This is a genomic window from Mucilaginibacter lappiensis (genome assembly GCF_900155965.1).
GTDB classification, from domain to species: domain Bacteria; phylum Bacteroidota; class Bacteroidia; order Sphingobacteriales; family Sphingobacteriaceae; genus Mucilaginibacter; species Mucilaginibacter lappiensis.
Window position 1 is genome coordinate 749,729 of sequence record NZ_FTMG01000001.1, and the last position, 57,671, is coordinate 807,399.

The 57,671-nt window shown below is 41.8% G+C and carries 51 protein-coding genes (2 of these 51 running past the window's edge); 20 read left to right on the forward strand and 31 right to left on the reverse strand.

Annotated elements, in window-relative coordinates:
- On the reverse strand, positions 1–1,209 hold the 5' portion of the coding sequence (ppk1, locus tag BW976_RS03035) for a polyphosphate kinase 1 (RefSeq protein ID WP_076370227.1). It extends 837 nt beyond the left edge of the window; only the first 1,209 of its 2,046 coding nucleotides appear in the window; the start codon lies at positions 1,207–1,209; its stop codon lies beyond the left edge, outside the window.
- A 261-nt stretch (positions 1,210–1,470) separates the two neighbouring features.
- Between ppk1 and BW976_RS03040 the strand changes: the two genes are divergently transcribed.
- Positions 1,471–1,962: a YajQ family cyclic di-GMP-binding protein gene (locus BW976_RS03040; protein ID WP_076370229.1), complete on the forward strand. Its 492-nt coding sequence runs from the start codon at positions 1,471–1,473 to the stop codon at positions 1,960–1,962.
- A gap of 206 nt (positions 1,963–2,168) precedes the next feature.
- Here the strand turns inward: BW976_RS03040 and bioB are convergent, their stop codons facing one another.
- From bioB to ribD, 5 genes are all read right to left on the reverse strand, one after another.
- Positions 2,169–3,170, reverse strand: a complete 1,002-nt coding sequence (gene bioB / locus BW976_RS03045) for a biotin synthase BioB (RefSeq protein WP_076370231.1) — start codon at positions 3,168–3,170, stop codon at positions 2,169–2,171.
- 201 nt (positions 3,171–3,371) lie between these two features.
- Positions 3,372–4,727 (reverse strand): magnesium transporter, encoded by a 1,356-nt coding sequence (gene mgtE / locus BW976_RS03050; RefSeq protein ID WP_076370233.1) that lies wholly within the window; start codon positions 4,725–4,727, stop codon positions 3,372–3,374.
- Between the two features lie 159 nt (positions 4,728–4,886).
- Positions 4,887–5,501: an IMPACT family protein gene (locus BW976_RS03055; protein WP_076370235.1), complete on the reverse strand. Its 615-nt coding sequence runs from the start codon at positions 5,499–5,501 to the stop codon at positions 4,887–4,889.
- Positions 5,502–5,594: 93 nt separating this feature from the next.
- Complete coding sequence (locus BW976_RS03060; RefSeq protein WP_076370237.1) at positions 5,595–6,476, reverse strand: EamA family transporter; 882 nt, start codon at positions 6,474–6,476, stop codon at positions 5,595–5,597.
- 117 nt (positions 6,477–6,593) lie between these two features.
- Complete coding sequence (gene ribD, locus BW976_RS03065) at positions 6,594–7,640, reverse strand: bifunctional diaminohydroxyphosphoribosylaminopyrimidine deaminase/5-amino-6-(5-phosphoribosylamino)uracil reductase RibD (protein ID WP_076370239.1); 1,047 nt, start codon at positions 7,638–7,640, stop codon at positions 6,594–6,596.
- A 33-nt stretch (positions 7,641–7,673) separates the two neighbouring features.
- Here ribD and prmC point away from each other — a divergent pair, with 33 nt between their 5' ends.
- Positions 7,674–8,552, forward strand: a complete 879-nt coding sequence (prmC, locus tag BW976_RS03070) for a peptide chain release factor N(5)-glutamine methyltransferase (protein WP_084192041.1) — start codon at positions 7,674–7,676, stop codon at positions 8,550–8,552.
- Between the two features lie 66 nt (positions 8,553–8,618).
- Here prmC and BW976_RS03075 read toward each other — a convergent pair whose 3' ends face one another.
- Positions 8,619–8,957, reverse strand: coding sequence for an NAD(+)/NADH kinase (locus tag BW976_RS03075; protein ID WP_076370241.1), 339 nt, complete (start codon positions 8,955–8,957; stop codon positions 8,619–8,621).
- A gap of 152 nt (positions 8,958–9,109) precedes the next feature.
- Positions 9,110–10,009 carry a site-specific tyrosine recombinase XerD gene (gene xerD, locus BW976_RS03080; RefSeq protein WP_076370243.1) on the reverse strand — a complete coding sequence of 300 codons (900 nt, stop codon included), beginning with the start codon at positions 10,007–10,009 and terminating at the stop codon, positions 9,110–9,112.
- Positions 10,010–10,049: 40 nt separating this feature from the next.
- Between xerD and aroQ the strand changes: the two genes are divergently transcribed.
- Together aroQ and BW976_RS03090 are read left to right on the forward strand one after the other, a co-directional pair.
- Entirely contained in the window at positions 10,050–10,469 is a 420-nt protein-coding gene (gene aroQ / locus BW976_RS03085; protein WP_076370245.1) for a type II 3-dehydroquinate dehydratase, read from the forward strand.
- 81 nt (positions 10,470–10,550) lie between these two features.
- On the forward strand, positions 10,551–13,091 hold the full coding sequence (locus BW976_RS03090; protein WP_175614028.1) for a mechanosensitive ion channel family protein: 2,541 nt from the start codon (positions 10,551–10,553) through the stop codon (positions 13,089–13,091).
- On the opposite strand, the gene BW976_RS03095 is transcribed toward BW976_RS03090, so the two are convergent.
- Positions 13,060–14,145 carry a glycosyltransferase family 2 protein gene (locus BW976_RS03095; protein ID WP_076370249.1) on the reverse strand — a complete coding sequence of 362 codons (1,086 nt, stop codon included), beginning with the start codon at positions 14,143–14,145 and terminating at the stop codon, positions 13,060–13,062. The two genes, BW976_RS03090 and BW976_RS03095, sit on opposite strands and share 32 nt — an antisense overlap.
- Positions 14,142–14,978 carry a lysophospholipid acyltransferase family protein gene (locus BW976_RS03100; RefSeq protein WP_245834609.1) on the reverse strand — a complete coding sequence of 279 codons (837 nt, stop codon included), beginning with the start codon at positions 14,976–14,978 and terminating at the stop codon, positions 14,142–14,144. The genes BW976_RS03095 and BW976_RS03100 overlap by 4 nt, the downstream gene beginning before the upstream one ends.
- Before the next feature lie 83 nt (positions 14,979–15,061).
- On the opposite strand from BW976_RS03100, the gene BW976_RS03105 reads away from it, so the two are divergent.
- Together BW976_RS03105 and corA are read left to right on the forward strand one after the other, a co-directional pair.
- Positions 15,062–15,682, forward strand: coding sequence for a WbqC family protein (locus tag BW976_RS03105; protein WP_076370253.1), 621 nt, complete (start codon positions 15,062–15,064; stop codon positions 15,680–15,682).
- The gene (gene corA / locus BW976_RS03110; RefSeq protein WP_076370255.1) at positions 15,683–16,807 is read left to right on the forward strand and encodes a magnesium/cobalt transporter CorA; all 1,125 of its coding nucleotides are present in this window, start codon (positions 15,683–15,685) and stop codon (positions 16,805–16,807) included. It begins immediately after the preceding gene.
- Positions 16,808–16,900: 93 nt separating this feature from the next.
- On the opposite strand, the gene msrA is transcribed toward corA, so the two are convergent.
- Both msrA and BW976_RS03120 read right to left on the reverse strand, forming a co-directional pair.
- Positions 16,901–17,545, reverse strand: a complete 645-nt coding sequence (gene msrA, locus BW976_RS03115; RefSeq protein ID WP_076370257.1) for a peptide-methionine (S)-S-oxide reductase MsrA — start codon at positions 17,543–17,545, stop codon at positions 16,901–16,903.
- An 81-nt stretch (positions 17,546–17,626) separates the two neighbouring features.
- Complete coding sequence (locus BW976_RS03120) at positions 17,627–17,878, reverse strand: DUF3820 family protein (RefSeq protein WP_076370259.1); 252 nt, start codon at positions 17,876–17,878, stop codon at positions 17,627–17,629.
- A 328-nt stretch (positions 17,879–18,206) separates the two neighbouring features.
- On the opposite strand from BW976_RS03120, the gene BW976_RS03125 reads away from it, so the two are divergent.
- On the forward strand, positions 18,207–18,440 hold the full coding sequence (locus tag BW976_RS03125; RefSeq protein WP_139332181.1) for a hypothetical protein: 234 nt from the start codon (positions 18,207–18,209) through the stop codon (positions 18,438–18,440).
- Between the two features lie 70 nt (positions 18,441–18,510).
- On the opposite strand, the gene BW976_RS03130 is transcribed toward BW976_RS03125, so the two are convergent.
- From BW976_RS03130 to BW976_RS03165, 8 genes are all read right to left on the reverse strand, one after another.
- Positions 18,511–19,800, reverse strand: a complete 1,290-nt coding sequence (locus tag BW976_RS03130; RefSeq protein ID WP_076370263.1) for an MFS transporter — start codon at positions 19,798–19,800, stop codon at positions 18,511–18,513.
- A gap of 184 nt (positions 19,801–19,984) precedes the next feature.
- Positions 19,985–20,644, reverse strand: a complete 660-nt coding sequence (locus BW976_RS03135; RefSeq protein ID WP_175614029.1) for a beta/alpha barrel domain-containing protein — start codon at positions 20,642–20,644, stop codon at positions 19,985–19,987.
- A complete protein-coding gene (locus BW976_RS03140) occupies positions 20,641–21,681 on the reverse strand; it encodes a sugar kinase (RefSeq protein ID WP_076370267.1) in 1,041 nt (346 codons plus the stop codon). Before BW976_RS03140 ends, BW976_RS03135 begins: the two co-directional genes overlap by 4 nt.
- 1 nt (position 21,682) lies before the next feature.
- Complete coding sequence (gene uxaC / locus BW976_RS03145) at positions 21,683–23,092, reverse strand: glucuronate isomerase (RefSeq protein ID WP_076370269.1); 1,410 nt, start codon at positions 23,090–23,092, stop codon at positions 21,683–21,685.
- Between the two features lie 106 nt (positions 23,093–23,198).
- Positions 23,199–24,392 carry a mannonate dehydratase gene (gene uxuA, locus BW976_RS03150; protein WP_076370271.1) on the reverse strand — a complete coding sequence of 398 codons (1,194 nt, stop codon included), beginning with the start codon at positions 24,390–24,392 and terminating at the stop codon, positions 23,199–23,201.
- Positions 24,393–24,636: 244 nt separating this feature from the next.
- On the reverse strand, positions 24,637–26,337 hold the full coding sequence (locus BW976_RS03155) for a sodium/sugar symporter (protein WP_076370655.1): 1,701 nt from the start codon (positions 26,335–26,337) through the stop codon (positions 24,637–24,639).
- A gap of 51 nt (positions 26,338–26,388) precedes the next feature.
- Positions 26,389–27,717, reverse strand: coding sequence for a xylose isomerase (xylA, locus tag BW976_RS03160; RefSeq protein WP_076370273.1), 1,329 nt, complete (start codon positions 27,715–27,717; stop codon positions 26,389–26,391).
- Between the two features lie 86 nt (positions 27,718–27,803).
- Entirely contained in the window at positions 27,804–29,282 is a 1,479-nt protein-coding gene (locus tag BW976_RS03165; RefSeq protein WP_076370275.1) for a xylulokinase, read from the reverse strand.
- A gap of 129 nt (positions 29,283–29,411) precedes the next feature.
- Between BW976_RS03165 and BW976_RS03170 the strand changes: the two genes are divergently transcribed.
- From BW976_RS03170 to BW976_RS03180, 3 genes are all read left to right on the forward strand, one after another.
- A complete protein-coding gene (locus BW976_RS03170) occupies positions 29,412–30,443 on the forward strand; it encodes a LacI family DNA-binding transcriptional regulator (protein WP_076370277.1) in 1,032 nt (343 codons plus the stop codon).
- A 251-nt stretch (positions 30,444–30,694) separates the two neighbouring features.
- Positions 30,695–32,002 (forward strand): cytochrome ubiquinol oxidase subunit I, encoded by a 1,308-nt coding sequence (locus BW976_RS03175; RefSeq protein WP_076370279.1) that lies wholly within the window; start codon positions 30,695–30,697, stop codon positions 32,000–32,002.
- A gap of 12 nt (positions 32,003–32,014) precedes the next feature.
- Positions 32,015–33,043: a cytochrome d ubiquinol oxidase subunit II gene (locus tag BW976_RS03180; RefSeq protein ID WP_076370281.1), complete on the forward strand. Its 1,029-nt coding sequence runs from the start codon at positions 32,015–32,017 to the stop codon at positions 33,041–33,043.
- 112 nt (positions 33,044–33,155) lie between these two features.
- Here BW976_RS03180 and BW976_RS03185 read toward each other — a convergent pair whose 3' ends face one another.
- On the reverse strand, positions 33,156–34,814 hold the full coding sequence (locus tag BW976_RS03185; RefSeq protein ID WP_076370283.1) for an alpha-L-rhamnosidase-related protein: 1,659 nt from the start codon (positions 34,812–34,814) through the stop codon (positions 33,156–33,158).
- Between the two features lie 168 nt (positions 34,815–34,982).
- On the opposite strand from BW976_RS03185, the gene BW976_RS03190 reads away from it, so the two are divergent.
- Positions 34,983–36,011 (forward strand): GntR family transcriptional regulator, encoded by a 1,029-nt coding sequence (locus BW976_RS03190; RefSeq protein WP_076370285.1) that lies wholly within the window; start codon positions 34,983–34,985, stop codon positions 36,009–36,011.
- Positions 36,012–36,105: 94 nt separating this feature from the next.
- Here BW976_RS03190 and BW976_RS03195 read toward each other — a convergent pair whose 3' ends face one another.
- From BW976_RS03195 to BW976_RS03205, 3 genes are all read right to left on the reverse strand, one after another.
- Positions 36,106–36,927, reverse strand: a complete 822-nt coding sequence (locus BW976_RS03195) for an alpha/beta fold hydrolase (RefSeq protein ID WP_076370287.1) — start codon at positions 36,925–36,927, stop codon at positions 36,106–36,108.
- 430 nt (positions 36,928–37,357) lie between these two features.
- Entirely contained in the window at positions 37,358–38,725 is a 1,368-nt protein-coding gene (locus BW976_RS03200; RefSeq protein WP_076370289.1) for a 3-keto-disaccharide hydrolase, read from the reverse strand.
- A gap of 72 nt (positions 38,726–38,797) precedes the next feature.
- Complete coding sequence (locus BW976_RS03205) at positions 38,798–40,126, reverse strand: Gfo/Idh/MocA family protein (RefSeq protein WP_076370291.1); 1,329 nt, start codon at positions 40,124–40,126, stop codon at positions 38,798–38,800.
- Positions 40,127–40,445: 319 nt separating this feature from the next.
- On the opposite strand from BW976_RS03205, the gene BW976_RS03210 reads away from it, so the two are divergent.
- The gene (locus tag BW976_RS03210; protein ID WP_076370293.1) at positions 40,446–40,685 is read left to right on the forward strand and encodes a hypothetical protein; all 240 of its coding nucleotides are present in this window, start codon (positions 40,446–40,448) and stop codon (positions 40,683–40,685) included.
- Positions 40,686–40,715: 30 nt separating this feature from the next.
- Here the strand turns inward: BW976_RS03210 and BW976_RS03215 are convergent, their stop codons facing one another.
- Positions 40,716–41,534: a peptidoglycan-binding protein gene (locus tag BW976_RS03215; protein ID WP_076370295.1), complete on the reverse strand. Its 819-nt coding sequence runs from the start codon at positions 41,532–41,534 to the stop codon at positions 40,716–40,718.
- A 303-nt stretch (positions 41,535–41,837) separates the two neighbouring features.
- Between BW976_RS03215 and BW976_RS03220 the strand changes: the two genes are divergently transcribed.
- On the forward strand, positions 41,838–43,067 hold the full coding sequence (locus tag BW976_RS03220) for a MutS-related protein (RefSeq protein WP_084192042.1): 1,230 nt from the start codon (positions 41,838–41,840) through the stop codon (positions 43,065–43,067).
- Between the two features lie 186 nt (positions 43,068–43,253).
- On the opposite strand, the gene BW976_RS03225 is transcribed toward BW976_RS03220, so the two are convergent.
- Positions 43,254–43,601, reverse strand: coding sequence for an MmcQ/YjbR family DNA-binding protein (locus BW976_RS03225; protein WP_084192043.1), 348 nt, complete (start codon positions 43,599–43,601; stop codon positions 43,254–43,256).
- A gap of 118 nt (positions 43,602–43,719) precedes the next feature.
- Positions 43,720–44,751 (reverse strand): aldo/keto reductase, encoded by a 1,032-nt coding sequence (locus BW976_RS03230; RefSeq protein ID WP_076370297.1) that lies wholly within the window; start codon positions 44,749–44,751, stop codon positions 43,720–43,722.
- Positions 44,752–45,061: 310 nt separating this feature from the next.
- Here BW976_RS03230 and BW976_RS03235 point away from each other — a divergent pair, with 310 nt between their 5' ends.
- The 3 genes from BW976_RS03235 (at position 45,062) to BW976_RS03245 (ending at position 47,697) form a co-directional block, all read left to right on the forward strand.
- The gene (locus BW976_RS03235; protein WP_076370299.1) at positions 45,062–45,286 is read left to right on the forward strand and encodes a CDGSH iron-sulfur domain-containing protein; all 225 of its coding nucleotides are present in this window, start codon (positions 45,062–45,064) and stop codon (positions 45,284–45,286) included.
- Between the two features lie 105 nt (positions 45,287–45,391).
- Positions 45,392–46,171 carry a tRNA pseudouridine synthase A gene (locus BW976_RS03240; RefSeq protein ID WP_076370301.1) on the forward strand — a complete coding sequence of 260 codons (780 nt, stop codon included), beginning with the start codon at positions 45,392–45,394 and terminating at the stop codon, positions 46,169–46,171.
- Between the two features lie 221 nt (positions 46,172–46,392).
- Entirely contained in the window at positions 46,393–47,697 is a 1,305-nt protein-coding gene (locus BW976_RS03245; RefSeq protein WP_076370303.1) for a DEAD/DEAH box helicase, read from the forward strand.
- A gap of 1 nt (position 47,698) precedes the next feature.
- Here BW976_RS03245 and BW976_RS03250 read toward each other — a convergent pair whose 3' ends face one another.
- Positions 47,699–47,920, reverse strand: a complete 222-nt coding sequence (locus BW976_RS03250; RefSeq protein WP_076370305.1) for a VF530 family protein — start codon at positions 47,918–47,920, stop codon at positions 47,699–47,701.
- Positions 47,921–48,142: 222 nt separating this feature from the next.
- Between BW976_RS03250 and BW976_RS03255 the strand changes: the two genes are divergently transcribed.
- A complete protein-coding gene (locus BW976_RS03255) occupies positions 48,143–52,456 on the forward strand; it encodes a hybrid sensor histidine kinase/response regulator (RefSeq protein ID WP_076370307.1) in 4,314 nt (1,437 codons plus the stop codon).
- A gap of 116 nt (positions 52,457–52,572) precedes the next feature.
- On the opposite strand, the gene BW976_RS03260 is transcribed toward BW976_RS03255, so the two are convergent.
- Positions 52,573–53,232, reverse strand: coding sequence for a YceH family protein (locus tag BW976_RS03260; RefSeq protein ID WP_076370309.1), 660 nt, complete (start codon positions 53,230–53,232; stop codon positions 52,573–52,575).
- Between the two features lie 109 nt (positions 53,233–53,341).
- Between BW976_RS03260 and BW976_RS03265 the strand changes: the two genes are divergently transcribed.
- Positions 53,342–54,163, forward strand: a complete 822-nt coding sequence (locus tag BW976_RS03265) for an MBL fold metallo-hydrolase (RefSeq protein WP_076370311.1) — start codon at positions 53,342–53,344, stop codon at positions 54,161–54,163.
- A 251-nt stretch (positions 54,164–54,414) separates the two neighbouring features.
- Here the strand turns inward: BW976_RS03265 and BW976_RS03270 are convergent, their stop codons facing one another.
- Positions 54,415–55,185: a M90 family metallopeptidase gene (locus BW976_RS03270; protein WP_076370313.1), complete on the reverse strand. Its 771-nt coding sequence runs from the start codon at positions 55,183–55,185 to the stop codon at positions 54,415–54,417.
- A gap of 59 nt (positions 55,186–55,244) precedes the next feature.
- Positions 55,245–55,958: a DUF92 domain-containing protein gene (locus BW976_RS03275; RefSeq protein WP_076370315.1), complete on the reverse strand. Its 714-nt coding sequence runs from the start codon at positions 55,956–55,958 to the stop codon at positions 55,245–55,247.
- A 184-nt stretch (positions 55,959–56,142) separates the two neighbouring features.
- Between BW976_RS03275 and BW976_RS03280 the strand changes: the two genes are divergently transcribed.
- The gene (locus BW976_RS03280; protein ID WP_076370317.1) at positions 56,143–56,832 is read left to right on the forward strand and encodes a class I SAM-dependent methyltransferase; all 690 of its coding nucleotides are present in this window, start codon (positions 56,143–56,145) and stop codon (positions 56,830–56,832) included.
- A gap of 350 nt (positions 56,833–57,182) precedes the next feature.
- Positions 57,183–57,671 carry the beginning of a TonB-dependent receptor gene (locus BW976_RS03285; RefSeq protein WP_076370319.1) on the forward strand. 2,286 nt of this gene lie beyond the right edge of the window, so only the first 489 of its 2,775 coding nucleotides appear in the window; the start codon lies at positions 57,183–57,185; its stop codon lies off the right edge, out of view.

Sequence of the window (57,671 nt, forward strand, 5' to 3'; positions counted from 1 at the left end):
CTCATCAAACCTTGCCCGCAGTTCAACCAGGCAGTTTACTTTTTTACCGTTTTTGGCAGCGTTGATGAGCGCGTGTATCACCCGGGAGTTTTCGGCCAGGCGGTATACGGCAATGCTGATCTCCCGTACTTTGGGATCGATGGCCGCTTCGCGCAAAAAGTGGATAATATAATCAAACGATTGGTAAGGGGTACTTACCAGGTAATCGCGTTTGGCAATCAGGCCAATCAAACTTTTACCAAATGACAGATCCTCAACCGGTAATGGCGGATATTTAGGATATTCCAGCTCGGGCCGGCCCACATTAGGGAACGAAATGAAATTTTTAAAGTTGTGGTATCGGTTACCGGGTATCAGGCTTTCGCCATGCAGCCCCATCCTATTCACCAGGTACTTTAACATATCCAGCGGCATATCGCTATCATACAGCAAACGCATGGGCTTACCCTTTTTACGTTTTTGCAGACTTTTAGATAACGAATCGATAAACTTTTCGCTTACTTCCTTATCCAGATCAAGTTCCGCATCCCGGGTGAGCTGCAGGGAATAAGCCTCAATGGTGTCATGGTTAAAAATAAAGAATATATCCTCCAGGCTATACCTGATGATATCATCCAGCAGGATAATAAATTTTAGGTTATTAGTTTCGGGCAAGGCCACAAACCTCGAAAGGTTGTCAGGAAATTCAATCAGCGCGAACCTTGATTTTTTGTTTTTGGTGAGCTTTACAAAAAAGTAAATGGCCCTGTCGCGCAGCTCGGGCAGCGGCATGGTATCATCCAACATGATGGGTACCAACGTAGCCAGTAGCTTTTCCCTGAAGTAGGTTTTAACAAAGGCGCCACGGGTTACGTTAAGCTGCTTATCATTCAGCAGAAATATCTTTTCTTCGGCAAGCTCCTTTACAATGATATTTTCGTAAAGGTTATTGAATTTACGCTCTTGCTTTACAACCAGATTTTTAATCTGATTCAAGATCTTTTTGGGATTGTAGCCCAGTATTTCTTTTGATTTTTCGTTCAGGTTGGCCAGACGGCTCATAGTGGCTACCCGCACACGATAAAATTCATCCAGATTGGATGAAAATATGGCTAAAAACCTTACCCGTTCAATTAGCGGAACAGTTGGGTCGGCAGCTTCCTGCAAAACCCTATCGTTAAAATATAACCAACTTATTTCTCTGTTTATTAAAGGAACCTGTTTATCCATATAAATTGCCCGCCCGGGGCTCACTTTTACAAAACTGCTTATTTATTTGTTAACTTAATATTAACTCATTAGCATTTAACGAGTTTTTATTCATTATTATTTATTACACAAGGAAGATAATAGTTCATAGTTGATGGTTCATGGTTGTACATCAGCTATAAACATAAATTTAGATACTATGAACTATCATCCATGAACTATTAACTATGAACTATCTTAACAATACATTAGTTTTGTGAACATTTATAAAACTATTTACTTATGCCAACATTTGATATAGTAAGCAAGATAGACGGACAAACGCTTGACAACGCTATCAATACCGCAAAAAAAGAAATATTGAACCGTTACGACTTTAACGATTCAAAAAGCACTATCGACCTGGATAAAAAAACCAACGAGATCACCATTGTTACCGAAAACGATATGCGTTTAAAAGCTATCCAGGATTCCATTATCAGCCGTATGGTGAAACAACACCTGGACTCCAACGCCCTGGATTTTGGCAAAGAACAATATGCATCCGGCAATATGATACGAAAGGAGATTAAAGTAAAGGAAGGCATTGATAAAGAGGCAGCCAAAAAGATTGTTAAAAAGATCAAGGACAGCGGCCTTAAAGTACAGGCTTCCATTATGGATGATCAGGTACGCGTGCAAGGCAAAAAAATTGATGATCTGCAAGCAGTGATCAGCCTGTGCCGTAGTGATGATTTTGGCCAGCCGCTGCAGTTTATTAATATGAGGGATTAATTAATATACAAGTCCTCCTCCTTAATAAAATATGTCATTGCGAGGCACGAAGCAATCTCATCAGGGCATGCAGACTGCTTGGTATGCGTAATTTGCAACAGGAGATTGCCACGCTACGCAATGACATACGTTTTAAAGTATTTATAAAAGAGAAAGAGCCGCAAATTGCGGCTCTTTCTCTTTCTATGTTATTTGATTAACAGGTTTTACCCAGCTACTTCAACTTCTTTAACTTCATTAGGGCGGCCATTTTTGAAAGCCTTGCGTGGCGATAAGCCCAGCAATTCAAACATCGCCATATCGGTATCAAATGATGGGTTTGGCGTGGTCAATAATTTTTCACCAGCGAAAATAGAGTTGGCCCCGGCCATAAAGCAGAAAGCCTGCTCAACCACACTCATCTCGGTGCGGCCAGCCGACAAGCGTACTACCGTTTTTGGCATAATGATACGGGTAGTAGCTATCATGCGCACCATATCCCAAACAGATACCCTCGGCTGATCGGCCAGTGGCGTACCTTGAACGGGTACCAGTGCGTTGATTGGTACTGATTCCGGGTGTTTAGGCAGGTTTGATAATGTTTTGAGCATAGAGATACGATCTTCCACTGTTTCGCCAAGACCGATGATACCACCACTGCATACAGTAATTTTAGCTTTACGTACATGCTCCAACGTTTGCAGACGTTCGTCATAAGTACGGGTGGTAATAATACGCTTGTAATCTTCTTCAGATGTATCCAAATTATGATTATAGGCGTACAGGCCCGCATCAGCCAAACGTTGCGCCTGGCTCTCGGTAAGCATTCCCAGGGTACAGCAAACTTCCATATCCAGGGAGTTAACGGCTTTTACCATGTCAATTACCTTGTCAAAGTCGCGGTTGTCACGAACTTCTCGCCAGGCAGCGCCCATACATAAGCGCGAAGCACCGCCAGCTTTGGCTTTTTCGGCCGCGGCAATCACTTCGTCTTTAGGCATTATGGCGTGTACATCAACACCGGTATTGTAACGTGCAGCCTGTGGGCAATACGCGCAATCTTCGGAGCAGCCACCGGTTTTTATCGAGATCAGCGAACTGATCTGCACTTCGGCATAGTCCTTATTTTCGCGGTGTATAGTTGCGGCCTTGTAAACAAGGTCAAGCAGCGGGGTATGGTATATTTCAGCTATTTCTTCTTTAGTCCAGTTGTATTTTACCTCAGTCATTCTGTTTCAAATTTTGATGGTTCAAATTTATAATAATTAGTGATTTAGTGAATTAGTGATTTAGCGATTTATTGTCTTGAATCAGAATTTACAGAATTAAAGAATTAACAAGATCTTAACTATAGTCTTTAATCCCGTCTAAAAAACCTAATAACCATCTAAATAACAGATACTTCCATAATCACTAATTCAATAATTAATTTAGTGGTGCAACAAAAGCTTTGTGGCCAGCCAAAGCGGTAATAAAAAGCCTATGCAATCTGTAAATGTGGTAATGATGATGGATGATGCCACCGCCGGATCGATCCCTACCCGCTTTAATATCAGCGGGATAGACGCGCCTGTTAAGCCGGCGATGATCAGGTTGCCCGTCATGGCTAAAAACAATACCAGGCCCAGCATGGGATTGGCATCGTAAAAAAAAGCCACTGCAAAAACGATCAAACCATTAGCCGCGCCATTGATCATGCCTACCAAAAACTCTTTCAGCACCGTATTGTAGGCTTGTTTATCGCTCAGATCGTTTAATGAAATACGCCTTACCGTTACCGCCAGGGCTTGTGTTGCCGCGTTGCCGCCCATCCCTGCAATAATGGTCATATAGGCCGAAATAATGGAAAGCTTGGCCACTGTAGAATCAAAATCACGGATGATGGATGCTGCCAGGAACGCGGTACCCAGATTGATCACCAACCAGGGTAAACGGCTTTTTACCGCATCTTTCCAGTTACCGCTCAACTCTTCATCCTCAGATACACCCGATATTTTCAAAATATCTTCGGTATTTTCTTCCTCCATTACGTCGATGATATCATCCACCGTAACACGGCCCAGCAGTTTCATATGTTCATCAACTACCGGGATACTGGTAAGATTATATTGCGATATTAAACGGGCCACCTCTTCCTGGTCAACATCGGCTTTTACATATACAAAGGTTGTTTGTACCAGGTCGCTGATCCGCGCATCCGCCTTTGCTTTAATAAGTGTTTTTATAGATAATATACCTTTCAATGTAGCTGCATCATCAATTACATAAATGGTATATAGTTCCTCCATCTCTTCCGATTGATGGATGATCTCGTCGAGCGCGTCCTTTTTATCCAGGTTAATATTTACCCGGATAACCTCGGAGTTCATCAAACCACCCGCTGTATCCTCTGCATAACTGAGCAAGGCGCGGATGCTGCTGGCATCCTCCTGGTCAATATCTTTCAGGATCTCATGCTGCTGCTCTTCATCCAACTGCGAGATAATGTCAGTAGCATCGTCATAGTCCAGCTCTTCAACGATCTCGGTACGTTTTTCCGGATCAAGGCTCACCAAAAGTTCTTCGGGGTGGTGCTCCTCATCCATTTCCGAAATCACTTCCGATGCGATGTCAGTGGGCAGGATATTGATGATGCGTTCTTTAGCCTCCTGCGGAAGTTTCTCAAACAGTATAGCAATCTCAGAGGCGTGGTATCCCTGCAGAACTTTCTCTAACTCAACATCATCACTTTCCAGAGCGGCTTTAATGCGGAGCAGGTCGGTTTTATCGATTTCAAAAGATTGCATATTCCGACTAAAATAATCATTTATGCCACAAAAAGAGTATTAAAAATGACTTTGGGATCATGAGATGTTTGGACTATAGGACTTTTAGATTATAGGAAGCAATTAATGGTACTATATTCAAATCCCATATTCTCATCATCCTAAAATCCCATAGTCCCATCACAAACTGTGATCATATTTCGCGACAGCCCCATTTACCTTACTTATTTTAAATAAGGTTTGCTCTACCTGGGTTTTGCGGATGGAAACCTGTATGCGGCAGTCATTATCAAATTGCTGGCTGAGTATATTCAGGTTATCATCTTTGATGATGCGCATCACATCATTCATTTGCAGATAATCAAACGTAATGGTATAAATATCGTTCACGGTTTTATGAATGATGGCTGCCTGGTTCAATGCCTCTTCAGTAGCGCCTTTGTAAGCATTTATTAAACCGGGTACACCCAACAAGGTACCGCCAAAGTAGCGCACAACTACCACTAATATATTGGTCAGATCGCGTGATAGCAATGTATTGAGTATGGGCCGACCGGCAGTACCCGAAGGTTCACCATCATCGTTAACCCTGAACACCGATCTGTCGATACTTAAACGCATGGCCCAGCAATGATGATTGGCTTTCGGATGTTCTGCTTTCAAATTGGCTACAATGCCCTTGATATCGTTCTCGGAATTGATAGGATAAGCATAAGCCAGGAATTTGCTTCCGCGATCGCGGAATATGCCTTCAGTTGGTTGTTCAATCGTTTTGTAAGTATCGTCAAAAAGCATTTTTTAAACTAAAAGCAGAAGGCGGAAAGCTAAAAGCTAATGCCATCTTTATTTTTTTACGGGTCAGAGGATAAAAATCACTAACTCAGTAATTCACAAATTAAGAAACCCCAGTGTTTGCGGGAAATAAATGATCACAATGGCCAGCACAGCCACCACTATACCAATTTTGTTCAGCGTGCTTAGTTTTTCTTTAAATATGAATATCCCGATAAAAGTTCCCGCTATAATTACACCAATGTTCATGGATGAGAATACGGCCGAAGGACTATTGGCCAAAGCCTGATGAGCCTTTAAGTAGAACAGGATATTGCCAAAATTCGCTACTCCCAGTATCCACCCAATAAGAATATGCGGCCAGGAAAATTTTGTTTTTTTGGTAGCTACCTGGTAAATAAGTCCGATCATGGATAAGGCAAAGGCCAGTATAAATATCACAAAAATAGCCGAGGTAAATGGCACTTTATTAATCTTGGTTATCTGTTTCAAAAGCACATCAATAATTCCAAAACCTAAAAAAACAATGAGTAAATAGATCCAGGAGATTTTGGCAGCCTTATCACGTGAGGCCTTTTGCCAGGGTATGGAGCATATAATGGCAATAAAGGCCAATACTATACCAATGATCTTCACGGTATCCTTAGCCTCATTGAATATAAAAAATGCTGCGAAAATGGGAATGAATAGCGATAGCCGCTGCGCTACATCGGTACGTACAATACCTGCAAGCCGTATCGACGAGGCCATGATAACAAACAGCGAGGGAAATAAGATACCAAGCGCTATGTAGTTATAAATTGGTGCATCCTCAAAACTGATGATGAGCTGCGGTTTAAAAAATATCCAGGTAAGCAATATAGCCATAGAGTAGTTCCAGGTGATGGCCTGAAATACATCTATGTGATAGCGCTTGGCCAGTTTCAATAACACAGAAACTACAACGCTGCAGCAAATACTTAAAAAAACGTAGAGCATTATTATAATTGGTATCAAGTAGTTAGTATCAAGTATCAAGATTTTTCATCAATTAAGCATCTAGTTTTCACGACCGTACTTTTCTGGTCGTGGTACTTGATACTAGCTACTTGACACTTAAATAGTATGTACTATCTGCAGGCGGTCATTGCCCGATGATAATTCTTCTGCAATTATACCTGTTATTTGCGGGGCTTTTATACCCTTTTTTAAAACAGTTTTCCCGGTGAATATGCGGGCTTCGTCCCAAAGACCAGCTTCTATAAAACTTTCCAACGTGCGGGCGCCACCTTCAATAATAACCGACTGGATATCCTGCAGGTATAACTGATATAAAATATACTGGGGTACATAACGGTCAAAATCTTCCAGGGCTATGTACTTATTTTTGCCGTCCACGTCAAATTTAACCTCATTAAATAGGAATGTTTCGACCGATTGGTCAAATACATTCAGATCTTTATTTAACTCCAGCCGTCTATCTATTACTACCCGCTTAGGCGATTTACCCTCCCAGTAGCGCACATTAAGCTTTGGATTGTCAATGGCTGCCGTGTTTTTACCTATCAGTATAGCATCCTCTTCACTTCGCCATTTGTGCACCAGTCTGCGCGATTCTTCACCGGTGATCCAAAGCTGGCTATTATCATCAGGGGCGAAAAAACCATCGGTGGTCTGCGCCCATTTTAATATAATATATGGCCGGTGTTTTTGTATCCGTGTAAAAAAACGGCGGTTAAGCCATTGGCATTCTTTTTCCAGCACATCCGCTATTACCTCGATGCCTGCTGCTTTTAATTTAGCGATACCCTTGCCGTCAACCTGTTCAAAGGTATCTCGACAGCCCACCACCACTACCGGTATCTGGTGTTTGATGATCAGATCGGCACAAGGCGGGGTTTTGCCGTAATGCGCGCATGGCTCTAGCGAAACATATATGATAGATTGTTTTAACAACTCGGCAGCATTATCAAACCGCGAGGTTACCTGGGCAATGGCATTCACTTCGGCATGGGCCTGGCCATATTTTTGGTGATAGCCCTCGCCTATTATTTTATCATCATGAACTACAACCGCCCCAACCATTGGGTTTGGACTTACCTGCCCAGCACCCAGTTGGGCAAGTTCCAGGCAGCGCTGCATATATTTTTCATGTTTAAGCATGCTGCAAAAGTAGCTTTTATGTTACTTTGTTGCATGATTACAATAAAGGATGTTTTTGAAGATTACAAACAGCTGAACAATATTTACGACAGTACGGAGATGGAAGCTCTTACTTTATTGGTCATCAGCGAAATAAGCAAGCTATCAAAGGCATCTATTAAAGCATTCCCCGAGCGGGAATTAAGTACGGAACAAAGCGAAGTGCTAAAAACTATACTCACCCGGTTGCAAACTGGCGAACCGGTACAGTACATTTTAGGCGAAACGGAATTTTACGGTTTACCTTTTAAAGTAAGCCCTTCGGTGCTTATCCCCCGCCCCGAAACCGAGGAATTGGTGGAATGGATATTATCTGTTTGTGGCGGGCACTTTGCCCAAAATAGTGACCAATTTGAGGGAGCCATACTTGATATCGGTACAGGCAGTGGTTGCATCGCTATCAGCTTAAAAAAGAACCTGCCTAATGCAAATGTTTCGGCAGTTGATATATCTGAGCCCGCACTACAAACCGCAAAGGATAACGCAGTATTAAATCAGGTTGAGGTTCATTTTGTTCATAGTGATATTTTGGATTGGCGGGCTCAAGACTCCAAATTCAACATGTATAATTTAATAGTCAGTAATCCGCCATATGTTACACCTCATGACAAGCAACAGATGCATACCAACGTAACGGATCATGAGCCACACAGCGCTTTGTTTGTACCAGAGAATGATCCCTTATTATTTTATAACGCTATCGCCGATTTTGCTTTGCTCAAGCTGCCTACCAAAGGCTTATTATTTTTTGAGATCAACGAAAATTACGGCAATCAGACTGTTGAAATGCTTCAAAAAAAGGGTTTTACCGACATTGTTTTAAAACAGGACATGAGCGGTCGGGACAGAATGATAAAAGCCGCGACCATATAAGTGGCAGCGGCTTGTTAACCAGAAATAACGCTGGTTGTTTATTTAGTAACAGTTAATTAGGGATACTTAGTTGTAGTTGATCTGCTGGATCATTTTATAATGCCCGTACCTGCTCAGATCACTGTTAACTGCTATCTTGAGTTTAAATTTATTTATCTCAAATATCAATTTCTTTTTTACTGATGGTAATTCGTCGTTCATCAAAACACTCAATTCATTTTCGGCTTCTATAATTGTAGCTACCGAAGACCGGAACACCTGATCATTAATACAATATAATTGTTCAACCACGCCATCATAGCGCTCTAAAAGTACCTGAAGCATGTATGCATTAATTTTCGAATAGTTACCCAAATCGTCAAACAACTCTTTTAGCTCATTTAATTCATCTATATAATCTAACATGTTATTAATCTTTAATTAACCATAACAACTCAAATGCCGAAACTTACTTAAACTCAGTATCATGTGTGTTAATTAAATTTCACAAAACAAGCTGGGCAAATTCCGCCACAATCGGGGAATTACCATACCACCTGGCAGTATTTTTTTCTTGATCAACTACGCGGATGAAACTGACTGATAGTACTTTTCAGGTATTCACGGTCAAGATGCGTATATATTTCGGTAGTTGTTATGCTTTCATGCCCCAGCATTTCCTGTACGGCCCGTAAATCGGCTCCTCCTTCTACCAGGTGCGTGGCAAAAGAGTGCCGGAAAGTGTGCGGACTGATAGCTTTATTCAGTCCAATGCGCCCGGCTAGTTCTTTGATCAGCAGAAAAATATAAACCCGACTTAAGCGCGTTCCCCGTCGGTTCAGGAAAACGATATCTTCTTCGCCTTTTTTAATAGCGACATGAACCCTCACGTGTTCAATCCACATTTTAAGCGCTTTTATGGCTTCGGCACCTATGGGTACTAAACGTTCTTTACTCCCTTTACCGGTCACTTTTATAAATTCAATATCCAGGTACAGGTTTGAGAGTTTAAGCTCAGTCAGCTCCGACACGCGCAGACCGCTGCCATACAGTGTTTCTAATATAGCTTTATTACGGGCGCCTTCGGGTTTGGACAGGTCAATAGCTGCTATGAGCCTGTTGATATCCTGGTAGCTCAGGGTATCGGGTAGTTTACGTTGTATCCGGGGCGACTCCAGTAATTCTGATGGATCTGTTTTGATGATGTCCTCCATCAGTAGGTATTTGTAAAAAGCCTTGATGCCTGACAGTATCCTGGCCTGCGATGATGGGATCATGCCCAGTTCATTTACCCAGGCAATAAATAATCGTAAATCGCTTAAAGTAATGGTTTCCGGCTTCAATTGGGTTTGCTGGGCATCGGCAAACTGGGATAACTTTTCTATATCGCGGCTGTATGACTCGATAGAGTTATCGGCCAACGATTTTTCTAACTTCAAATAGGCCTGAAAACCTTTTATTGCCGAACGCCACTCCAATTGATTTTAGTTTTAATGATTTATGGTTAAGTTTGAGCTAATGAATATACAAATTATAAACGGCCCTAATTTAAACCTGCTTGGTGTACGCGAAAAGTCAATTTATGGCGATGCCAGCTTTGAAACTTATCTTGACAGCCTACGCAAGCGCTATGCAAACATCACTATTAATTATTACCAAAGTAATGTTGAGGGCGAAATTATAAACAAACTACACGAAATTGGTTTTTCGTACGATGGAATTGTACTGAATGCCGGCGCATACACCCACACATCTATAGCTATTGCTGATGCTATTGCAGCCATTAACACACCGGTTATAGAAGTACATATTTCCAATGTTCACAAACGCGAGGAATTCAGGCATCGGTCAATGCTGGCAGCTAGCTGCAAAGGCGTAATAGCTGGTTTTGGGATGGACTCCTACCGACTGGCCATTGAAAATCTGACAAACGGGTAATTTGCGTATATTTATTATCATAATGATAAAACGCTTTTTAAAATAAAGTGTTTAACCATGGCGTTTAGCGTATTTATCCCGATGCATAAAATAATAAAAGTTACCACTTATCTCTTGTTGTTCATCACACTTTTTTCTGGTGTGGATGCGCTGGCTCAAACCAAAAAGAAAAAGACCCGCTCTAAAAGAGATTCACTCCGTGCATCTATCCTGTCGCGCGACTCTCTGTTGCGTTCACTTAAAAGATCTGATACATCAACCAACAACTTGTTGCAAAAGGTTGAATACTATACCTCCGCTTTTAACCAAATCAAGGCCAATCTTTCTAAAAAGATCGACACCGTTGATATCAGCGCGCAATTACCCCGGTATGAAAAAAGTGTAGGCATCATCAAATCATTGATCGATGATGATAAATCGAGCACATTACGTTATTTATTTACCATACGGGATGTTTTAACCCGCCTGGGCGATCAGTTGGATGGATGGCAGGATCAGCTTGCTGATATCAACTCCAAAATGATCCAAAATCAAACCGACCTGAACGCTATATCAAAGGATAGCACTTTGAAGATTTTACCATCGGATAGTTCGCTGGCTACAACTTTTCTGATCCAAAAAATAGCTATCGACAGTAAATACCATCGGTTGGATACAGTTAACAAAAAGCTGATGGTAAAAATCGGGTTACTGCAAAACCGCACCTCGTCGGTATACATATCCGTACTTGACCTTAAAGACCAGATAGATCAGAAAATAAGAGACTTTGGCGAGAAGGCATTATCAGCCGAATATAGCGATATCTGGAGCATGAAAGCCAGCGAAGGCAGTGACTTTAGCGAGGCACTTTCAAAAACTGCCATCATGAACTCCAAGCTTTTCAGCTTTTTTATCGGCCGCGATATCTTGACGCATCTTGCCGGCTTATTAGTTTTATTGGGCTTTTTAGCCTGGGTCTATTCCAGTCGAAAAAAAATACTTAAAACCAATGACGCGCCTGAAGGCGTTTTTAACCAGGCCAATTATGTAACCAGCTACCCGATAACCTCCTCAGTTATCGTTGCTTTTACCCTGGTTCCTAATTTTTATGATCACCCGCCCGTGGTAGTACTAGAAACTTTTTTTGTTATCCTGATAGCAGCTATACTATACATATCCAAAAAAACCTGTCCAAAACCATTATTCAATTATTTGCTGCAGCTGTTTATCATCACCAATATTTATTGTATCAGCAATTTATTTATACAAGTAACCAATGCTGATAGGATCGCGGTGCTGATACTTGGACTAGCTTCAGCCTTTATCAGTATAAGGCTGTTACCAGCCGTACGCAAAACACCCGAAGATTTTTTACCGCATACCGGTATCGTACTAAAAATTTTTATTGCGCTACAATTTGCTTCGTTTATCTGTAATGTTTTTGGTCGTTTTAGCCTGGCCAAAATAATTGGTGTAACAGCCGTGCATAACCTATGGCTGGCAATGGCCATGTACTATATTGTACAAATATTTATGGAGGCTTTATTTTTACAGCTTGAAGCCAGTAAGAACAGTACTAATTTTAGCTCATACATTGACTTTCAATTACTCAAAAACAAGTTCAGGAGTGTGCTTACTGTTTTAGTGAGCCTGTTATGGGTGGTGATGCTTACTCAAAACCTGAGTGTTGAGGATTCCGTATTTGACCATATTGAAGCATTTTTAACCACCAACCGCAGCATTGGTGGCACCAATACGGTGTTCACCTTTCAGAGTGTTATCATCTTTATCGCGGTGATCTGGTTATCGTCCATTACCTCCAAGATTGTCAGTTACCTGTATGATGTATCTGCCAAGCACAAACACGATATGGATGTGCTGAAAAAGAAAAATCGTACTTCCACCTTATTGATCCGCATAGGGGTAATTGCCGTTGGATTTTTCCTGGCAGTTGCAGCATCGGGTGTACCTATTGATAAAATAACCATCATCATCAGTGCCTTTGGTATCGGTATTGGTTTTGGTTTGCAAAATATTGTGAACAACCTGGTTTCCGGATTGATATTAGCCTTTGAAAAACCGATACAAGTGGGTGATATTATTGAGGTAGACAGCCGGTCGGGAACCATATTGGACATAGGTATACGGGCAAGTAAAATTGCGACGGCCGATGGAGCCGAGGTGATTATCCCCAACGGCGATCTCATTTCACACCATGTAATTAACTGGACGTTGAGTAACAACAACCGCCGCGTAGAGCTTATTGTTGGCGTAGCCTATGGAACAAATATTGAAAAAGTAAAAGGCCTATTAAAAGGCGTGCTGAATGCACATGATGACATTATGCAAATACCTGAACCATCGGTATTTCTGCATAACCTGAGTGAAAGTTCGGTTGATTTCAGAGTACTTTTCTGGGCTGCGGACATCAACACCTGGGTGGGACTTAAAAGCCAGATATTAACTGATATTTACGATACATTTAATAAAGAAGGCATCGAAATACCATTCCCTCAACAGGATGTGCATTTATTATTACCGCAGGATAGTAATGTTATTAATCTTGTTAAAGAGCAAAAGAAGCCGGCAAAAGAAACAAAGACGGATGTTATTAAATCAAATCGGCCTGATCAAGGTCTGTAAACCTGGTTTTCTTTTTAACAAAAAACGCCCATACAATACTGCTTTTGTACATACCCTTTAAATTATGAACAATACGTTTTGATTTATGGGTCCTGGGCGACAGCTTGTTCTCGCCGTTACCGAGGTCTTTAACACCGTACCCGGAAACATGTATCCCGAAAAGGCCCAAAACAAAGTTCTGATGGGCACGGCTTACGGCCCAGGCATCTTTGCGTTTGCCTTCAGCCAGGAAGCGGAATATAGCCAACAAGTCCATACAAAAGCGCACGCTAATTACAAACATGGCTCGCCAAAAAGGCAGATTCTTTTTCAACAGCAACAGGTTATTCCTAAAATTAAGATAGGTTTTAAATGGGTTTTCGGCATTAAGTGTACCGCCACCAACGTGATATATGGTTGATTGTGCGCAGTACATTACCTTATAGCCCATATTTTTTAATCGCCAGCACAGATCAATTTCTTCCATGTGGGCAAAAAAGTGTTCATCAAAGCCGCCAGCCTCGTCCCAATATTTCTTTTTGATGAATAAGGATGCTCCCGATGCCCAAAATACCTCACCCGATTGTTCATACTGTCCCAGATCGTGCTCCAGCTCGTAAAACATGCGGCCACGGCAAAACGGGTAACCAAAACTGTCTATAAAGCCACCTGCAGCCCCGGCATGTTCAAACTGATCTTTTTGAGCGAATGATAATAATTTAGGCGCGGCAGCAGCAATCAGATCATCGCTTTCCATTAAACCGATCACAGGTTCTATCCAACCCGGTGTTACCTCTACATCTGAGTTCAACAGGATGTAGTAATCCGCATCAACCTGGCTCAGTATACGGTTATATCCGCCGGTAAAACCGTAATTTTTATCGTTTTGAATGATCCTGATAGCCGGGTAGTTTTCCTTTATAAAAGAAATGGAATCATCGGTAGAAGCATTATCCCCTATCACAATCTCCAACCCCGGCCAGGAAGAAGCTAATACCGATGGTAAAAATTGTTTAAGATATTTAAGGCCGTTCCAGTTTAATATAACTACAGCAACTTTGGGTGCGTTGATCATTTATGTTTGTCCTCCGGCTTAAACTTCCACCTTCGGTGCGACCATAGCCAATATTGCGGTTCCCGCCTGATCATGCCTTCCAGGTACCGTACATGTGCATCAGTTATTTCGTGCTCAGCAGTTTGTTTCGGGTTTTCAGTTAACGGAACCAATGTATAAGTATAATAACCTCTTTTTACGCGTTTCATATCGTAAAATACCACAGCGGCATCAATTGCCTTTGATATTTTTTCGATGCCCAAAAATACGGCAGTAGGTTGATTTAAAAAATTAGTAAAGTAAGTTACTTCGTGCATTACCGGGGTTTGATCACCAACCAGTACACTTACGGTTAGTTCATTCCGGTATTCGGCCATTTTACGCATGGTTTGTTTCATAGCCACTGGCTGCCCTCCAAACCGTGAACGTACCTGTATAAAAAACTCATCGAACGTAAAGTTTGACAATGGTTTATACACAATCATGAACCTCTTATCAGTTACAAAATTAAAGTTGAGCGCAGCCATCTCCCAGTTGCAATAATGCCCTGCCACCGCTATAATGCTTTTACCTTTAGCAAAATATTCATGTACCAGCTCAGAGTTGGTAGCTACTACCCTTTTCCGTATCTGTTTTTCTGATACCGTGATCATTTTTATAGTTTCTACGATTAGGTCGGCCAGGTAGCGGTAATATTTAAATTCGATATCGTGGCGTTCTTTTTCCGTTTTTTCGGGAAAGGAATTGGCTAGGTTTTGCTGTACTACATCCCTGCGGTAACGCACGAAGTAATAGATAATAACAAACAACACATCAGATATGATGTACAAAAACCAAAAGGGAAGCAGCGACATGAGGTATAAAAAAAATATACCTAACCTCAAAAACCCTTTTTTTATCATTATTTTAACCAATTTTGAACACAAACATAAAATATATGATTGAAAAAGGTGCTGTGTTCCCCATGTTTTATCTTCCGCCAGTTGAATATTTTGTAAAGTTAAACACTTATAAACCTGATATTCTGATAGAAAGAGAAGAACATTTCCCGAAACAAACTTATCGTAACCGGGCCAATATCTACTCGCCAGATGGTATGCTGACCTTGACCGTTCCGGTTATAAAAGGTTCAAAAAATCATACCCGTATCAAAGACGTAAAGATCAGCTACGATTTTGAATGGCAGCGCCTGCATTGGCAAGGCCTGTGTGCTTGTTACCGCCGGTCTGCCTATTTTGAATATTATGAGGATGACTTTGCCGCGTTTTATGAAAAGCAAAAGCAGGTACCCTTTCTTTTTGATTATAGTGAGGAACTTTTGCAATTGTTATTGAAACTCACTAAAATAAAAGCAGACATCAAATACACCGACGAATATCATTCTGAATATCCTTTGCCTATTGATGATCTGAGAGCTGCTATCCATCCAAAAAGAGAAACAGAACTGGAACAAAAACCTTATTTTCAGGTTTTTGAAGATCGTAAGGGCTTTCTGAAAAATTTGAGCATTGTTGATCTGTTATTTAACCAGGGGCCTCAAAGCATTAATTATTTGTAAATGGACAACAGGATAAAACGTGTACGCTACAAAGTACGCAGGCACCAGGGCAATGTTGGCGACCGCCCAGGAACAATTGTGATCCCCGACGGCGCGCTAAAACCGCACATCGCCATGTTTTCCTATAACCAGGATGAATTGGTAACCTCGGAGGGGAATGATATCAAAGTAATTTTAAATCAGTTTAAAAAGTGTGATAACCATACCCATTGGATAAAGGTTAATGGTCTGGGCGATGCGACATTGATTGAAGAGATAGGCACATATCTGAATATTAACCCGCTGGTCCTGGAAGATATTGCCAATACCCACCAGCGCCCTAAATTTGATGAATATACCGATTATGCCTTTTGTACCAGCCGCATGGTTAGGTTTAATAACGAGGATGAGCTGGTGAACAACCAGTTTTCGGCCATTCTGAAAGATAACCTGATCATTAGTTTTGAAGAAGACTACGAAGAATATTTTGAAGCAGTTAAGGCACGTCTTAAGGCTGGCAAAGGTGCTATACGCACCGCTGGGCCCAGCTACATGTGCTATGCGCTTATTGACACCATTATTGATAATTATTTTATGTTGCTTGCCGTAATTGGCGACAAACTGGACGCCATTGAGGATAAGGTTTATGCCAGTGCCGATAAAAGCATCATGTTTAACTCGCAGCAGATTAAGCGCACCCTGATCATTATACGCAGGGCAAGCTGGCCCGAGCGCGACAAGATCAACGATATGATCCGCTCGGAAAGCCCTTTAATCGCTTCAGAAGTAAAATTGTTCCTGCGCGATGCTTATGACCATTGTATACAGGCGATGGACCTGATTGAGAATTATAAAGAGGTAACCTCCAGCATTATCGACCTATACCTATCTATGGTAAGTAACCGGATGAACGAGATCATGAAGGTGCTGACCATTATCTCGGTAATATTTATCCCACTCACTTTTATCGCCGGTATTTACGGGATGAATTTTGCCCGCCAGGATGAAAAGGGGCATGTAATACCCGATAACATGCCCGAACTTTATTGGCGGCACGGCTACGTTTACGCCATTGTACTCATGTTCGCGATAGCTATTATACAGGTATTTGTATTCTGGAAAAAGGGATGGTTTAATAAGTTGTAAGTTGTCATCCTGAACTTGGTGAAGGATCTATTATTGGACATGCACATTGCAGAATAGATTCTTCACTACGTTCAGAATGACAAAATAAAAGGGTTATTTAAACTCAGGCTTCAATTCTGCAGCCATGGCTTTTCTGAATTTCATTACTTTAGGTTCCGATACCGATACTATATATGGTTGGTTGGGATGGCTTCTGTAATAACCCTGATGGTAAGCTTCTGCGGGATAAAAAGTAGCATATGGTACAACCTGAGTTACTATCGGGTTGTTATAATGTTTTGACTCATTTACCTTTTTGATAGTGGCCAGCAAAATACCCTTTTCTTCCGGCGTATGGTAAAAAGCGATGGAACGATAATCGGTACCTTCATCAGGCCCTTGACGATTTAGTGTGGTTGGATCGTGGGCAAAAAAGAAAGCTTCGGCCAATTGATTATAACTAATCACTTTAGGATCATAAAATACATCCACAGTTTCGGCATGATTAGTACTTTGCGAGCTTACTTCCTCGTAAGTAGGATTTTTAGTATTCCCACCGGCATAACCGGATATAACCTTATTAACCCCTTTTAACTCTGACATAGCTTCGCTCATGCTCCAAAAACATCCTCCGCCAAAAGTGGCTACCGACTCACCTGCTTTAGGCTTGGGTAGTGCAGCAAATTTATTAGACGACTGTCCATCGGCGCAGCCAACAAATAGAAAAACTCCGGCGATATATAAGATCAACTTTTTCATACAACAATGATTTTATCTCTTTAGTCGTATATACGTCCGGAACCTTTCAACCGGATGGTCATTAATAAGCCATAAATCCGGTTATCTGTATCCACCAGCTTGCCTGAGTGACTTTTTCACCATTAACAGAATATCGCTCAATCCATTGGTTTTAATCTCGAAGGTGGTTGATAACAGCATGCCCATCTTGTCCTTGGTAAAGCCCTTACCGGCCATCCATTCCAAATAATTTGAAGGCAGGTCGGCTATAATGGTTCCTTTATACTTTCCATAAGGCATCCGTGTTTGTACAATATCAATTAATATTTTCGGGTCGGGTTGTAAATTTTCCACAGGATAAAGGTAGTAAACACGATCAGTAAACCCCCTAAACAGGCGGCCATTTTATTAAAAAGTGGGTTTACATGGTTTACACTTTTCATGGTTGACATTTATTCAATTACTTGATAATCAAATAATTAAATTTATTTTATCATCATAAAGTGGTTTTATGTGTAAACCCACTTTATGATCGCCTGAAAGGGATCCCGAATGGGTTGAAATATAATGGATTTACACTACATAGCTTGGCACCGAGTATTCCATGTCATGGAATAAAGGTTTATCAAGGCACAAACAAACACAAACGCACAAAACAGTGTTAGTTAATAAAATACACACTATGGAACAATTTGAAGCAACACTCTCCGGTACCGACAGTTCGATTGACGGTATTGCGCAGGGAATTACATATCCTAATTTCAGTAACGCCTACGAGTTTAAATCAACTGATGGGACGCTACATCTCATTATAGCTAAAGACTCCGATGGCGAGTGGATCAGATTAACGGGAACAGAACCCTATTTATCGAGCTGGATAGATGAACTGGCCGAGCAGGTTGAAAGTAAACTTTAATTAAAAACGCATTAAAAAAGCCCCGGTATTAATTATACACCGGGGCTTTTTCTTGATAGATGGTCTTATTCTATAAATCGACAGGTTTCATTTTGGGTGAAAGCAGGTGCATGATGAACCATGCCAGCAGATAAGCACAGCCGCATATAAAGAAAATAATATTGTAGCCAGTAGTAAGGTGCCCGGATTCTTTATAAAACTCCAGGATATGCCCCACCAAAAAGGGGAACAATATACCGCCAACAGAACCGGCCATTCCGCCTATGCCTACAACCGAACTAAGCGCACGTTTAGGGAACATATCAGACGCGGTTGTAAAGATATTAGCGCTCCAGGCCTGATGAGCAGCAGCAGCCAGGCTGATCAAGGCGACAGCCTGCCAAATATTAGTAGCATACATAGCCGATATAATAGGCAATACACATAAGGCGAATATGAACATCGCTGTTTTACGGGCCTTGAATACCGGCCAGCCCTTTTTAATAAAGTATGATGATAAATACCCGCCACCGATACTACCTATAGAGGTTGCAGTGTAAACCAATATCAACGGCAGACTTGGTTTTTTCAGATCGAGGTTAAAAGTACTTGAAAAATAAGATGGCAACCAGAACAGGAAGAACCACCAGATGGGGTCTGTTAAAAACTTACCTATTACAAAGGTCCAGGTTTGCCTGATACCAAAAAGCTGTACCCATTTTATTTTACTTTCTTCTTCTTTAACAGCAGAAGGTTCAATATCACTATGAATATAAGCAAACTCCTCAGGACTTACTTTTTTATGTTTTGAGGGTATCTCATAAAATATCCACCAGAACACAAGCCATATAAAACCGATAGCTCCTGTAATGATAAAGGCCATTTGCCATCCGTAAATACCCAATATCCATGGAACCATTACCGGGGCAACTACGGCACCAATATTAGCACCGGAGTTAAATATACCTGTGGCCAAAGCACGTTCCTTTTTTGGAAACCACTCCGCTACTACCTTTATGGCAGCCGGAAAATTGCCCGATTCGCCTATACCTAAAGCTGCACGCACCACACCAAAGCCAAATGTGCTTTTAACAATGGCATGAAGCATGGCCGCTACGCTCCATACTATTAATGATATGGTATAACCTAACTTGGTACCTATCTTATCAATAAAACTTCCAAACAAGAGTAATCCTATAGCATAAGCAGCCGAAAAAGCCATTACAATATATCCATAGTCGGTTTCTGTCCATTTAAACTGAATTTCTAACACAGGTTTCAATAAACCAATAACCTGCCGGTCAAGATAGTTTATAGTAGTTGCAAAAAATAGAAGGGTAACCACTACCCATCTGTAGTTGCCAACTTTAGTTTCTTTCATTATGATTGGTTTTAATTGGTTGTAATATTTAGTATCAAGTAGTTAGTATCAAGTATCAAGACCTTGTTTTTTAGTATTAAGTAATCGGTATTGGGTATCAGGACTTTGTTATTTTTATTTACAACAAACAGCCAGGCCGCAATGTGTCTTGATACTTGATACTAACTACTTGATACTACTTTATTTATTTACTGGCTTGTACCAGCTCCATTAATTTAATGGTGTCTGTATATAACTGCTCATATGAGCGATTATCCAATACTTTTTTGCTGATGAGCTTACTTCCCATACCCACTGCGCAAACCCCGGCTCTGAACCAGGTGCTGATGCTGTCGATATTCAAGTCAACCCCACCTGTTGGCATGAATAACTGACCCGCAAACAGATCTTTTATGGACGACATAAATTCGGGCCCCAATATGTTAGCCGGGAATAATTTTATCAAGGCCGCGCCATGCTGTTGAGCGGTATTAATTTCGGTTGGCGTCATACAACCGGGTATCCATAACAGATCATGCTGCTTGGCTATAGCCCCTACCTCGGGGTTTATCACAGGTGCTACTATAAAATCAGCCCCAGCGGCTATAAAAGCGGTTGCTTCCACGGCTGTTTTTATGGTGCCTATACCCAATTGTAAGTCGGGCATTTCTTCCTGCTGCGCCTTTTTTAATATGATAAAATTGGCCAGCGCCGCGGCGCCGCGATTGGTATATTCAAATACACGGATACCCGCTTTGTACAGGGTTCGGGTTACCTCCAGGCTCACCTGTGCATCTTCATAAAAGAAAAGCGGTAATGATCCCTGGCTTAGTATAGCATTCAGTACTGTATCTTTTTTACTCATAATTTGATAGCGTTTGTTATTTGTTGAACCGTTTTATTGGTTGCATCACCCTCGATAAATAATTTCTGATAAGCGGCTGAGGTTGCAAACTCCAACGTTTCCAAAGGACTTAGCTTGCTGTAAAACCCATAGATAAGGCCGGCCATGAAACAATCGCCGCTGCCTACTTTATCTACCACCTTATCGGTATCGTATTGTTTTGAACTGTGCAGCTTGTCACCATCGTACAAAGCAGTGTAGTAGTTAATCCCCTCACCAGCGTCAAAACGGAAGGTATTGGCTACGGCCTTACATTTTGGAAATTGCGCGATAATAGCTTCTGATGATTTTTGAGCTTCCTTCAGGTAAATGCTCTTTTGGCCCGATTCGGTTACATTGGGTTCAACCGGAATGTCAAGCATCCGTTCGGCAGCCCATATGTTGCCCATGATCAGGTCGGCGTATTTTACCAGTTGGGGCATTACGTCAATAGGTTGTTTACCATATTGCCAAAGGCGTGCCCGGTAGTTAAGATCCACCGATATGGTGATATTCCGGGCAGATGCCGCTTCCAACACCTCGACACAAACGTCGGCCACATCCTGACTGATAGCCGGGCAAATAGCGCTAAAGTGAAACCAGCTTACACCGTTCAGCACTTTGTCCCAATCTACCTGCCTTGGTTTTAGACCAGCAAAAGCAGAATTGGCACGGTCATATATCAATGCATTATTCTTGATATCCTTTCCCCGGGTTAAATAATACAAGCCTATCCTATCGCCGCCCATATAAACCGGCGCTGTATCAACGTTTTTATCCTGCAGGTAATCAAGTATCTGTGTGGATAGCGCGTTATCTGGTAAAGCTGTAAAATAAGCTGACGGAAGTCCCCACAAGGCTAAAGCTGTGGCTACATTCAGCTCGGCGCCCCCTACAAAAAATGGTAATTGGTTTTCATGCAACCACTCACCACCGGCATCGGGACATATCCGGAGCAGTAGTTCGCCAAACGAAAGTATACTGCCTTTAGATGATCCGTTTTCAAAAGGATTACTCATTTTACTGTTTATCGAAATTAAAGTAATTTTTAGCGTTGTTGTAGCAGATATCCTGCACAATCTTGCCTGTCCATGCTATATCATTTGGTAGTTCACCGTTCTCGATATCATCAGCAAACAGGTTACAAACCAGTCGGCGGAAATATTCATGCCTTGGGAAGGATAAAAAGCTGCGCGAGTCGGTAAGCATACCTACCATGCGGCTCACCAGTCCAATGTTCGACAGGGCGTTCAGCTGTTTGGTCATCCCGTCTTTTTGGTCCAGAAACCACCACGCCGAGCCAAACTGTACCTTACCAGCAACAGAACCATCGTTAAAGTTGCCCGTCATAGCAGCAAATAGTTCATTATCGGCCGGATTTAAGTTATACAATATCGTTTTGGCCAGCCTGTTATCAGCATCAAGCCTGTTTAAAAATTTGGATAAAGCTTCGCCCTGTTTAAAGTCACCGATGGAATCCCAGCCAGTATCCGTGCCTGAATTGGTTAGTCCGCGTGTATTGTTGTTACGCAAAGCTCCCAGGTGATATTGCTGCACCCAGCCTTTTTCGTGATCCCAAAGAGCAAACTGAAACAGCATGGCTGATTTGAACTTGGATATTTCCAACGGCAACAATACTTTTTTGTTTCTGATCTTTAAAAAGATCGTGATTATCTCCGCTTCCGTATAATCATCAGCATAAATATGTGACAAACCATGATCTGATAGTTGGCACCCATTTGCCGCGAAATAATCATGACGGCTCTTTAATGCTTTTAAGTAATCACCGTAGCCAGAAATATCAACATTACTGATGGTTTGCAGTTGATCGATATACTGATTAAGGGCTTGCAGATCATCAGCATTCATAGCTTTATCCGGTCTGAAAGCTGGTAATACTTTCACCTGAAAGCCATCTTGTTTAATTTGTTGATGGAAAGCCAGATTATCCAATGGATCATCAGTAGTACAAACCACCTCCACGCTTTTGCCTTTCAGGATATTGCGGATACTGAACTCAGGTGTTTTCAATTTAGCATTACACTCGTCATATATCTGCTGAGCAGTCGCCGGCGAAAGCAGTTCATGAATACCAAAATAACGCTGTAATTCCAAGTGTGTCCAGTGATACAAAGGGTTACGCAGGGTGTACGGTACCGTTTCGGCCCATTTCTCAAACTTTTCCTGGTCGGTTTTATTACCGGTTATATAAGCTTCATTAACGCCATTGGCACGCATAGCGCGCCATTTATAATGATCACCATAGAGCCAGGCATGCGTCAGGTTATTAAAATTGATATCCTGGGCTATCTGATCGGGCGGTAAATGGCAGTGATAATCAATAATAGGCAGTTGGCTGGCATATTCATGGTACAGTCGCTGCGCCGTTTTGGTACTCAATAAAAAATCCTGATCTAAAAAACTCTTCATTATTAAATTCTAAACACTAAATCCGAAACTCTAAATTCTAAACTCTAAATTCTAAACTCTAAATAAATCCGAAATCGAGAATCCGAATTCCGAAATCAAATAAAGGTTAGGGGGCTATCGAGCGTTTAACGCCCATTTCTAACCCTCTCAGTTCGGCGAGACCTTTTAGCCTGCCAATAGCCGAATACCCGTGATAGGTTTTATAGTTAAAATCATCCAGCAATTTATGACCGTGATCCGGACGCATGGGTATGGCCACATCTGTACGACCATTTTGCTGGCGTTTTTGCTGTTCTAAAACAATGTTCTTCATCACGGCGTACATATCTGTACTGCCGTTCAAATGCTCGGCCTCGTAAAAGCTGCCGTCATCCTCACGTTGTACATTGCGTAAATGCAAAAAGTGGATATGCTCCCCTAGCCTTTCTACTATACCGGGCAGATCATTATCTGGCCTTGCTCCTAATGAGCCTGTACAAAAAGTTAATCCATTACTTGGCGATGGACTAAAATTAACCACATCGGCCAGGTCCTGCTCTGTGGATACCACGCGTGGCAAGCCCAATATCGGGAATGGCGGATCGTCTGGGTGGATACACATTTTTACCCCGGCAGCTTCGGCACCAGGAATGATACCTTTCAGAAAATAACCTAAATTGTTTTTCAAAGCCACGGCATCGGTGTTGGCGTAGCGTTTTAAATGCTCCTTAAACTCTGGAATGCTCAATACTTTGTTGGTACCTGGTAAACCGGCCATCAGGTTATCTATCAATTGTGCTTTTTCTTCGGCACTGATGCTGTCTAAATATTTTCTTGCGGCTTGCTGCTGTTCGGGGGTAAAATCATTTTCGGCACTTTCGCGTTCCAGGATGTACAGATCAAAAGCAGCCAATGCTTTGGCATCATATCTTAGTGCGGTTCCCTTGTTGGGTAGTAGGAAATCCAGATCGGTACGGGTCCAATCGAGCACAGGCATAAAATTATAACATACCGTGTTTATACCAGCTACAGACAGATTTTTTAGCGTATTGACATAGTTCGCAATATATTTATCCCTGTCGGCCGAGGCTGTTTTTATACTCTCGTGAATATTTACACTCTCCACTACCGACCAGGTAAGCCCGGCATCTTCAATGATCTTTTTGCGTTGGTTGATCTCTTCTAAGCTCCACACCTCTCCGCTTGGGATGTGATAAAGTGATGTAACAATGCCTGTGGCACCAGTTTGCCTGATAGCTGTTAATGTAACCGGATCGGTAGGCCCAAACCAGCGAAATGTTTGTTCTAAATTAGTAACCATGGATTGATGGTATCGTATATAAAAGGTTTGTTGTGACCGGCAAATTACACATCATTTTGTACAAGTTGGAAGGGATAACACAACAAATCCACGCAAACGTTTTCGGATGCGGGGTTTATTGAGCAAGATACCTTTAACGTTTTAATAAATTATATATCGTTTTAGCCATTGATGAAACTATTTAAGCAAAAAGGGCGGCAAATCCTCAGATCCGCCGCCCTTTGTTTTATGTTGAAAATTACTCCTACCAGAAGATAGAGTAAAGGGCCACTACAATACCGGTAACTATCAATGCACCAGCTGTAAAGGCACGGGATGTTTTAAACATAGATGCGTCAATTTCCAGGCCATTGGTTTTAATACCACGGGCACCATCAATTTTAGAGATGATATACATACCAACAATACAAATGATGAATACAAAGCCCATGCGGTCAAGGAATGGTATCTCATAAAGCTGGGTAACCTTATCGTCCTGTAACGCCAGTTTCGAGAAGCCATAAGGCGACAGGAAGCTCAGATCGGCAAAACGTGGCAATAGTTTAAAGAAACATGACATGATAAACCCACCTACGGTTGCGAACATAGCTGCGTTCGAAGTCGCTTTTTTCCAGAAGAAACCCAGGATGAACATGGCAAAAATACCCGGTGATACAAAGCCAGTATATTCCTGAATGTACTGGAAGCCTTGTTTACCTTCGCCCATCAGCGCTTTACCAATCAGTTCTGATAACAGGATACCTAATACCATAGCTACCACAACAGACCATTTACCTAAATTAACCAGCTTTTTGTCATCTGCCGCCGGATTAATGGCCTTTTTGTAGATATCCAGCGTAAATATGGTGGCTATACTATTTGCTTTACCGGCTAATGAAGCTACAATAGCAGCTGTTAAAGCAGCAAATGAAAGCCCTTTTAAGCCCGATGGCAATAAGTTTAATAAGGATGGATAAGCTTTATTAGGATCTAATACCCCTGATGAGCTCATCATTTCCTGGTGGAACATACCTTTTTGGTATAACAAGTAGGCTGCGATACCCGGCAATACCACAATCACTGGCATCAGTAATTTGAGGAATGCCGCGAAAAGGATACCACCACGGGCGGTTTTCAAATTCGCGCCCAAGGCCCGTTGTGTGATGTATTGATTACAACCCCAATAGTTCAGGTTAGTGATCCACATACCACCAATTAGCACCGATAAACCCGGTAAGTCCATATAATTCGGGTTATCCTTCTTGAAGATCATGTGGAAATGATCGGTAGCCTCAGAATGGAGTATTTTAAATCCGTTTAATAATCCTGTTGTACCTTCTTTTTCACTTAATAGCGTTAATGCAAGGTAAGTAGCCATTAAACCTCCTAAAATAAGCACTGCTACCTGAATAACGTCGGTGTAGCCAATAACCTTCATCCCACCAAGAGTGATGATAACAGAGAATATGGCCAGCAACCAGATACATAAATGAATATCCAGACCAGATATCCCACTGATAGCCAGGGCGCCCAGGTATAGTATCGACATCAGGTTAACTACGATGTAAAGTAACAGCCAGAATATAGCCATCACCATTGCTACCGTGCCATTATACCGCTGGTGCAGGAACTGTGGCATGGTGAATATCTTATTTTTAAGATATACCGGAATAAAGAATACCGCTACAATGACCAGTGTAATTGCGGCCATCCACTCGTATGTTGATATGGCCAACCCCATCTTGAATGCCGATCCGCTGGTTCCAATAAACTGCTCGGCAGATATATTGGAAGCGATCAGTGATGCACCGATAGCCCACCAGGTTAGCGACCCTTCGGCCAAAAAGTAATCTTTTGAAGTGGCATCGGCGTTATGTTTACGCTTATATACCCACCAGCCATAACTGGCGACTATTACAAAGTAGATCAAAAATACAGCATAATCGCCATACGAGAGGGTTTTCAGGTTCATTGTTTTGGTTAAGTTGGTTTAATATGTTAGATTGACAATTATAAACTATATATAGCGATTTATCAAATTTTCTAAATATTCTTGTTTGCCGCTTATGGTTTTAGGCTCACCATTAGCGATGGCATAGTTACGCAAATCCTCTAAAGATAACTTTCCTGTTTCAAAATCGTTACCAGAACCGGTATCAAATGAAGCATATCTTTCTTTCCGGATCTTTTTATAATCTGATTTTTGCAAAATGTTATCGGCAGTAACCAAAGCGCGTGCAAAAATGTCCATACCACCAATGTGCGCATAGAACAGATCGGCCGGATCGGTTGAGTTACGACGGATCTTGGCATCAAAATTTATACCGCCCCCCTGGAAACCACCTGCTTCCAGGATGATCAGCATACATTCGGTTACCTCGTTAATGTCGTTCGGAAACTGGTCGGTATCCCATCCGTTCTGGTTGTCGCCGCGGTTGGCATCCATCGAACCTAATAATCCCGAATCGGCAGCTACCTGCAGTTCATGCTGGAAAGTATGGCCTGCCAATGTAGCGTGATTCACCTCCAAATTCAGTTTAAAATCATTGATCAGATCATATTTCTGCAAAAAGCCCAATACTGTAGCCGCATCAAAATCATACTGGTGTTTGGTTGGTTCGCAAGGTTTTGGCTCAATAAAGAAAGCTCCTTTAAAGCCTTGTTTACGGGCATAATCTTTAGCTGTATGTAAAAAACGGGCAAAATGCTCCTGCTCACGTTTCATGTCGGTGTTCAGCAAGCTCATATAGCCTTCACGTCCACCCCAGAAAACATAGTTCTCACCGCCTAAAGCAATCGTAGCATCAATAGCAGCTTTAACCTGCGCGCCTGCGTGTGCCAGCACATGAAAATCGGGATTGGTGGAAGCGCCATTCATATACCTTTTGTGGCTGAACAGGTTTGAAGTTCCCCAAAGCAGTTTTACACCGCTTGCGGCTTGTTTTTGTTTGGCATACTCTACCAAAGCCTGTAAACGCCTGTCGTTTTCATTTACATCATTACCGTAATCAACCACGTCTACATCATGAAAACAGTAGTATGGCAGGTTCATTTTGGTGATGAACTCAAAAGCGGCGTCCATTTTATCTTTGGCACGGTCAACCGCATCGGCTTTTGCATCCCATGGGAATACGTGGGTTGGACCGCCAAATGGATCGGCACCTGTACCGCAGAACGAATGCCAGTAGGCACAGGCAAAACGCAAGTGGTCTTTCATGGATTTGCCGGCCACTACCCTATCCGCATCATACCACCTAAAAGCCAGTGGATTATCTGATTGCGTTCCTTCAAACTTGATCTGTCCTATTTCTTTAAAAAACTGTTTTTCTCCGGTTACGATGCTCATATTTTTAATTATTGGATTATTGATTTAGTGAATTTGGGAGTATTTTAATTTTGACTTATTGATCTGTTGTTTTTTAGCTTTTGGTTTTATGCCTTCAGCTTTAAGCTTAGCAATTCCTTCCATTCCTGGTATACGGGTTCAAATTGCTGGGTTGATGGTTCAATGAGTTGGATTGGCTTAGCATTACTGAATGCTTCGGTTGGCGATTTGTATATGCCTGCACCGATACCTGCGCCTAAGGCTGCACCAACGCTGCCGTCGTTATTATATAGTTCAACAGGCACTCCTGTGGCATTTACAAATGTTTCGGTAAACAGTTCGCTCAGGAACAGGTTGCTTTTACCTGCACGGATCACCGTTGGGTTCATGCCATTGCTGCGCATAATATCCAGTCCATAACGGAACGCGCTGGCTATCCCTTCTTGCACTGCACGGAAAATATGTGCCTGTGTATGCAGGTTCAGGTCGATATTTTGAATATGCGCACCTACTTGCTTGTTGTTCAGCATGCGTTCAGCACCGTTGCCAAAAGGTAATATCTGTAAGCCATCGCTTCCCAACGGGGCTTTTTTAGCTTCGTTATTCATTTGGGTGTAGGTTAAGCCGGCACCAAAATTGTATTTGGCCCATCGATATAAGCTGCCAGTGCCATTAATGCACAAAAGCACTCCCAGGCGTTTTTGCTGTTCGGCATAGTTAACATGGGCAAAAGTATTGATGCGCGATTGCTGGTCGTAGGTTAATTCATCACTTACGCCGTATATCACACCCGAAGTACCTGCAGTAGCCGCCACCTCACCCGGGTTAAGCACATTTAAGGACAGGGCATTATTAGGCTGATCGCCTGATTTATAGGCTACCGGGATACCCGCTTTCAGTTTTAATTTTTGTGCTACTGCGGTCGATAAGGTACCGTGTGATGAGAACACCGGGTTGATTACCGGGAAAAGACTTTCATCAAAACCAAAATAGTTCAGGATCTCTTTGGAGATACCATTGGTTTTGAAATCAAAAAATACGCCTTCTGATAATGCCGATACCGATGTGGTGATTTCGCCTGTAAGCTTCATCGCTATATAGTCGCCGGGCAGCATGATCTTGTCTATCTTTCTGTATATTTCGGGCTCATTCTCCTTTACCCAGGCCAGTTTTGAGGCCGTAAAATTACCGGGCGAATTGAGCAGGTGCGATAAACAATGTTCCTCACCTATGGCAGCAAAGGCTTTATCGCCTATTTCTACCGCGCGGCTATCGCACCAGATAATACTATCGCGCAATACATTTTGGTCTTTATCCACCAAAACCAGACCGTGCATCTGGTAGGCAATACCAATAGCGGCTATATCAGCAGGATCATAGGCTTTTTTTGCATGACAGCGTTCCAGGGCTTGTTGCGCCTGCTCCCACCACATTTGCGGCGATTGTTCGGCCCAGCCGGGATGTAAAGCTTTAATGGGCGACTCTTCATCCGGATATTGCGCCGAGGATAATATATTTTGAGTGGCCGCGTCAACAACGCTCACTTTAACCGATGACGTACCTATATCGATGCCTAATAGCAACATATTTCAGATGGTTATGACGTGAATAATTAGGTTGTGTTTATTTTTTGGTAACTTAACGAGACGAAATTAAATAAATATTTGAAATTGCAATCGATTGCGTGAAATATTTTTTCCAACTTGCACTTTGTAATGAAGAAAGTAAAACGTACCACCATTTATGATATTGCCGAAAAGCTGGGCATTACCGCTTCTTCTGTTTCCAGAGCGCTGAATAACAGCAACCAGGTTAACGAAAAAACAAAGGAGTTGATCATTAAAACAGCCGATGAATTAAACTATAAGCGTAATACACTGGCCTCCAACCTACGCAAAGGACAATCCAAAACCATTGGTGTGGTGATACCCCGTATTAATCAGAACTTTTTCTCGAATGTAATTGCCGGCATTGAGGAAGTTACCTATCAGAAAGGTTATAGCCTGATCATTTGCCAGTCGGACGAAGATCATGACAAAGAGATCCAGTGCGTAAATACGCTGATTAACCAGCATGTAGATTGTATTGTGATATCGGTATCGGCCGATGGCAATGATTATCAGCACCTGCAAAATGTATTGGATCACGGTATCCAGTTGATCCAGGTTGACCGCGTGGCTGAAGAACTGGAAACACTGAAGGTGATCAATGATAACGTTCAGGCTTCGTACGAGGCTGTTTCGCACCTCATAGAAGGCGGTTATAAAAGAATAGCCCTGCTGGAAGGCCCTCAAAACCTGAGCATTTTTAAACAGCGCAAGGAAGGCTATCTAAAAGCATTCAAAGCATATAATGTGCCGGTAATAGAAGAATTGATTGTAGAAAATGCCTGGACAAAAGAACTGGGCGCCGAAGGAACACGCAAACTGCTAAGCCTGCCTCACCCTCCGGATGCCATATTTGCTTCTACATCTGATTTCTCGGCACTGGGTGTTCTGGATGTGGCCAATGCCATGGGTATTAAAGTACCATCGCAACTGGGTATATGCGGTTACGCCAACGAAAGTTTCTCGGAGATCACCAGTCCTTCCATTACCACGATCGATCAGTTTAGCGTTTATATGGGTAATACGGTGGCCAATTTATTTTTCCAGGAAATAGGCAATAACGATACTATCACCAAGCCTAAGATCATCAGTATTAAGCCGGAACTGATTATCAGGGGATCTACAAAACGGAACGGGTAAGCACCCCTCTAAATCTCCCCAAAGGGGAGACTTTTAAAATCCTGCTAACTTCAGTATAGTGTTTTGATTAGCTACCACGCAAATCAAAGCCCTCTCCTTTGGAGAGGGTTGGGTGAGGTTTACTAAATTTTACGCACTAATACAACACGTTACACTTAAAAAGTATATTTTATATTTAATATCAATTAGCAAATCTCCGCGAATTTGTTACATTATAGCTTTAAATTCAGCCATTATTTAGTATTACTTATATGGATGATTTTATTGCAGCAAGGTCGCAAATGGCCTTATCGTTAGGTTTTCATATCATATACTCCTGCATTGGTATGGTGATGCCTGTTTTTATGGCCATATCGCATTACAAATGGATCAAAACCAAGGATCAGGTTTACAAAAACATTACTGTGGCCTGGAGTAAGGGCGTAGCCATATTTTTTGCTACAGGTGCCGTGTCGGGTACTATGTTGTCTTTTGAATTAGGCTTACTTTGGCCGGGTTTTATGAAACATGCCGGTCCCATCTTCGGTATGCCTTTTTCCTTAGAAGGTGTGGCCTTTTTTATTGAGGCGATAGCGCTGGGCTTTTTCCTATACGGCTGGAATCGGCTCAATACCTGGTTTCATTGGGTTACAGGTATTGTAGTGGGCATAAGTGGTATTGCATCGGGTATATTGGTAGTATCGGCCAACTCCTGGATGAATAGCCCATCAGGCTTTGATTTTATGAATGGCAAGTACCTGAATATCGATCCGCTGAAAGCCATGTTTAATGAAGCCTGGTTCTCCGAAGCCCTGCACATGACTATAGCCGCATTTTCGGCCACGGGTTTCGCTGTTGCCGGGATTCATGCGCTTATGATCTATCGCAACCGCAATGTACATTTTCATAGCAAAGCCTTTAAAATAGCCATTATTTTCGGCGCCGCGGCAGCCATTTTACAACCGCTAAGCGGCGACATATCCGCCAAAGGCGCTGCGAAAAGGCAACCTGCCAAGCTGGCTGCCATGGAAGCCTACTTCCATACGCAGGAATATGCACCCCTGGTTATCGGCGGCATACCTGATACAGCGGCAAAAAAAGTAAATTATGGTATTGAAATACCCGGCTTATTGAGCTTCCTGGTACACGATAATTTTAAGCAGCAGGTTAACGGTTTGGATAAGATTCCTGTTAAAAACCAGCCTCCCATAGCCGTTACCCATTATGCCTTCCAGATTATGGTTGGTTTTGGCATGCTGATGATGCTGATCGGGGTATTATATTTTATTGCTTTGTGGAAAAAAAAGAGCTGGTTTAATAAAGGATGGTTCCTGAAAATGTTTATCTGGGCCACGCCTGCCGGTTTTATTGCCTTAGAGGCCGGGTGGACGGTTACCGAAGTCGGTCGCCAGCCCTGGATCATACAAGGCGTTATGCGCACCAGTGAGGCTGTTACGCCCATGCCGGGGATCCAGTACTCCTTTTACCTGTTCACTTTTATTTATTTCACACTGAGCGTATTTGTTATCTTCCTGCTGAAAAGACAGATACAAATGGTGCCCGAATTGTATGACCGTTAAGCCCATAAAGATATGTTATACGTAGTTATTTTGTTTTTATTTGCGGCCATCACGCTCTACTTTCTGTTAGGCGGAGCCGATTTTGGCGCGGGGATCATTGAACTTTTTACCTCGAACGATAATAAACAGCGGACCCGCAAAACCAGTTACCAGGCTATTGGCCCTATATGGGAGGCTAACCACATGTGGCTGATCATTACCGTAGTGATCCTGTTTGTAGGTTTCCCAACCATTTACAGCGAAATGTGCGTTTACCTGCATATCCCTTTACTCATCATGCTGCTGGGTATTACAGCCCGGGGAACGGCATTCGCTTTCCGCAATTATGATGCTATCAAAGACGAGAAAACGCAGGGGTTTTATAACCATATATTTGTTTACTCCAGCTTTGTTACACCCATGTTCCTGGGCATCATCGCGGGTAGCGCCTTATCTGGTCAGATAGATCCAACGGCCAAAACTTTTGCAGGGGCCTATATTTTCAGCTGGCTCAACTGGTTTTCGGTTTCGGTTGGTCTTTTTACCGTAGCCCTCTGTGGTTTCCTGGCTGCCATTTACCTCATAGGTGAATGCACCGAAGTATACGATATCAAACGTTTTATAAAAAAGGCCAAAGCTATGAACATAGCTGCCGTAGTACTGGGTGCCCAGGTATTTTTAGCATCCTACTTTGAACATGTGCATTTGGCCGATTGGATATTTGGTAACCTGTTAAGCTTAGCCGCTGTTATCGCGGCTACCCTGTCGCTGGTGTTATTATGGTTTATTATCTCCGACAAAAAGAATAAACAATGGATCAGGGTACTGGCCGCATTCCAGGTAAGTATGATCTTGATATCGGTTGGGCATACCCGCTTCCCGCGTTTTGTGATCTTTAAGGATGGCAGCTCCATGTCGCTGCTTACCGATCATGCTACCGGCAAATCTATCGACGACCTGGGTGTAGGACTGCTTGTAGGTAGTTTATTTATATTACCCGCGCTTGGGTATTTGTATTATAGTTTTAAAAAGAAAGATAACGGACAGACAGCAGAGCACTAACCGCTGATTTTGATGATTTTGTTGATTTCGCTGATTCCTTGGAATTTTGATTTACATCATAGACACCCAATCAATATCAGCGAAATCAACGTAATCATAGCCCATCAACGGTCTATCGCTGAAATATCTCCGGATACTTACGGATAAAATAAACTGGTGTACAACTCCAGGCATGGCAGTAGCTGTTTACCGGGTAAAAGTTATAAGGCGATTTTAGCTCATCGTTCGGATCATATACTTCCCAAAAAGTATCGGCTCCTTTTTTGACCATGCCACCCCAATAGTTTTGCAGTGCTTCTTTTGCCTCGACTTTTAAACCACTTTCAATTAAGGCAGCTATGTAGTAATGAAACATATATGGCGCCCCGGGATGTACCGCGTCCTTAACGGTTGACAACGCTTTTAAAGCCGTTTGTGCTTCTTGTTTAGAGGCTACCCCGCTCAATATCATCCAGGCTTGTGAACCGTAGGAGATCTGTTTATTCACCCCGCTTACAAACAAGCCCGATTTTGGATCATACAGATTTTTATATGCGGCTGCTTTTAATTTTCTGGCTAATGATGGTATGTCATCTACTTCGTTTTCTTTGCCCAGTAATTTGGCCAATGCGTAGGTTTGGTTCAGTGCGTAAATAGATAGTCCCTGTAAACAGGCCTGTTTATCTAAACCATCCTTCCAGTCAAAAAACACCCACCACTCTTTACCGGCTTTCTGATAATCTATCATACCATCCTGACCAGCATACTTACGGATAATATCCAGCTGTTTTTTGGCGACAGGCCACAAGTCCAGGCCTGTTTGCTTATCGTCGGTAGCGGCAACATATTCTTTCAGGGCTACACCGTACAATAAACAATAATCCAATAAACGGCTGCCAGCCTGTGCATGGGGCTCGGGATTTTCAAATACATTGGCGAGCAAAACACCATCATCGGCAGATAAGCCAGCCAGCAGATAAAGACAACGACGGGTAAGCTGGTTATTCTGGTACGAAAACTGATTAGCTAATGATTCCAGATACAGGTCACCTATCCAAAGCCGGCGGTCACGTTTGGGGCCATCCTCATACACCGTTTGCATACATTCTTTTAAAGTGGCCAACCCCACGCGATCAATATCTGCAATCAATTTCGGGGTGGTTGCCGCTAATAGCGGGGGTTTAAAAGCTACGGATGAAGTTGCTTTAAACACCATACTGCTGATATGGAAATCAAAATTCGGCGAAGCACCCAATAATTCAATCTTCACAAAACGACAGGCCACCCGGCGCGGTATGGTAATATCGGCAGGCATTTCGGTTACTGTAACCGTTTCATCCTGCAACCAGGCCCGGCTGAGGGTACCTTTATAAGGATCAAAGGGTACGGCTACCTCTGAGGGCACTTCCCCAAAGGTAAATTTCAATCTCGCGGGCCCGTCGGGTGTTCCTTTCAGGGATTTTATCGAGAAGGTGAAATATCCGGTAAGATGTTCGCCAAAGTCAACAACAACGCCGCTTTGCGTTTTGAACGATGTATTATACAGTTTGCCCACGCTATCTGTATTTATAGCTTTCCAGCCCTGAAAAGCCGCGGGGTCTTTCTCTAACCGAACCAGACTTACCGGTTGCTTTTCGGTTTCAATGAGTTTAGGCTTGTTATCCTCTGCTTTTTTGAGCCAATCCTGCCGGTAAGATTGGTAAGGATCTTGTGCCTTTACGCTGTTCGCAAAAACCGCGATAAAAAAAACCGGCAAAAGAAAAGATTTTGGATTAAGTAAGTTTAATACCATAGGGGAATAGTTTAAGTTTTCAGGACCCCGGTAACTAACTGTACCGAAGATGGTTAATTGGTTAAATCAAGATAAATATATACATTTTCCAAACCATCCCCTACCATCTTTTTAATGAATAAAATACAATTGTGTAATATTACATTTGTGCTGTTTCAATTATAACTTGTGAAGAATTATCTGAAAATATTATCGATAGACGAATACTCTATCACGCCCAAATACCTGCAGCTATCCAACGCGATCATCAGAGGTATTGAAAGCGGTGATATTGTTAAGGATGATATGCTTCCCTCCATCAATGACCTGAGCTTTGCTCTGGATACCTCCCGTAATACCATTGAGCGGGTTTATAAGGAATTAAAGGATAAAGGCATTGTAAGTTCGGTACCTGGAAAAGGTTTCTTTATCTCCAACACCGATTTTCAGAAACCGATTAAGATATTCCTGCTATTCAATAAACTGAGCGCGCACAAAAAGATCATCTACGACGCCTTTGTTGCCACCATTGGCGAGCAGGCTACTGTCGATTTTTACATCTATAACAACGATTTTCATTTTTTTAAAAAGATCATCACAGAAAGCGTTCAAAACGATTATGCCAAGTATATCATCATCCCACATTTTCTGGACAATGAAGCCAAGGCACATGAGATCATCAATACGATACCCAAGGATAAACTGATCCTGCTGGATAACCTGGTACCTGGAGTAAGCGGAAAATTCGCGGCGATATACGAAAACTTTGCCTCTGACGTGTACGAGGCCTTGAAAAAGCTATTGGACAAGCTGACTAATTACCATACCATCAAATTGATATTCCCGGGTAAAACCTATCATTCCAAAGAGATCATGAAGGGTTTTTTAAATTTTTGCCGGCAGTATGCTTTTGAATATGCTGTGGTCGATTCCTTATCGGCAGAAACCATCCAGCCGCAAACGGTTTATATCAGCCTGATGGAAGATGACCTGGTTGAATTGATCAAAAAGATCATTGCATCCGATCTTAAAGTAGCCAGAGACGTGGGTGTTATATCTTATAATGAAACCGCGCTTAAAGAAATTATTCTGGATGGCATCACCACCATATCAACCGATTTTAAGCTGATGGGCAGTAAGGCGGCGGAATTTGCCCTGATTAATTGTCACGAACACTTTGCCGTGCCATTTCATGTTACCGTGAGGAGTTCGTTATAAATTACGGTGGTGACTTTTTAGATAAAAGCCGTTAACCATAAATGATTAACAGCTTTTACAATCCTGAATATTCAACAAAAACGATCTCTTTTATTTACGATTGAATAAATGCCAAAAGATCTTTGTTGATAGTTGCAGCTTCTGTTGCCGGCATTCCATGAGGGAAGCCCGGATAAGAGATCAGTTTTCCATTTTTCAAAAGCTTTACCGCTTTTGCTCCCGAAATAGGAAATGGAACAATCTGGTCATCTTCACCATGCAGAACAAGCACAGGAATATCCACACTTTTAAGATCTTCTGTAAAATCAGTTTCAGAAAAAGCCTTAATACCGTCATGATGCGCTTTTACTCCGCCCATCATTCCCTGGCGCCACCAATTATCTCTGATCCCTTGCGATATTTTTGCCCCTTCACGGTTATAACCATAAAATGGGATTGTAAAATCCTCAAAGTATTGAGCCCTGTTGAATGCCGTACCTTCACGTATTTCATCAAATATAGCCATAGGGACACCATCAGGATTGGTCGCAGATTGTACCATGATCGGTGTAACCGCGCTGATCAGCACCACTTTGGCTACACGGCCTTTTCCCAAATTAGCAGCGTAATGGATGGCTTCGCCACCACCGGTAGAATGACCAATATGTATAGCATCTCTCAGATCTAATGCCTCGGTTACTGCTGCCACATCCGCTGCATAGGTATCCATATCATGACCTTCCGAAACCTGACTCGATCTTCCGTGGCCGCGGCGATCATGAGCGATAACCCGGTATCCTTTTTTCAGGAAAAACATCATCTGCGCGTCCCAGTCATCACCAGACAAAGGCCAGCCATGATGAAAAAAAAGTGGTTGCCCGGTTCCCCAGTCTTTGTAATAAATTTCTGTTCCGTCTTTTACTGTGATCTTGCTCATTTTTTGTTGATTATGATAATAAATAAATTTTGGAAATGTGCCTCTGTTTTGAATAGAGTGATAGTGGATAGAAAATCCCTTATTACCGCATTACAAATGATTTTGGGCATGGTTAAATACTAAATTGTACGCACAAATCGGGGTTAAAACCCAAGCCGGTTAAAGAACTAAAATTAGGGAATAAAAGTGTTGATTTTTTAAATCGACCGATCAAAAACCATTCGAAATTTATGAACATTCGTTAAACGCTTTTTAATCAGGGAGAAAATAATTTCGAGATGACCAATCAAAGCTTTTCCTAAAAAGAAAGCTTTAAAATTAAAAGAAAAATTGCCATTCTAAAAAACGAAGGAATCTTTAACGGGATTGACTGTCTTCCCAAAGACTCTTCATCATTGTTCAGAATGGCTAGTTATACAAGGTGAAGTAATTAGTTTAATGTTCTAATTTTGATATTCCTGAAAAAAGCTTCGTTACCATGATCCTGTAATAGCAGGTGACCTTCTTTTGCTTCACCAAAGTTTTTCCAGATGGTGTATTTACTGATAGCTACCAGATCGCGGAACTCTTTAGAGCCGCGCTCGTACTCCAGCACTTTAACGCCGTTCAGGTAATGCTCTACATGGTTATTAGGGTAAACCACAATCCTGCCGATGTTCCAGCTGCCTATCGGGTGTACAAAACGTTCCTGTTTATTGGCTTTGATAAGGTCATATAACGAGGCCAGGGTACGGTCACCGTCACGACCAAGTTTGGCATCCGGGTGCAGTTTATCATCCAACACCTGGTATTCCAGTCCAATGGCCGAGCCTTTAGTTACTTCAGACAGGGTTACAAAATATTTAACCCCGCTATTGGCGCCGGGCGTTAATTTAAATTCAAACGAAAGATCAAAAGCGCTATATTGATCGTTGGTCACAATATCGCCACCGCCTGATTCCTCTTTTCCGGCAGATGGCAGCACGTGCATGGTTCCATCTTTATACTCCCATCCCATAGTTGGAAAGGTTTTTAAAGTAGCCCCGCGCCAGCCCGTGTTGGTTTTACCATCATACAATAGTTTCCAGCCGGCTGCTTTTTCGGCAGGAGTAATGCTGTTTGGCTGCAGATTTACTACATAGATATCCTTCGGGAATGGTGTACGTTTTAAATTGGTGGTTTGCAGCTTAAAATTTTTAAAATATACTTTTTTACCGGCCTGCTCCTCTTTACTTACCGCATGTACCTGTAGGCCGATGAAACCTTTACTATCAATAGTGTCAACTACATCGGCAATAGGAATACCATTGATCCAGGTTTTCATTTCATTACCGATACATTCAATTTTGATATGATTAAACTCGCCTACTTTAAAAGCATCTTTTGCCTTAGCGTTCAAATCAAGCGGGTAAAGCCAGTCTCTTCGGCCTTCATCATAAATACCACCTGTCCATTTACGGTCAGACGGATCAATTTCAAACTGGCGGCCGTAAACTTTTCCCTTGCCTTCATGGCCTGTAGGGTCATAATGACTACGGGTTTGCACACCTGAATTACTCAGCTTGCTTTCTATTTTAGTGTCCAGTTCTAATATAAAATCACCATACTCTTTCTCGGTTACTAAAAATGAATTGCCCGAGTTTAAAACTGTAGTACCTACTATCTGACCGTCTTCTACTTTATAATCGGCAGTACCGGCCAGGCGTTTCCAGCCTTTTAGGGTTTTACCATCAAATAGAGCGTTTTGGGCACGACAGGTAACAGGCAGTAAGGCAGCCACAGCAAACAAGGCTATGGCCGGGTAGATGATTTTCTTCATGTGTAATATTATATTGGTTTTTTATTTTGGATAGTTTTAAGTCCCGCACACTCCGGAAAAGATTAACCGAATTTATACATTTAATTCCCAGCCTTTTTCATACTCCCGGCTCCATAATTTGGTGGCTTCCGGGTCGTTTAAGATATGTCCATTTGATGGATCTACGTGCAACACCCTGTCAACCCGGTATGATATATTACCCAATTGAGGCAATAATGTCGACTTGAACCCAGTTTCAATCGGGCAGTTTAAAGCAGTTTTGCCCCTTATAGCGTCGATAAAGTTCTGCATGTGCAAGCCATCCAGCGCTTCGGTAGGGCTTACTTTGTTGTTAGCATCAACCTTGGTATCGTCTTTAACATCCTTTACCAGTTTGTTATCGCCATCATAAACCTGGTAACCATTGCCGCCACCATAAAATAAGGTTCCTTTATCACCATAAAATATCACTCCCCTGCCTATCTTTTCAATTCCAAACCCGTTGCAGCTGCGGCTTTCCCACTCGGCAGCGGTATTGTTGGGGAAGTTGTATAGGATATTTTGCGTATCAGGTGTTTGCCAATCATCATTAAAATGGAAACGACCACCAGTAGAAACCACCTTATTCGGAAAATCAACACCCAGCCCCCAGCGGATCACATCCAGTTCATGGGTACCATTATTCAAAGCCTCACCTGTTCCCCAGTTCCAAAGCCAGTGCCAGTTATAATGGATCAGGTTATCGCGATAAGCAACACGCGGTGCCGGGCCCTGCCAAAGGTCATAGTTCAGGTTTTCAGGTACGGCTACTTCCTTACCATACCCCATGCTTGGCCGATGGTTAGTATACCAGCCTTTGGCATAATAAGCCCGACCGATAACTCCTTCATGCAGTTCCTTCACCAGAGCCTGCACATTAGTAAATGAACGGCGCTGGCTACCCATTTGCACCAATTTATTGTACTTTTTGGATGCAGCAACCGCCATTTCGCCCTCATGCGGGTTATGGCTGCAAGGTTTTTCTACATAAACATGTTTACCCGCCTGACAGGCCATAATGGTGGCCGGGGCATGCCAGTGATCAGGCGCGGCAATCACAACCGCGTCAATTTCCTTGATCTCGAGCATTTTACGGATATCGGTAATGCCCTGTGGTTTTTTACCGGTAATTTTGAATATCTCATTAATGGTTTTTTCAACCACCTTGGAGTCCACATCACATATATATCCTATTTCAACGTTAGGTATACGGGCAAAGCTTTGAGCCAGGTAAAGCCCGCGGCTATTGGTTCCCATCATCCCTAACACTACCTTATCATTTGGCGACCCTGTAAAAACCCCCGCTTTTGATAGCTCGGGTGTAAGCAGGAAGCAGGTACCTGCTAATGAAGTTGTCTGGATGAACTTTCTACGGCTAATCATATCTAAAATCGGTTAATTGGTTTATACCCTATTACTTGCGTAAGCAAATATGGCAAATTACCTAAGTTTTAGAAAGCATTTAAAGAAAATGAACAACTTTTTTTCAAAATGGCCTGTAACTTAACTGTGACTTAAAACAGCCTCTAAAACAATCATTTAAAGAAAAGGCCAAAACATAGCAGGCTGGATCGGGAGTCAGCTTTAGGTTTAAGTTAAATATATTATCAAAATATTTAACGGATAGAGTAAAAAATGATGCCCGGTACAAAACTTTTTAAAGTTTTATTTTAACACTTTTTAGGACAAAAACCGGGGCTAAATGGCTCAAAAGCTGCTCAAAATTCACTCAAAACCATCGGTTTTAACACTTTTTAACAAATCACCGACAGGATTTATTGGATTTAAAAAGATTTACAAAATTGGTTATCAAATAACTACATACCAAATGGCCGGTTTTTGGGCAGTATTTCTCTTTAACAAAACAGCCCGATTTTCCTTTTTGCAAGAAAAACCGGGCTGTTGTATATACAAATATACGCATTTAAGTCCGGAGTTTTAAGTCATCGGCCTAAAGCACTATGCGTATTTTTTAAATTAAACCCTGTATCGAAAATACATCCAGTTTGGAATTTTGGAAATTGCGGACGCGCTTATACACGCCATTCCCGTTGCTGCTGCCATCGTTATTGGTATTACCTTCAATGGTTTCAAACACATCGCCATTAACAGCGGTAATAATGCCGGTATGTATCCAGTCGTAAGTAGTTTTTTCCAGCAGGAATATATCACCCGGCTTTACGATCGATGGATTACTGCGCACAGCAGCGTAACGACTCAGGATACCTTTTTGAATCCCCGTGGTGGCGACGGTATCGCAACTATAAGACAAAGGCATCAGCGTACGAAAATCTTTACCGAGCTGACTGGCGGCCTGATCTAAAATGGTTTGCACAAAGCCCATGCACCAAAACCATGGCGTACCCTCCATACCATCCATATAACTGCGTACCCAGGGGCCGCTGTTACTCTGCCCTTTAATGGTGAGTTCAAAAGGTGCATTATTAAGATGCTGAAAGGCGGTGTTTACTACCAAAGTGCGCAAATCAGTACCAACTACAACACCCGTAAAGGCGTTTAGCATTGGTCTTGATAATTCGGTAAAAAGGGCAATATCAGCAATACCTGTTTGCGGTAAACTTTTGGCTAGTTGAAAGGCATTCACCGCGGCCTGCGTAGCCGGACCAAAATCACCGTCGATACCGGTAGCAGTACCTGCCGATGGGTTCACCATAGCGTATAAGTTAAGCCAGCTTTGTACCTTCATTACATCTTTTACGGTATTGGTGCTTCCGCCCCTTTGCTGGGTGCCCGTTATAACTATTTCTTTCAGGTATTGCTTTTTAACCATCGCCGTTATAGATTTAAAGTGATAAGGTTTAGGTTTGATCCCTATTATTTTTAAAAGCCCGTTAAACAGCTATTAAACAGGAACTATTTACTGCATAAAATTAAACCATATCCCATAATTTTATACAGGTAATTATACCCTATTGCATACGTAATTTTACGCATAAAGTTACCTGCAGGGCATACAAATAGAAAGTCTTTGTCCTTGATGGAAAACCCAGTTGCTTTTTAATAATAATACGGGCATCAAAAACTACAATTTTATTTTGGGCGTTGATGTTAAGCAACTCTTACAAACGTCTTTATGAATTTCGACATTGACAAGCAAACACTAAATGATTTGGCCATATTTCAAAACAACAATTCCCGCCAATCAGTATATAGTCTTTTCGGCCACACCCATACAATTGGTGGTAACGAAGCGTTGCAAGACATGTTCAACAAACCACTCAGCAATCCTATTCACATTAAAGAAAGATTGGAAGTGTTTTTGTATATGGAGGAGCACGATATTAAAATCAGCTTCAATAGAAACGATTATGACTTTGTAGAATTTTATTTAAAAAAACATGATCATGCTCAACCATTTTCAGTTATAACCGGGTTTCTGAAAAAAATCATATATGCTTTTAAGTTCAATGATCATGATTATTACGTAATTCAAACCGGAATAGAAAGTACGCTATCGATATTGGATAGCTTAATAAAATTCGCTGATACATTACAGGGCCATCTGCCTAAAAAAATACAGGAATTCCGCACCGTTATTTTAAATACTTTCCAACCGGCAGAATTTGCATGGCTAAAACAGTTGATCCAAAAACCCCATCGCAGTGCTACAGAGATAGCGAAAGCCGACCGCTTTTTCAGACAACTGGCTTATGAGCGAATGAAGATTTTGTTAAATGTTGCTTATCAATTAGATGTTTATCAATCTGTTGGTGAAAGTGGTAAGACACTCGGTTTCACATTTCCTGTAGTTAATGAAAATAACGCAACGGGATTAATTATAAAGGGCTTATTCCATCCGTTTATTGTCCATGCTAAAAGCAACGACATCGAATTTAGTCCCGATAAAAATGTTTGTTTTATTACGGGCACCAATATGGCGGGAAAATCATCCCTGCTTAAATCAATTGGAATTGCAATCTATTTATCGCAATTAGGCTTCCCGGTGCCTGCGAAAAGTATGATGACTCCTGCATTTAAAGGGTTGATTACAACCATAAACTTAGCCGACGATGTAGAGCAGGGACATAGCCACTTTTATAAAGAAGTATTACGGGTTAAGCATGTGGCCGAAAAATTAAATCAGTCAAAAGGTATTTTCGTTATTTTCGACGAACTGTTCAGAGGGACAAATGTTAAAGATGCCTATGATGCCTCGTTGGCCATAATAGCTGCCTTTGCCGAAGTAAAAACCTGCTTTTTTGTAGTTTCTACCCATATTATTGAGGTTGCGCATGAATTATCAGCCATTGAAAATATCAATTTTCGATATATGGAACCATTTTTGAAGATACCAACCCGGTAAATACTTATAAACTTAAAGAAGGCATTACCGAAGAACGATTAGGAATGTGGATTGTAAAAAATGAACGGATTGTGGAAATCATAAAAAACGCTTTAAAACCCTAGTATTGCTTAGGTATTCATTAATGACGCTAATTAATTATTGGATTCCCCAATTAGGCTTATTCGTAATAACCTTTTATTACCATTACCGCTCCTCATACTCCCCGATGAGTTTTTGGGTAGCCCGGTTACGCCAGGCAGTGATCAGTAATTCTTTCAGATCATCGGGTGATACGGTTTCGAGCCGCACCAGCATGTACTTGTAGTTCCGGTAATGATCTGTTATAAAAAAGGTATGCGAGTCGGCGGCCATCCATTTCTCCCGTTCAAGGGTATGCAGAGCTACCAGTTCATCTTTTAGCTTCACATTGGCCATTATTTTTTTATTTACATAAAACGCAGGGTCCTCAAAGTGCATTTTTTCGGTTACTCCCGGCAGCGGTAGTAAGGTAGCGCGCATAAACTGCATAAAGGTGAGCATGTCTGTAGCCATGATAATGAGTCAAGATGCTAGAGTCAAGAACCAAGAATATCATATCTATAAAAAAGCTGACATTTTTATCTTCAGCATTCTTTTTCTTGATTCCTGGTTCTTGACTCTTGGTTCTTAATTAATACTTTACCGGCAACGGATTTAACGTTGTGTTCTGGCGTTGGTGCCAGTACGGATATATTGGATCAACTTCACTGGCGGTATCCAGCTTTTTAACCTGTTCTGTGGTCAGGTTCCAGCCAATGGCGGCCAGGTTTTGTTTTAGCTGTTCTTCATTGCGGGCACCTATCACCAGGTTAGCCACAGTTGGTCTTTGTAACAGCCAGTTTAATGATACCTGCGCAACCGATTTACCGGTTTCTTCAGCAACTTCATCCAGTGCGTCAACAATATTATATAGGTGTTCAAAATTGGTTGCAGGTCCATGGCTGCCGCCTTGTACCGTTCTGGAATTTTCCGGAATAGGCTGCCCTCTTCTAAATTTACCACTTAACTGCCCCGATGCCAGCGGGCTCCAAACTATGGTACTCACTTTTTGATCAATACCCAATGGCATCAGCTCCCACTCAAACTCGCGGTTGAGTAAGGAATAATAAGCCTGATGTGCCACATACCTGCTCCAGCCATAACGCTCAGATACCGACAGGGACTTCATCAAGTGCCAGCCCGAAAAGTTAGAGGCCGCTATATAACGGATCTTACCACTGGTTACCAGATCGTCAAGGGCACGCAAGGTTTCCTCAACGGGTGTGGTACCATCAAAACCGTGCATATGGTAAACATCAATATGATCGGTATTTAAGCGGCGCAAACTGGCTTCGCATTGCTGTATCAGATGATAACGGGATGAACCATAATCGTTGGCGCCATCGCCCATGGTAAAAGTAGCTTTTGACGAAATAAGTACCCGGTTGCGTAAACCTTCTAACGCCTGACCTAATATTTCTTCCGATAACCCACGCGAGTAAACGTTAGCCGTATCAAAAAAATTAACGCCCGCATCAAGGCAAAGGTTGATCAGTTTTTTAGCCTCCTCCACCTGCGTGCTTCCCCAGGCTTTAAAAAATTCGTTACCGCCGCCAAAAGTGGCCGTTCCAAAACTCAATACGGGTACTTTTAATCCCGATGCTCCTAATTGTCTGTATTCCATAGTGTGGTATTTTTTGATGTAACGCGGAAAAAGATGCAAGAATTAAGAGTCAAGAATCAAGACAATTGAAAAAGGATCAAGCATGCAGTTAACCCGTTATCGTTTTTCTTCTTGACTCTTGATTCTAATATCTTGATTCTTCTTCCTTAACTCTTAACAAAGCTAAAACTTATGTGTTTCGACATTAAGTTTTACGCATCATTCATTTGTCATTTGTAGTTATGATTTGCCACAATCCGGAACAACTCTAAATAAGAAATAGCCCATTTACAGATAGCGCCATGTGTTAACTTTGGCAAAAAATTAACACATGGAGAAAACCAGACTTACCATTAATAATAACGGCTCTGTAAAAGTTGACGGAGATTTTGAAATAGTTGATGCGCAAGGCAATGTATACGGTTTACAAGGCCGTACAGTATTATCAATTTGCCGCTGCGGCCTGTCGGCTAACAAACCATTTTGTGATGGCTCGCACAAAGGTCATTTTGAGCATGATGCCATAGCATTTGATCTGCCGCCTAAAAAGGTTTAAGCAGCAGTATATAAACATTTATAAAAGCTCTGGGTATAAAACCCAGGGCTTTTCATTTGATACCTGCTTTACCGGATTTTTTACAGATTTTTGAGTCATATACTGATGCGTTATTTTTTCCATATAGGTTACCACGGCACAAAATACAGTGGCTGGCAAAAACACGCCGGTGTTAACAGTATTCAATTGGTTTTAGAAACCACACTGAGCAAAATATTTAAACATACCGTTGCTATTGTCGGCTGCGGTCGCACTGATGCGCATGTACACGCGAGTCAGTTTTTTTTTCATGTTGATTTGGAGCACGAGTGGGATTTCGACCTGTTTTTCAGGCTCAATAAAATATTACCTGATGATATAGCCCTGTTTGACATTATCCCTATGCAGGGCCTGCCGCATGCCCGCTTTGATGCCGTACAACGCGCCTATGATTATTTTATCCATACCTATAAAGATCCATTCTTAAGCGGGTTCAGTTCACTGTATCCCGAAACAAACCTGGATATCGATGCCATGAAAAGGGCTACAACACTGCTGCCTTTGTATGATGATTACCGGGCGTTCTGTAAAATGCCCGACAGGATTGATCATACCATTTGCAGGGTATCATCGGCCGGTTTATTTGTTGATCAAAGCGGCGACAGGCTCCGGTTCCATATATCCGCGAACAGGTTTTTGAGTAAAATGATCAGGATCATTGTTGGCCGCCTGCTGGATATTGGTCGTGGAGATATGAGTGTTGATGAATTTGAACATTATCTGGTCAGTAAACAAACGCCCCAGATTATTATACCGGCCCACCCGCAGGGCTTATATCTTTCAAAAGTCACCTATCCATATCTTGACCTTGCCCCACGCACAAACTTTTCGGGTATGCTATTTTGATTATGCTGGCGTAGAGTAGACTTACCCGGTCTGCGCTTCGCTGGACACCCCTCTCTTCGCCTGCGGTGGAAAGAGGGATCAAGCATTCTTTTGTCTTTGCTCCTTTGTCCTTCCATCCTTGCTCCTTCTATCCTTGCTCTTTTATCTATAATTCATCTTTATAAAAATATGAGCAGTTAAATTGGTAATTTTGCCGTCTTAAATAATTAATACAATTTCTGATGGTGTGGTTTGAAAAATTAAAGCTGAATAAGCAACTGGTTAGATCGGTAAATGAGGCAGGTTTTACAAACCCTACAGAATTGCAGTTAAAAACACTTACCCGCATAGTTGGCGGTCAGGATATTATTGCCATAGGTCCCGAAGGTAGCGGCAAAACCACCACCTATGTTTTGGGTGTTTTAAACCGGTTCAATTATGCGCCTGAAGGCGTTCCGCGTGTATTGATCCTGGTACCCGAAAAGGAACAGGTAATGGCCGTGATTGAACAATTTGAATTATTGAATAAAAATAAATCAATCTCTATTGTTGGCTTATATGTTGCCCCTGGGATTGAAGCCCAGATGGATGCACTTGCCGATGGCGCCGATATTGTAGTAGCTACGCCCGACAGGGCCAGGGCTATTTACCTGAAACTGGCGCTTAACTTAAACAAAGTTGATCTGCTGGTAATTGATGATGCCGATATGATGGTTAAAAAAGGTTTGCAGCTGCCGGTTGTTGAACTCGCCAACAGTATAGGCAGGGGTCAGCACCTTGTATTTACCGAGGTGATGCACAGCAAGCTTGAAAAAATGCTGGCTCCTTTCATGAATCAACCTGCTATTATTGAGATAGAAGAGTTACAGGAACAGCCATTACAAACACATCCTCAGCTACTTTATAATGTACCCAACTTTGGCACCAAGCTCAATTTGCTCAACCTGTTTTTGTATGATGATGAGCTTTTTACCAAAACAGTAGTATTTGTAAACACCAAGGTTAATGCCGATAAGTTATACAAAAGCCTTTATGGCCGCCTGCGTGATGCTGTAGCTTTTTTAAATCCGCAGTTTTTTGACACCAATGGCTTTAAAAATATCGAAGATTTCAAAGCTGCCGAAAACTCCAGGGTTTTAATTGTGACCAATCAAAATAACGAAACTGTTGATTTAAGCGGGATCCCTTTTCTGATCCATTTTGATCTGCCCGCGGAAAAAGAAATCTTTATGGAGCGTATCATCAATCAGGATCCCGATAACGAGCAGGAAACCCTGGCTATCACCTTTGCCACCGATCTGGAATTGAGCCTGGTTAAAAAAATAGAGCAAGCCAGCGGTAAAAAGATACCAACAGCCACCCTGCCCGATGAACTGGTTATTGAAAAAGAGATAAAAGCAAAAAAAGAGGAAGCAGATAAAAAACCGGCAAAACCAAATGCCGACGCTCCAGGTGCAGCCTTTCACGAAAAAAAGGCAGCCAACTCAAAAACCTACAACTTTAGTTCTGGTCAAAAGGCAAAAATGAACAACAAGCGTAAGCACTAAGCTATTTTACGCAATAAGCTATATATAGGTCTTCTACCTTTTTACGGGCCCAGGGCGTTTTACGTAAAAACTTAAGGCTTGATTGTATGCTGGGATTATCATGAAAACAATTAATGCGGATGCGTTTGTCTAATTCGTCCCACCCAAATTGAGCTAAAAGTTCTTCCAATATTACCTGTAATGTTTTACCGTGCAGCGGATCTTTGCTTTGTTGTTGCATCATGCAAAAGTACGGCTTGTTTAGGTATTATATATAGACCATCCATTTATTATATACTTTAACAAAGCAGCTAATAGTACGCTTATTTTGCAGCACAACCAATTATAACATGGATGCGTTTAAATAGCCATACTTAATTACGATTTATTTAACCGTATTTTAGTAAATTAGATAATCATTTTATGTAATTATCCGCAACCATATAAATCATAATTTACTGATATAATGAGGGGCTGTAAGTTTTATCTTATTTTACTTTTTCAGGCTATATCATTATATGTTTTTGCGCAGAACCAGCCTTTACATTTTCAGCGCATTGGCAGCCGCTCTAATTTATCGGAGCTTAACATCAATACCATTTTTCAGGATAGTTATGGTTTTATCTGGGTTGGCACCCTTGATGGTTTAAACCGCTTTGACGGCAATAAATTTAAAGTTTTTCAGAATAACATTACCGACAGCACAAGCCTAAGCAATAATTACATCAACCATATTGCCGAAGACAAGAATGGAAACCTTTGGATAGCCACCATGGGTGGAGGTTTAAATAAGTATGACCGGAAACAAAACCGCTTTTATCATTACTTACACAGTAAAAAAGCAGCAAATACTATAGCAAGCAATAATTTAACGGGGCTTGTTTTTGATAAGGATGGCAATTTATGGATCAGCTACCTGGAAGATGGATTGGATGAGTTTAAGATAAGTCAGAGCAAACTCGTCCATTACAAACACAGCAACAATGATCATAACACCCTGAGTGATAATAACACCAGGAGTATTTATTTCGATAGTCATCATAACTTATGGATCGGGACTATAACCGGCGGTTTAAATCTGTTTAATATCCAAACTAAAACTTTTACCTGCTTTAAACACGACGATAAAGCTGTGGGGTCAATATCATCTAATTATATCACCTGTATTTTTGAAGATAGCAGCCACCGTTTATGGGCAGGTACCTGGGATAACGGCGGTTTAAATTTATACGATAACAACACAGGTACTTTTAAAAACTTTAAAAACAATCCTGGTAACAGTAACTCCATTTCGGGCAATGACATACAAGCCATTGCCGAAGACAGTAATCAAAACTTATGGATAGGTGTTAACAATGGAGGGGTAAGCATATTTAATTACGCAGAAAATAAATTTACAAACCACGCCCACGATGATATTGATAACACCAGTATAGCCAGTAACTCTGTTGATGCTATATTAAAGGATAAAACAGGCAATATGTGGGTAGGCACTTTTTCTTCGGGTATTAACTTATACAGAAAAACTACGGATAATTTCGCATTCTACAAACACAGTTCTTCGTCTGTAAGCCTATCAAATAACTATGTTTTAAGCTTTTATCAGGATAAAAAAGGTGATATATGGATTGGCACAGATGGTGGAGGGCTGAATTTTTTCAGCCCCGATAAAGGAACTTTCACCGCATACAAACATAACGAAAATGATAAAAGCGGTATAGCCGGCAATTATGTTCTGGACATGCAGGATGACGACAAAAACAACCTGTGGATAGCAACCTGGGGAAACGGCGTTAGCGTAATGAATATGCAAACCCACCGGTTTAAGTCATATACCCATAACCCCAATGACAGTAGCAGTTTAGCCGGTAATAATATATATGCCATTACCGCAACACCCGACCATAAAATATGGATAGGTACATTTGGGCAGGGCCTTGATTTGTACAATCCTAAAACCAACAAGTTCGTCCATTATAAGCATAACCCTGCTGATGCTAAAAGCATCAGCGATAATGTAATCAATTCATTATTAGTCGACTCTAAAGGCAATCTTTGGGTAGGCACAGGTAATGGTGGTCTTAACCGGTTTGATCAGCAAACGGGCACCTTTACTACTTACAAACACGACGAATCGAACAATAGCATAAGTAACAACAAAGCGGTCGACCTGCTGGAAGATCATATTGGCAATATATGGATATGTACATTTGATGGTTTAAATCGTTTTGACCCCAAAACCGGCAAGTTCACTATTTTTAAAACAAAGGATGGCCTGCCTAATAATTACACCTACGCTATTAAAGAGGATAATAGCGGAAATTTTTGGATCAGTACCAATAAAGGAATATCCAAATATAATCCCATCACCAAAAAATTCAAAAACTTCACGGTTGATGATGGCTTACAAGCCGATGAATTTAAAGCAAAATCTGCTTTAAAAGCCAGGGATGGCCAATTGTATTTTGGTGGTGTGAATGGATTTAATGTATTTGATCCTGAAAAGATCATGGAGCATCATTACAATCCGCCTTTAGTTTTAACCAACTTTCAGATTTTTAACAACTCCATAGAGGTAGCTAAAAATGATAAAGACCCATCGCCTTTAAAACAGGATATCAGTGTTACCAAAGCTATTACTTTACACTATGATCAATCTGTAATTTCATTTGAATTTGTTTCGCTGGATTATGCCTTGCTAAACCGTAACGTTTATGCTTATCAATTGGTGGGTTTTGATAAAAACTGGAACCATATTGGGCGTAAAAACACAGCGACTTATACTAATTTACCTGCAGGCCATTACACGTTTAAAGTAAAAAGTCATAATGGAGATGGCGTGTGGTCAACCCGTGAACTAAGTCTGGAATTAACAATTCTGCCCCCATTTTGGCTAACCTGGTGGTTTATTATCCTGGTAACTCTTTTAATTTTTGCTGTCATATATGGTTTATACCGTTTAAAGGTAAATGCCATTATTAAACAAAAGGCTTTATTGGAGCAACAGGTATCTGAACGTACCGTCGAGGTTATGCATCAGTCAGACGAGTTAAAAAAGCAATCAGCCGCTTTACAGAACCTGAACGCCGAATTACAGTCGCAATCTGAAGAACTACAGGCCTTGAACGAAGAGTTGCGGGTACAATCTGAAGAATTAGAGCTACAGCGGCAGCAAGAGCGACAAGCCCGTAAAGAGGCTGATAAAGCCAATCAGGCTAAAAGCATATTCCTGGCTACCATGAGCCATGAAATACGTACCCCCATGAATGGCGTGATCGGGATGGCTTCTCTTTTGGGCGAGACGGAATTGAATAGCGAACAACGGGAATATACCAATACCATTATAGCCTGTGGCGATAGCCTGGTGAATGTGATTAATGACATTCTTGATTTTTCAAAAATAGAATCAGGTAAAATGGATATTGAGCAGGACGATTTTGATCTTCGCCATTGTATGGAAGAGGTAATGGACCTTTTTTCGCAACAGGCCTCACAACAAAACCTGGAACTGGTTTACCAGATAGATCCTGCCCTGCCCACGCAAATTATTGGCGACAGCCTCAGGCTTAAACAAGTAATCACCAACCTCACTGGCAACGCTTTAAAATTCACTCAAAAAGGCGAAGTATTTATAAAAGTATTTCTATCCAAAACCCTCAAAAACGGTCATATCGAGATCGGGTTTAGTGTGATGGACACCGGGATAGGTATCCCCGATGAAAAGCTTCCAGGATTATTCAATGCCTTTTCGCAGGTTGATTCATCAACTACCCGTAAATATGGCGGTACTGGTTTGGGCCTGGTGATCAGTCAGCGCCTGGTAAAACTCATGGGCGGCGATATCTGGGTAGAGAGCGTTTACAAAGAAGGCTCGGTATTTATGTTCACTATCAGGGCAGCGGTTAGTAAAAAACAACTAAAATATCAACCCATAGTATTTAATCCGGCCGAAATGGAAGGCAAAAAGATACTGTTAGTTGATGATAACCAGACCAACCGTTTTATACTAAAAACACAGTTGGAACAATGGGGAATACTCACCGAATCTGCAGCGTCGGCAGTAGAAGCGCTTGACCTTTTATCCGAAGGCGAAAGATTCAATCTGATCATCACGGATATGGAAATGCCTGATATGGATGGGGTCGATCTGGCGCGGTCTATTAAAAGAAACTATAAGAACCTGCCTGTAATTATGTTGAGCTCCATTGGCGACGGTTCAAAGAAAAAATATCCGGGATTGTTCTCTGCCATTCTCACCAAACCCGTTAAGCAAAATCAGCTGGGGAAAAGTATACAGGCAGAATTTCAAAACCAGCCCACTTCAGCTTTTGTAGAACCAAAGTCCTCGAAATTATTTGAGGAAGACTTCGCCACTGATTTTCCGATGCGTATTTTGGTGGCAGAGGACAACCTGATCAATCAAAAACTGGTTGATAGGATGCTGACCAAATTAGGTTACAAATTTATCATAGCACCAAACGGGCTCGAGGCCTTAAACAAGTTAAAATTAAACCCTGTTGATGTAATATTTATGGATGTGCAAATGCCCGAGATGGATGGTTTTGAAGCAACCCGGCATATCCGTAAATACGCCTTTAAGCAACCCTACATCATAGCCATGACCGCCAACGCCGGCCCCGAAGACCGTGAGCTTTGTTTATCCCAAGGCATGAACGACTACATAGCCAAACCCATGAAAACCGATGACCTGGTAGCCATACTAAAAAGAGCCCATGAGCAAGTAGCGAAGAACAATTTAGATAAAGAGAAGCACAAATAAATTTAATTTGTGCTTAATGTATGCTGCACCATGAGTTGAAGAATCTCCCCACGCGTCATTGCGAGTACGAAGCAATGACGAAAAGTGACATATCCTACTTCACAAACCGAAACTTTTTATTCCCCCACCCCTAATTCCTGCATCAATTTAACCAACTTGTCCTTTACTTCAGCCAATTCATTTTCCAGTTGGGTAACACGGGCCTCCAGGCCACTGGTTGAACGAGAGCCGGTTTCTTCTACGTCATCATAGTCATTAATATCAGGTGTACCGCTTAAAAGATGAGCATATCTAACTTCTTTTTGTCCCGGGCGTTTGGGTAACTGCACCACATAAGGCAAAGCCGGATCAGCCAGTTTCTCGAGCATTTCCTGCACCTCTTCTATGGTTTCAAACTCATATAACCTGCCCGAATTGGTATTCAATTCGCCCGGTGTTTGCGGGCCGCGTAATATCAGCAGGCAAAGCAAAGCCACTTCGGCCGGAATTACCGGGAACACAATAGCAAAGTTGTGCTTATATTTTATATTCCGGATAGAGCCGCCGGTAACGGTGGAGATCAATCCGCGTCTTTTAAGGGTATTTAACGTCTCGGTAACCGTACCCTCATCATAATTTACAACAGGCTTGCGCGATGTTTTTTGATTGCATGCAGCGGTTAAGCCGTTAAGGGTCATGGGGTAATAATCGGGCGTGGTTTTACTTTTTTCCATCAGCGAGCCTAATACACGCAGCTCTGTAGCATTAAGTACCGGTAAAGTTTGGGGTGTATCCATGGCTAAATATAAGCAGCTTTTTATAGCCGCAAAATTTTAGTGATTATTTTTAAACACTACACGTTAAGTAAAGATAAAATTTAGCTTAAATCCGTTACTTTGTATTTACATGTCATTATTCATCACATCACTAAATTCGGGCAGTAACGGCAATTGCTATTACATCGGGAACGAGCGGGAGGCTATATTGGTTGATGCCGGCATATCATGCCGCGAAACGGAGAAACGCATGACCCGCCTGGGCTTATCCATGCAAAAGGTAAAAGCCATATTTGTATCGCATGAGCACTCAGACCATATTCGTGGTATACCGGTACTGGCCAAAAAATTCAATTTGCCGGTATACATCACACCCGGCACCTTATTACATTTAGGTAATAGCGTGGATATGCAGCTGGTGCACCATTTACGGGAGTTTGAAACGGTAAGCATCGGCGAATTGCAGGTTACCTCATTCCCCAAAGAACATGACGCCTCTGAGCCGCATAGCTTTTTTGTAAGCTGCCGCGATATCAACGTAGGTATATTTACAGATATCGGCTTGGTGTGCGACAGGCTCATTCGCTATTTTAGTCAGTGCCATGCCGCCTTCTTGGAGGCTAACTATGATGACGACATGCTGGATAACGGTGGCTACCCCTATCATCTTAAACGACGCATTCGGGGCGGCAAGGGACACTTATCAAATAAACAAGCCCTGGCATTATTCACCACGCACCGTCCGCCGTATATGACACACTTGCTGCTTTCCCACTTATCACATAATAATAACAACCCCAAACTGGTAGAAGACCTGTTTACTGCCTGCGCCGAAGGCATTCACGTGGTGGTAGCTTCGCGGTTTGAAGAAACCCCGGTTTATCATATCGGCGAAACGGATAAAGTACCTTCATTTGCCGGGCAGCTTGATCTTGGCTTTGGCAGTATCTGATTTTAGTATCAAGACATTGGAAATCACCTTTGTCATGCTGAACGGAGTGAAGCATCCATTGAACGATAGACTTATCGAAGAAGATCCTTCGTTCCTCAGGATGACAAACTTTTTGGGTTGTAAATACATGGAAAATCGCGGTAATCCTTTAACTGCGAAGCACTCTTGAACACCAATAAGGAGAGTAATTTGTGAAAAATCTCCTCAATCATGGTTCAGACAAAAAAACACTAAAACTTGATACTAAAAACCTATCTATTCACCCGCATAAACATCATAAACAGCATTTCGTACAACTCCGGGTGTTTGTGTTTCAGTTCTTCAGGTTTCTGAAAAAAGTATTCAGCAGCTACAGCAAAAAATTCCGCTTCGCTAGTGGCAGCGTAGGGGTTAATATCTGATTTACCTTCTTCTATTTTGTGGATCTCCTGATGGATCATTTTTAACCAGGGCAGTACATAATCATGCGCCAGCAGATTTTCTGGGATACCATCTGTAGCACCGTCCGATTTATCCAGCAGGTGCACAAATTCATGTATAGCCGTATTCTCTTTACCAGCCGAACGGGAAAAGCCTTTAGTAAGCGCCGCCCGCGACAGGATCATTTGCCCGTTCATGTATCCCGAACCCACCATGCCCAGAATATTCCTGCCTTCACCCTCAAACTGAAATTCACTATCAAAAGTGTCCGGGTATAATATCACGTTGGTGAGGTTGCTGTATCGCCAGTTACCCAGCCTGAAGATGGGAATCACCGCACTCGAAGCAATCATTACCCGGTCGGTATCTCCAATGGCCGTGCCCACCCCTTCTATGGTGATACCTTCCAGAAAATCACTTACTTTTTGTTCAAATAAAAGCTTATCCGCATTATTTAAGGCCTGATAAAATGGAATATACCGGGCTAAAATATCTTTATAAATCGTATTGGCAGGTATTCTTTTCTGCTTACCTTTTTTGGTCGAAAAATAGTATCCGATTAAGGCAATAACAATAAGCAGGAGTATAATGATTGGTATCATAAAGCTAAAAAATCAACAGAATCAATGTAATCATTCACATCAACGGTCAAATATCAGCATTAAATCAGGTAAATCAACAGCATAACCAAAGCTGCTATCAGCGTATTTATAAAATTTACTGTATTGTTGCCCAAATATCCGCGTCGTTCCAGCAGGGCTCCCAAGGCAGAATCGGTTAAATTACCTATTGTTCCGGCAATAATAATCCAGATAAAACTACTGTTGCTCCACCCAAAACCAATAGTATAAGCCAGGGCTATAATGCAGCTGCCACCTAAACCAAACAAGACACCTTCCATACTGACAACGCCATCTAGTCCCCGTTGGTCGGCTTTTAGAGTGATGATATTAAAAAAACGTCTGCCATAAATTGTACCCAGCTCTGAAGACAAAGTATCTGCCGTTGCCGATGCAAAGCTGGCAGCCATCATTAATATCCATAAAGTTGTATAGGCAGGAAACCACAAGACCAGGAGCCCGGTTATGGCCCCTGCACCCGCATTGGCCAATACCTGGGCTGCGCTTCTGCCACTCTGATGCTCCGCCGTATTGGCGAAATCTTGTTTTTGATGTTTTTGCCAGGAGGTTGCTGCCGAACCTAAAATAAAAAAGGTGGCCATCATGGCTACGCCGCTATATCCTGCCCCGGCAAAAACCAGACAGGCGACAATAGTACCCGTAAGGGCCGCTACCGGAGTTAGTTTACGAGCCGATATGCTATAAACTACGCCCGCAATAAGGATTAATACCAATAAACCGTAATGAGCCAGCATGAGTATAGAATCAAGAAATTAGAGTCAAGAATCAAGAGTTAGTAAAAAACAATTATAAGCCATTAATTTCAATAATAATTTCCGATTCAGGGTAAAATAATGATTAACCTACTATTACTATTTTTTCTAACTCTTGATTCTTGACTCTAATTTCTTGCCTCTTTCTTCCTATTTTTGCCTACGAATGAAAGATATATTAGGACAGGCCATACATGATCACTATCATCAGCAACAGGAGCATCAGCTTTGGATCAATAATCAATACGGCCCTAGTGAAGAGATGCCTGTAGAGGCTTATTTCCGCGAAGAAGACGACATGCCCGATATAGAATGGCTGGCCTTAAACGAATGCCGGGGCGATATATTGGATATTGGTGCCGGCGCCGGCGCACATGTCTTAATACTACAGGAACGTGGTTTTGATGTTACTGCTTTAGATATATCCAATATGGCATCAACAGTAATGAAAGCGCGCGGAGTTCATAAAGTAATTACTGCCAACATATTTGAATACCGGGATCAGCAATATGATACCTTGTTATTACTCATGAATGGCATCGGTCTTACCGGCACATTACTCCAATTAAAAACCTTTTTACAGCACACTAAACAACTGCTTAAACCCGGCGGACAGCTTTTGTTCGACTCATCAGACATTGCTTATTTGTATGAGGGTAAGCTTCCCGAAAATGGCGTCTATTATGGCGAGATCCAATATCAGTATCAATATAATCAACAAAAAACCGACTGGTTTCCCTGGCTATATATCGATGAGCAAACACTCACCAGGATTGCCGAAGAAATAGGCTACAACATAGAGGTGTTACTCGAAGACGAGTTTAAACAATACCTGGTCAGGTTAACAGTAAAATAAAAGCTTCCCATAACTTTTCTATTTGCTCCAACTTCTTGTAGAAGCTAGTTCATGGTCAGCCCTTGCTCTATCCGGCCAATTACAGCCAGAAATCCTTACAATTCATTTTATAAAAACTTATCATCATAATATAATTATGATGATAAGTTCATTATTTAATCAAAAAAATATCTACCAAAACGATTATAATAAGATGTTGTAAACATTTAAAAATTTTGTTTTTTTATTAACAAACAAAATATAGAATCAATATAAATTCAATTAACAAATCAATAATTTGAAAATATATCAATAAGAGTTATATTGGGTGATATTAATTTAATTTTCTATTAACGCTAACCCCTACTCTTATGACTAAAAAACTATTACTTTTTATCGTATTATTTCTATTTGGCATAGAAATAGCATCGGCTCAAAAAAAACCAGTTACAGGAACAGTTACTGACGCTGCCGGGGGTGCCCCTATGGCAGGCGTATCCGTACGTGTTAAAGGTGGCAACCAGGGTACCAGTACCAATGCAAAGGGTCAGTTTTCTATCACCGCAGCTGCTTCCGACGAAATAGTAATCAGTTATACAGGCTATAAAACCCTAACCATTCAGGTAAATGGCCGTTCTAAAATTGATGTTACGCTGGTAAATGATGTAGCCCAGCTTAATGAAGTTGTACTGATAGGTACCCGATCGGCAGGGCGGGTAAAACTCGAAACCGCGGTGCCGGTTGATGTGGTAAATGTGAGCAAAGCGGCCTCTACCACCGGTCGTATGGATCTGACGGATATATTAAATTATTCTGCCCCATCATTCAATTATAATAAACAATCAGGATCAGATGGTGCC

Bases quoted from the DNA above. Each gene is read 5' to 3' on its own strand.
- BW976_RS03040 (WP_076370229.1), top strand. From the start codon at position 1,471: ATGCCAACATTTGATATAGTAAGCAAGATAGACGGACAAACGCTTGAC.
- bioB (WP_076370231.1), bottom strand. From the start codon at position 3,170: ATGACTGAGGTAAAATACAACTGGACTAAAGAAGAAATAGCTGAAATA.
- mgtE (WP_076370233.1), bottom strand. From the start codon at position 4,727: ATGCAATCTTTTGAAATCGATAAAACCGACCTGCTCCGCATTAAAGCC.
- BW976_RS03055 (WP_076370235.1), bottom strand. From the start codon at position 5,501: ATGCTTTTTGACGATACTTACAAAACGATTGAACAACCAACTGAAGGC.
- BW976_RS03060 (WP_076370237.1), bottom strand. From the start codon at position 6,476: ATGCTCTACGTTTTTTTAAGTATTTGCTGCAGCGTTGTAGTTTCTGTG.
- ribD (WP_076370239.1), bottom strand. From the start codon at position 7,640: ATGCTTAAACATGAAAAATATATGCAGCGCTGCCTGGAACTTGCCCAA.
- prmC (WP_084192041.1), top strand. From the start codon at position 7,674: ATGATTACAATAAAGGATGTTTTTGAAGATTACAAACAGCTGAACAAT.
- BW976_RS03075 (WP_076370241.1), bottom strand. From the start codon at position 8,957: ATGTTAGATTATATAGATGAATTAAATGAGCTAAAAGAGTTGTTTGAC.
- aroQ (WP_076370245.1), top strand. From the start codon at position 10,050: ATGAATATACAAATTATAAACGGCCCTAATTTAAACCTGCTTGGTGTA.
- BW976_RS03090 (WP_175614028.1), top strand. From the start codon at position 10,551: ATGCATAAAATAATAAAAGTTACCACTTATCTCTTGTTGTTCATCACA.
- BW976_RS03095 (WP_076370249.1), bottom strand. From the start codon at position 14,145: ATGATCAACGCACCCAAAGTTGCTGTAGTTATATTAAACTGGAACGGC.
- BW976_RS03100 (WP_245834609.1), bottom strand. From the start codon at position 14,978: ATGTCGCTGCTTCCCTTTTGGTTTTTGTACATCATATCTGATGTGTTG.
- BW976_RS03105 (WP_076370253.1), top strand. From the start codon at position 15,062: ATGATTGAAAAAGGTGCTGTGTTCCCCATGTTTTATCTTCCGCCAGTT.
- corA (WP_076370255.1), top strand. From the start codon at position 15,683: ATGGACAACAGGATAAAACGTGTACGCTACAAAGTACGCAGGCACCAG.
- msrA (WP_076370257.1), bottom strand. From the start codon at position 17,545: ATGAAAAAGTTGATCTTATATATCGCCGGAGTTTTTCTATTTGTTGGC.
- BW976_RS03125 (WP_139332181.1), top strand. From the start codon at position 18,207: ATGGAACAATTTGAAGCAACACTCTCCGGTACCGACAGTTCGATTGAC.
- BW976_RS03130 (WP_076370263.1), bottom strand. From the start codon at position 19,800: ATGAAAGAAACTAAAGTTGGCAACTACAGATGGGTAGTGGTTACCCTT.
- BW976_RS03135 (WP_175614029.1), bottom strand. From the start codon at position 20,644: ATGAGTAAAAAAGATACAGTACTGAATGCTATACTAAGCCAGGGATCA.
- BW976_RS03140 (WP_076370267.1), bottom strand. From the start codon at position 21,681: ATGAGTAATCCTTTTGAAAACGGATCATCTAAAGGCAGTATACTTTCG.
- uxaC (WP_076370269.1), bottom strand. From the start codon at position 23,092: ATGAAGAGTTTTTTAGATCAGGATTTTTTATTGAGTACCAAAACGGCG.
- uxuA (WP_076370271.1), bottom strand. From the start codon at position 24,392: ATGGTTACTAATTTAGAACAAACATTTCGCTGGTTTGGGCCTACCGAT.
- xylA (WP_076370273.1), bottom strand. From the start codon at position 27,717: ATGAGCATCGTAACCGGAGAAAAACAGTTTTTTAAAGAAATAGGACAG.
- BW976_RS03165 (WP_076370275.1), bottom strand. From the start codon at position 29,282: ATGTTGCTATTAGGCATCGATATAGGTACGTCATCGGTTAAAGTGAGC.
- BW976_RS03170 (WP_076370277.1), top strand. From the start codon at position 29,412: ATGAAGAAAGTAAAACGTACCACCATTTATGATATTGCCGAAAAGCTG.
- BW976_RS03175 (WP_076370279.1), top strand. From the start codon at position 30,695: ATGGATGATTTTATTGCAGCAAGGTCGCAAATGGCCTTATCGTTAGGT.
- BW976_RS03180 (WP_076370281.1), top strand. From the start codon at position 32,015: ATGTTATACGTAGTTATTTTGTTTTTATTTGCGGCCATCACGCTCTAC.
- BW976_RS03185 (WP_076370283.1), bottom strand. From the start codon at position 34,814: ATGGTATTAAACTTACTTAATCCAAAATCTTTTCTTTTGCCGGTTTTT.
- BW976_RS03195 (WP_076370287.1), bottom strand. From the start codon at position 36,927: ATGAGCAAGATCACAGTAAAAGACGGAACAGAAATTTATTACAAAGAC.
- BW976_RS03200 (WP_076370289.1), bottom strand. From the start codon at position 38,725: ATGAAGAAAATCATCTACCCGGCCATAGCCTTGTTTGCTGTGGCTGCC.
- BW976_RS03205 (WP_076370291.1), bottom strand. From the start codon at position 40,126: ATGATTAGCCGTAGAAAGTTCATCCAGACAACTTCATTAGCAGGTACC.
- BW976_RS03210 (WP_076370293.1), top strand. From the start codon at position 40,446: ATGGCTCAAAAGCTGCTCAAAATTCACTCAAAACCATCGGTTTTAACA.
- BW976_RS03215 (WP_076370295.1), bottom strand. From the start codon at position 41,534: ATGGTTAAAAAGCAATACCTGAAAGAAATAGTTATAACGGGCACCCAG.
- BW976_RS03220 (WP_084192042.1), top strand. From the start codon at position 41,838: ATGAATTTCGACATTGACAAGCAAACACTAAATGATTTGGCCATATTT.
- BW976_RS03225 (WP_084192043.1), bottom strand. From the start codon at position 43,601: ATGGCTACAGACATGCTCACCTTTATGCAGTTTATGCGCGCTACCTTA.
- BW976_RS03230 (WP_076370297.1), bottom strand. From the start codon at position 44,751: ATGGAATACAGACAATTAGGAGCATCGGGATTAAAAGTACCCGTATTG.
- BW976_RS03235 (WP_076370299.1), top strand. From the start codon at position 45,062: ATGGAGAAAACCAGACTTACCATTAATAATAACGGCTCTGTAAAAGTT.
- BW976_RS03240 (WP_076370301.1), top strand. From the start codon at position 45,392: ATGCGTTATTTTTTCCATATAGGTTACCACGGCACAAAATACAGTGGC.
- BW976_RS03245 (WP_076370303.1), top strand. From the start codon at position 46,393: ATGGTGTGGTTTGAAAAATTAAAGCTGAATAAGCAACTGGTTAGATCG.
- BW976_RS03250 (WP_076370305.1), bottom strand. From the start codon at position 47,920: ATGATGCAACAACAAAGCAAAGATCCGCTGCACGGTAAAACATTACAG.
- BW976_RS03255 (WP_076370307.1), top strand. From the start codon at position 48,143: ATGAGGGGCTGTAAGTTTTATCTTATTTTACTTTTTCAGGCTATATCA.
- BW976_RS03260 (WP_076370309.1), bottom strand. From the start codon at position 53,232: ATGGATACACCCCAAACTTTACCGGTACTTAATGCTACAGAGCTGCGT.
- BW976_RS03265 (WP_076370311.1), top strand. From the start codon at position 53,342: ATGTCATTATTCATCACATCACTAAATTCGGGCAGTAACGGCAATTGC.
- BW976_RS03270 (WP_076370313.1), bottom strand. From the start codon at position 55,185: ATGATACCAATCATTATACTCCTGCTTATTGTTATTGCCTTAATCGGA.
- BW976_RS03275 (WP_076370315.1), bottom strand. From the start codon at position 55,958: ATGCTGGCTCATTACGGTTTATTGGTATTAATCCTTATTGCGGGCGTA.
- BW976_RS03280 (WP_076370317.1), top strand. From the start codon at position 56,143: ATGAAAGATATATTAGGACAGGCCATACATGATCACTATCATCAGCAA.